Raw genomic sequence first — 55,820 nt, 5'->3', positions numbered from 1 at the left:
ATCGGCGGGCACCGGGCGCTCCACTTCACTCACCCAGAAGGCAGGCCTCTCGGCGCCGTATCCCATTGTTCCATCGAAATTCGACAGACGCTCGTAGCCGAGCGGCGCCAAGGCTGCATCATAGAACTGGCGCGATCTATCGAGGCTTCTGACCCCGATTGAAATGTGGTCGAACATTGCCTGTAGCTCCTTCCTGGTTCGGTCGGCGCAGCTTCTTGGAAGCGATTTGCGAAGTCAACGCGCAGCGCTCGCCTATTGTAGCCGGTGCCACCGGCTGCTACAGCGGGATCAGGTTTTTAAACCAGACAAGACAGGACCTGATATGGGAGCTACCCCGTCCGCAGACAGATAGGCCGCGACGACCTTTCGATGTTGTTGCGGCGTCTGTCCCATCAATCCAGCTCGCGATGAGACGGCAGACAGCCGCCGAATGAACTCATTCGACGGATGAAGACCTATGCCTTCCCAAAACAGGAACTGGACCTATTCCCAGCCGGCGGCACTGCTGCTTCTGGCACCCTTCGATATCCTGACCTCGCTTGCCATGGATATCTATCTGCCCGTCGTCCCAATGATGCCAGAAGCACTCGGCACGTCGGCGACGGTCGTTCAATTGACGCTCAGCCTTTACATGCTGATCCTCGGCGCCGGACAGATGCTCTTTGGCCCGCTCTCCGACCGCATTGGCCGGCGCCCGGTGCTGCTTGGCGGAGCGTTGCTTTTTGCCTTGTCGTCCCTTCTGCTTGCGGCAGGCTCTTCGGCCGGAGCGTTCGTCGCGCTGCGGCTGTTTCAGGCCGCCGGCGCTTCGGCTGCCCTCGTCGCGACCTTTGCCACGGTGCGCGACGTCTATGCCGAAAAGCCCGAAGGCGTCGTCATCTATAGCCTGCTCGGCGCGATCCTTTCCTTCGTGCCGGCATTCGGACCGGTAGCAGGCGCCATCATCGCCGATCATTCGGGATGGCGTGCCATCTTTCTGCTGCTCGGCGTATTGATGTTTGCAGCAATTATCAATGCGCTCAGGGGATGGCATGAGACGAGACCGAAAACCCCGTCGAATGCCAGGATCGATCCTCTGACGATCCTGAGCAACGCGGATTTCTGGACTTACACGATGGGCTTCAGCGCGGCGATGGGGGCGTTCTTCGTCTTCTTCTCCACCGCGCCGCGCGTGCTGATCGAACACGCTGGCTTTTCAGGCCTTGCCTTCAGTCTTTCTTTCGCTACAGCGGCAGCGGTAATGATCATGTCGGCCCGCTTCGCCGGACGCTTCGTCATGAGGTGGGGAACGGCCGGCAGTCTTGCCCGCGGCATGGGTCTGCTTCTTGCGGGCGCGCTGCTGCTCGGCATCGGCGAGGTGTTCCTTGCGCCTTCCTTCGTAAGCTTCGTCCTGCCTATGTGGATCATTGCCGTCGGTATCACGCTGACGACAGCCGTTACGGCAAACGGGGCGCTGGCGGCATTTGGCGAAACGGCGGGGACGGCGGTGGCGCTTTATTTCTGCGTTGAAAGCCTTGTCGTCGGCTGCGTCGGCACGCTCTTCGTGCTCTTTGCGGGCGGCGACACAGCCTGGCCGCTCGCCGGCTACTGCGCGGTGATGGGCACGATCACTCTGCTCGGCTTGCGGGCTATTCGCCTAAGAGGTTGAGGCTCCAAGGCGGCGGACGAGCTCCGCCGCCTTACCTTGCAATATGGCGACAGCTCGCCTACCCCTTCCTATTGAGACAAGGAACCTGAGCATGTCGACCACCCAGCCCTCACCCTTTGCAGCCACGCCCGAGCCACCCTATTACGTCGTGACCTTCTCCTCTATCCGCACGGAAGGAGACAATGGTTACGGCGCCATGGCCGACCGAATGGCGGAGCTGGCGCTGCAGCAGCCGGGCTGTCTCGGAGCAGAAAGCGCGCGGGATGCCGATGGCTTCGGCATCACCAATTCCTATTGGGCCGACGAGGAAAGCCTCACGGCGTGGAAACAGGTCGTCAGCCATCTGGCCGCCCAGCGGCTTGGTCGCGAGCGCTGGTACAAGCAATATAAGGTGCGCATTGCGCGGGTAGAACGTGCCTACGAATTTAGCGCAGAGGAAGGAGCCTTCCATGGCGAATAAGACCATCGACCATGCCTTCACGGGGCAGAACCTCACATCGGCTGCCTCCGACCCGACCTTTGCCGGCGCGCTTTCCTTCATGCGCCGCCGCTTCACCAAAGATCTGACCGGAGCCGATGCGGTCGTCTGGGGCATTCCTTTCGATGCGGCGACCTCCAACCGGCCGGGCACGCGCTTCGGGCCGCAGGCGATCCGACGGGCGTCGGCGATCTTCGACAATGACCCGCAATATCCGTTCCAGCGCGATCTCTTCGCCGAGATGGCCGTCATCGACTACGGCGACTGCCTGCTCGATTACGGCAACCATCAGGATACGCCCGCCGCCATAGAGCGGCAGGCGAACGCCATTCTCGACAGCGGCGCTTTCCTGCTGACCCTCGGCGGCGACCATTATGTCACCTGGCCGCTCCTGAAGGCGCATGTCGCGCGGCACGGCCCGCTGGCGCTCGTGCAGTTCGACGCGCATCAGGACACGTGGTTCGATGACGAGCGCCGCATCGACCACGGCTCCTTCGTGGCGCGTGCCGTGCGGGCCGGCCTCATCGATCCCGACCGGTCAATCCAGATCGGCATCCGGACCCATGCGCCCGAGGATTTCGGCATTCACATCCTCTACGGCCATCAGATCGAGGAGATGAGCGCGACAGAAATCGCTTCCGCGATCATCTCGCATACCAAGGGTTCGCCCGTCTATCTGACCTTCGATATAGACTGCCTGGACCCTGCCTTTGCGCCGGGTACCGGCACGCCCGTTGCCGGCGGCCCCTCCAGCGCGAAGATCCTCTCCGTGCTGCAGCGGCTGAAACAGCTCGATGTCAGAGGGGGCGATGTCGTCGAAGTCTCGCCGGCCTATGATCACGCCGACATCACCGCCATTGCGGGGGCGACGGTCGCAATGTATATGCTGGGCCTCCACGCCGAACGGCGTGCGACGGCAACTTGAATGCCGTTATCAAATTGATTCAACTTCATGGCAAACTGATTCCGCAAGCGATCCGAACCCACTGAAAGCAGGATTATCATGGCAGCAAAGATCTTCATCGATGGCGAAGCTGGAACGACGGGTCTGCAGATCCGCGAGCGTCTGGCGGAGCGTCGCGATCTTGAGCTGCTGTCGATCCCGAGCGAGAGCCGCAAGGACAAGGCAGTGCGCGCTGCCCTGCTCAACGAGGCCGATATCGCGATCCTCTGCCTGCCCGACGATGCCGCCAAGGAAAGCGTCAGCCTGATCGAGAACGACCGGACGAAGGTGATCGACGCTTCGACCGCGCATCGCGTCGCCGAAGGCTGGGCCTATGGCTTCCCGGAAATGACTAAGGACCAGGCCGGTATCGTCGCCTCGGCCAAGCGCGTCGCCAATCCCGGCTGCTGGCCGCAAGGTCCGATCGCCACGCTGCGCCCGCTGATCGAGGCGGGCCTCGTACCGGCCGACTTCCCGGTAACAGTCAACGGCATTTCCGGCTATACCGGCGGCGGACGCACCATGATCGAGGATTATGTTGCCAAGGGCGAGGACGCGCCAGAATACATGCCCTATGGCCTGACCTTCAAGCATAAGCATCTGCCGGAGCTGCAGCGTTATGCCAAGCTCGGACGCGTGCCGTTCTTCCAGCCGGTCGTCGGCAATTTCGCACAGGGCATGGTCGTGACCGTTCCGCTGCAACTCTCGCATCTGCCCAAGGTGCCGAAGGGCGCCGACCTGCACGCCGCCATCGCCGACTACTATGCCGGCATCAAGGGCTTCGTGGAGGTCGCTCCCTTCGGGGCGTCGGAGCGCACGCCGGAGCTCAACCCGGAAATCTACAACAATACCAATCGCATGCGCCTGCACGTCTTTGCCAATGACGATATCGGGCAGGCTCTGCTCGTCGCCGTCTATGACAATCTCGGCAAAGGCGCCTCGGGTGCAGCTGTGCAGAATATGGACCTGATGCTGGGCGTATAACGCCCAGCATCGACCTGTTGCCGGCGCTTGCGGCGTGTTCTCCTCGTCTGCAGTGGTCCCGATACGATTGCCCGCCTGCTATGAAAGCCGTACACTTCCCATGTGAGGGGAGCGAAATGGCGTCGGTTCTGATCGGCATCGCCATCATCGGAGGCACGACCGCAACCGTGCTTGCGGCCTATTACTTCATGTATCTGCTCATGGGCGGTGACCCGGGCGGACGCGACAGGGAGTTGGCGAGTTCTGTCATCACCCGCATCGCCGGCCTGCATGCGCTCATCCTTGCCCTCGTCTTTGCGCAGGAAATGATCGAATACCAGGCACTGCGAACGGAAAGCGCGGTGGAAAGCAATGCGGTCGGCGACATCTTTTACGATGCCGAGCGCTATGGTCCGGCGGCGCAGGCACCGATTCAGAAGGCGCTGAAAGACTATGTCCGTATCGTCATCGAGCAGGAATGGAGCGAACTGGGGCGAACCGGCGAACTCTCTTCGGCGGCCTGGGATCAATGGAACATCGCCTATCTGAAGATCCTCGAACTGGCCCCCGCCAATGCCAAGCCGGAGAGCCTGCGCAACCATATGCTCGAAGAGATCCATACCATTTCGGAATCCCGCGACCGGCGGGAAAACAGCGGCACCGACTCGATCAGCCTGATCTTCTGGTTTGCGGCGGTTTCGGGAGTGATCTTCACCGCCATCGGCTACTATCCCTACGCGCCCGACGGTCGCAACCTGCTGCTGCTATCGATCTTCGGGGTTTTTACCGGCATCATCCTCTTCTTCATCTATGCCTTTTCCAATCCCTACAGCCCGCCCGCCACGTTGTTCCCAACGGCTTTCGAGCGCTTGCAGGAGGAAATCCGCGGTCCTGATCCGTAAGTGCAAATGACCGGAGGATTTCACGCATACCTGTGCCGTCGTGCGCCACAGCAAAAGACTGTCGCTTTTCGCGGCGTTTTGCGGTAAAAGCGGCACGCTGTCAGCAAGGCCGTGCCGTTTGAAGGGTACGAGCTCCTGTTCCACGCCGATGGGAGGCACTCATGAAAACGATCCTGAGCAACCAAAAGACCAAGATCAACACTCAGGATATCCGTCTTCATGTCCAGTTTGCTTTCACGCGCGAGGAAACACCCGCCGCGTCTTAACCACAGCCTCTCAACCGCACAGCAAATAAACAACGGGGGCCAGCTGCGCCTGCGCAGGTTCCTATCCTATTTCCGGCCGCATCTTCGGCTGCTCATCGCCGATGTTGCCTGTGCCGTCGTCGTCGCTGCTGCCGCAGTTGCCTTGCCGCTCTGCGCCAACATCGTCATGAGCCATTTTATCGAGCTCAAGGATACGGCTACGGCCTATTGGCAGATATTGGGTATGGGTAGCGTAATGCTGGCCATCGTGGCGATCGAGACGGGCGCGATCTTCTTTGTCGATTATCGCGGCCACATGATGGGCGCCCATATCGAGGCAAATATTCGGCAGGAACTGTTCGATCACTGCCAGAAGCTCTCCTTCGGCTTCTACGACCGGCACCGCACCGGCCAATTGATGAGCCGCATCGTCGGCGACTCCTTCTGGCTTGGCGAACTTTTCCATCATGGGCCGGAAGACCTGCTGATCGCGATCCTCAAATATAGCGGAGCGATGGCGGTTCTATTCTTCATCGATCTCCAGCTTGCGTTTTTGATCCTTCTCCTGACCCCTTTTGCCGTGGCTTATGCGCTGCATTTCAACCGGCGCATGAGTCGCGCCCTCGAGACGAGCAAACAGGAGATCGCCGCGGTCAATGAAAGGGTCGAGGATGCGCTGGCCGGCATCCGCGTCGTCCAGTCGTTCGCCAATGAAGATCTGGAGCGGAGGCGCTTCGCCGCGCTGAACAGGCGCTTCCTTCAGAGCCGCGCCGACGGTTATCGCAGCGAAGCCTGGTTCTCCGCCGGCGCCGAGACCTTCGCCCAGATCATCACGCTTCTGGTCGTCATCCTTGGCGGACTGCGCATCCTTGCGGCGGAACTCACCATTGCCGATCTCCTGACCTTCCTGCTCTGCGTCGGGGTTCTCGTCGATCCGGTCAAACGCATGGCGAACCTCGCACGGCTCTGGCAGGAGGGCTATACCGGCTTCGTGAGAGCGATGGAGATCCTGGAAATCGACCCTGACGTGGTGGATCGCCCCTCGGCCAGTGAATTGCGAACGCCAAAAGGAGAGATACGGCTCTCGAATGTCGATTTCAGCTATGGGGACGGAGCGGATGTGCTGAACAACCTGTCGCTGACCATCCGGCCAGGCGAATTCGTCGCCCTCGTCGGCCCGTCGGGCGTCGGCAAGAGTACGCTTTGCGCATTGCTTCCCCGTTTCTACGACGTCACCGGAGGTTCGATCGAAATCGACGGCATCGACATCCGCGACGTGACGCTTGCCTCGCTGCGCCGGCACCTCGGCGTGGTGCAGCAGGATGTCTATCTCTTCGCCGGTACGGTTGCGGACAACCTGCGCTACGGACGCCCGGATGCGACGGACGATGAGGTGGAAGCTGCAGCCCGTGCTGCCCATGCGCATGATTTCATCATGGCACTGCCGCAGGGCTATCAGACCGATATCGGCCAACGTGGGGTCAAACTGTCGGGCGGGCAGCGGCAGCGGCTGACGATTGCCCGCGCTTTCCTCAAGAATCCCGCCATCCTCATTTTCGATGAGGCGACCAGCGCGCTCGACAATGAAAGCGAGCGGGCGGTGCAGCAGGCCTTCCTGACCCTTGCCAGGGGGCGCACGACACTCGTCATCGCGCACCGCCTTTCGACGATCCGCCACGCCGACCGCATTCTCGTGCTCACCGGAGACGGTATCGTCGAAGAAGGCAATCATGACAGGCTAATGGAGAGCGGCGGCATCTATGCCAATCTCTACGGGCTGCAGGCAAGCATCTGAGGTTTGCGGGCGAGAGTTGCGGAAACAGTTCGACAGACAGGATTCGAACTGTTCCGCAGATCCAGCGACCCTATCTCTCGTCAAGCCAAAGGAGGGACACTATGACAGTGCTGCGCATCGTGCCGAACATTGCCACCGCTTCGATCGAAGAGGTACGGAATTTCTATTCCGGCCTGTTCGATCTTGAGGTGGTGATGGATCACGGCTGGATCGTCACCCTTGCGTCCGACCTGCGAGCCATCGCCCAGATCGGCATCGCAACGGAAGGCGGATCGGGAACCGCAGTCCCCGACGTTTCGATCGAGGTCGACGATGTGGATGAGGTGCATCGGCGCGCCGTGGCAGGTGGGCACGAGGTCTTGTATGGCCCGACCGACGAGCCTTGGGGCGTACGGCGCTTCTTCATTCGCGACCCTACCGGAAAGCTATTGAATATACTCTCTCACGCAGTTTGATTCGGCCCCTCACAACGCGGGGACGATCATTGAGATACCTGCGAAAGCTTCTATTCTGGTCGGCGACGCACATATGAACTGCTTTCATTGAGAATTCTCGATACCGACCGGAACACGACATGAATATGTTAGACCGCCCGGACTTGAGCGACATTCGTCAAGGTGACTGGGTAGACCGCCTGCTACCAGGTGCATGGCGGCCATATACGAGACTCGCGCGACTGGATCGCCCAGTCGGAATATGGCTGACGTTGTTTCCATGCTGGGCGGCGCTGTTTCAGGCGGCGCATGGCTTGCCTAATATCCAGCAGCTAGCCGTCTTCACCCTTGGCGCCCTGCTGATGAGAAGTGCCGGTTCTACGATTAACGACATTGCCGACCGGAAATTTGATGGTCATGTCGAGCGGACCCGTTTTCGACCACTGGCAAGTGGGCGGATTGGCGTCCGTCAGGCGTTGACTTTTCTGGCCATCGAACTCGCCTTGGCAGCATCTCTCCTGCTGTTTCTGACGCCCTATACCCGGCTCGTCGCCCTATGCGTCGTGCCGCTCGTGTTCGTCTATCCGTTCTGCAAGCGCTTTACCCATTGGCCGCAGGCGGTGCTGGGCGCGGCGTTTAACTGGGGCATGCTCATGGCCTGGGCTGAACTTACCGGCCATATCCCCGCTGGAGCCGTCGTCATGTGGGCCGGAACTATCGCGTGGCAGATCGGCTACGATACCGTCTACGCCTATGTCGACGTGAAAGACGATAAGCAGCTCCGATTGAAATCGACGGCGATCCTGTTCGGCCGGCACGGCAAGCTGATCGTCGGCCTCTTTTACGCAGTCGCCATCCTCGCGTGGTCGCTGGGAGGCTGGCTGACGGGCATGTCCTTGGCCTACGCGTTTGGAATGCTCGTCATAGCTATGCATCTCGCTTGGCAGACCACGCGAATCAACCTTGCCCGCCCAGATGTGAACTACCGCTTGTTCCTGGCGAATATCCTCACCGGTCTATTGCTGGCAATTTCGGCCCTTGCCGGAAGCTGGTAGCTTATGCGCTCAATAGGTGCACGGGCGATTGTCGCTGGGGCGGAAACCGCCGGCACAGGCCGGGTTCAGGGACGTATCCTCGCCGTAGTCGTATCGTCCCGTCGATGTGCAGCCCGAGACGGTCGCGGAAACCGCAATCAGCACGCCGGCCATCACGAACGTGCGAAATCTGTTCATCTGAACACCCCCTTCACAGGATCGCCCAGACGCGAGTTTAGCATGTCAAGGCGAAGCGGCGCGATGACTATCACATTGGTATCGTTCACACTTCCGCGACCCAGCGGGAACTGGTTCTGCTCAGTCGCGCTCGGCGATGACAGTTGTGCGGGGATACTCGCCGTAAAAGCCGCGCCAGTTAGCGACGGCGAAGCCGAAGACCACGAGGGCACCGGCCTGATGCAGCAGCCCCCAGTGCAAGGGCACCTCGAGCAGCAGCGTGGTAATGCCGATAGCCGCCTGGATCGTGACGAGCGCGAAGAGCACGACGGCCCGGCGCGCGTGGGTGGTCCAAGATGCAGCGCGCAACGCAATCACCAGGTTGACGAGCGCCAGCGTGAAAAGCGTATAGGCGCCGAGGCGGTGGACGAACTGCACCGTCTTCGGATTCTCGAATAGATTGATCCAGAACGGCTGCTGGATGAAGAGGTCACCGGGCACGACGGCGCCATCCATCAGCGGCCAGGTGTTATAGGTGAATCCGGCGTCGAGGCCTGCGACCAGCGCGCCGAGATAGATCTGGAAGAGCGAGAAGATGGCGATCGCTGCCGCCCAGCGATGGGAATTCTTGGTAGGCGCCGGATCGTCGGAATGCGGCGAGAGTCCGCGCATGATCCACATGCAGGATGCGAAGATGAGGCAGGCCATGACGAGATGGGTGGCGAGGCGGTACTGGCTAACGTCGGTGCGTACTGCAAGGCCGGACGAAACCATCCACCAGCCGATGAAGCCCTGCAGGCCACCCAACGCCAGGATGCCGACAAGCGGCCAGCGCAGACGTCTTTCTATCCGGCCCGTCGCCCAGAAAAAGATGAGCGGCAGCGCGAAGATGACGCCGATGCCGCGTGCAATCAGCCGGTGTGCCCATTCCCACCAGAAGATGCTCTTGAACTGATCTACCGTCATGTCACTGTTCAATTGCTGGAACTCGGGAATACGCTGGTAGAGCTTGAATTCTTCTTCCCATTCGGCCGCGTTCAACGGTGGAATGACACCGTGAATCGGCTTCCACTCAGTAATGGAGAGACCGGAATTGGTAAGCCGCGTTGCGCCTCCCACGAGCACAAGACAGAAGAGCGCCAGCAACACAAAGCCAAGCCAGATGCGAACCGCGCGGCGGTTGTTGTTCTGCCTGCGCACCTCAGTGCGAATCGCCTGCTCCGGGCTCAGGTTCGCGACGACCATGATCTCTCCTTTTATCCGGCAGTTGATTTGCCCCACCGGCTGATGCAAAACAAGCCCCGAACCTTTGCGGCATGCCGTCGCGCCGGCTCAGTCCCATTCGTTCGGAAGCTATATGATGCCCGTCCGCCTTCGCAAATTCATCGGCACGATCCTGATTATCGTTCTCGTGCTCTTCTATGCGGTTCTGGCAAACACGATTGCGGTCGCCACACTCGGCAACGCGCCCTGGTGGGGTCATCTGCTTTATTTCCTGCTGACCGGCCTGCTCTGGGTGCTGCCGGCTATGGTCATCATCAAATGGATGGCCGGACCGAAACAGCAATAGGACCTGTTAACGGCGGGATAACCCTGATTGTCGAAAACCTCGCCCTGACGCGGCGGTTAAACCAAATATACGCCTGCCCGCTCTAGCTTCCTCTGCAGCAATCTCTCGATCGGAGAAAGACCCGTGCAGACGCAGAGGCTCGATGTCCTTGAGCAAAAATTCGACGCTGTGGCGCAAGCCGAAGCCGGCATTTCGCGGCTGCGGCAACTCAGCGCGAAACTCGCCCTAGCCGAACTCGCTATCGAGCTTTTCGACAGGATGGAGCCGCTCGAAGAGGAATGGCGTGCACTGGAGCGCGACAATCTTTCCTCGCTGCATCAGAGCTACGATTGGTGCGCAGCCTGGGTTGCGGCTTTCCGCCGTCCGCTCGCCATCCTGCGCGGAAGGAGCGGTGACCAGACCGCCTTTATCCTGCCGGTGGAAATCGTCGTCTCGCGCGGCATACGGATCGCCAAATTCATCGGCGCCGACCACAGCAACATTAATACCGGCCTTGTCTCGCACGCCTTTGCCGAAAACAGCAATGGTGTCGACAGCCATCACCTTGCCGCCCAGCTTCATGCAGCATTCGCCGGCAAGACCGACCTGCTTCTCTTGCAGAATATCCCCCTGGAATGGCGCGGCCGACCCAACATGCTCTCGGGCCTGCCCATGGTGCAGAACCAGAACCACGCCTATCAGCTTCCGCTCCTCGAAACGTTCGACAAGACGCTGCAGCAGCTGAATGCCAAGAGCCGGCGCAAGAAATTCCGCTCGCAGAGCCGACGGCTGGAGGCAGTCGGCGGCTTCGACTATATCGTGCCGGAAACCTCGGCGGAGCAACACGAACTGCTTAATATGTTCTTCCGCCTGAAAAGCGCCCGCTTCGCCTCGCTCGGACTGCCCGATGTCTTTGCGGATGCGGAGACCAAGGCCTTCCTGCACGGGCTGATCGACAAGCGGAATGGCGATAATTTCGGCCTGCAGATGCGCGCCCTTCGCCTGAGGGGCGATTATGAGGGGCGCATTGCCGCGCTATCGGGACTTTCCCGCAAGGGCGACCATGTCATCTGCCAGTTCGGCGCGATCGACGAGGATCTGATTGCCGATACAAGCCCCGGCGAATTCCTCTTTTGGCAAATGATCGCAAGCCTGCACGGCAAGGGGGTCGCGCTCTTTGATTTCGGACTTGGCGACCAGACCTACAAACGCTCCTGGGCGCCGGTCGAAACCGATCATTACGATGTGGTTTTGCCGATCTCCGGCATCGGCATCGCAGCCGGCATGGCGCACCGGGTGATCACCCGTGGCAAGGCCTTCATCAAGGCCCGCCCCGGTCTCTACAAATTCGCCCAGAACATCCGGGCAAAGCTCGGCTGAAGATCAGGCCGCGTGGCGCGCGGGGCTGCGCGCGGCAGCCTCTTCGCCGCCAGACATCAGGACGACGCGCTCGTAACCGGCGGTCTGGAAATCCTGCATCAGGCCGACGAAAGCAGTTTCATCGATCACCGGTAGCGACAGGATGACCTCGATTTCCTTACTGCGTGTCAGCCGCGAAACGCCGGCGACATCGGCCGCCCCGCATTCGACAATGACGATATCATAGGCCGAAGTCAGTGCGTCGAGCAGCAGCGAAAGCCTGTCGACGCCTCGCATGGCGCGACGCACATCACTCACCCCCTGCGGGATCAGATGCGCGTCGGACATGCGGTCGCCGTGGATCGTCTCGCCGAAGGCAGCCTCGCCACAGAGAAGATCGGTAACGCCCAGTGCTTCCGGGTTCTCGGCCATCAACTCGCTCGGATAGCCGCTGCCGGTCATATCGATCAGGATCACGCGACGTCCAGTATCGGCAAGCACGCGCGCAAGGGCAACGGTTACGGCCGAACCATTGTCACCGGTCGGGGATATAGAGACGGCGAGCGGAGCGCGGCAATCGGTGAGATAGCTCGCGACGGACGAAACCGAGAATTCACTGCCGTCGGCAGGCACTTCCTCTATCGGCTTCACCTCCGGCTCCTCGTCGTCATCGATGGCAGCCGTCAGCATGCTCGGCTTAACAGGCGTCAAAGCAGACACGGGTGTTTCGCCACCCTGCCCTTCTTCCTCGACCCTACCCTCAACTTCGGCGCCTTCCACCGGGCGCAACGCGCGGCCACTGAACAGTTCGGAGAGCATGATGACGATCGCACTCATGATGAGTGTCGCGATGGCGGCAACGATGACAATGGGCACGACTTTCGGGAAATAAGGATCGACTTGCTCGATCGCCTTCGAAACGATGCGGGCGTCCGCCGGGCTGGAATTGCGGTCGGCGCGGGACGCGGCCTCGCGGTAGCGAACGAGGTAGGTTTCGAGAAGCTGGCGCTGGGCATTCGCCTCCCGCTCCAGCGCGTTCAGGCCGACTGCGTCTTCGCCCGCTCGGGCGCTGTTGGCCTGCAGTCTATCGGACTGCTGCTCAAGTTCCTTGGCGCGCAGGTCGGCGACTTTCGTCTCATTCTCGATGCTGGCGAGGATCTTCTGCGTTTCCTGCCGGATCTGCGTGCGAATATCGGCAAGCTGGGCGCGCAGGCTCTTCAGCCGCGGATGATTATTGAGCAGGCTCGTCTGGAGGTCTGATATCTGCGACTGCAAGCCGGATTCCGTCGCCTTCAGGCGCTGGATCGCCTGAGAGGACATGATGTCTGGCAGCGTGTCGGAGGCTTCGCCCGACGACAGTGCATTGCGCACGGCCTGCGCCCTCGCCTCGGCATTCGCCTTGTCGGTGCGCACGCGGGTCAGCTCGACGGAGATATCGTTGAGCTGCTGTGCGGGAAAGGTGGTCGTGCCATTGGTCTGCAGCAGCCCGTGGGTGGTGCGGTAGTCGGCGACCTTCTTCTCGGCCTCGCTCACCTTCTGACGCAGGTTCTCGATTTCCGGCTCGAGCCAGCGGGTGGCTTCGGTGTTGGAAGCAAGCTTGGCGCCGCTCTGGATTGCCAGATAAACCTGCGCCATGGCGTTTGGAATGCTGGCCGCGAGCTTCGGGTCCTTGGAAGTGAAAGTGATGCCGATGACGCGTGAGCCTGGCACCTGATAGACCTGTAGGCGCTCGGTGAAGGCGTCAATGATGCGCTCTTCCGGCGGATTCTCCAGCGGGTTTTTCTTCAGATGCAGTGTTACGAGGATATCGGTGAGCGCGGAGCCGTTCGCCGCGGCATCGAATTCCGGCAGATTATAGAGCTTCAGATTGTTGATGACCTGCTTGATGAGGTCCGCCGACTGCAGGATCTGCACCTGGCTGGCGATGTTCAGTTCGTCGAGCAGCGGTCCGGCGCCGGCATCGGTCGTCTGCGTATTGGCAAAAGCCGGAGCACGCGGTTCGATGAGAAGGCGCGTTTCGCTGCGATATTGCGGTGAGATCATCTTGGCGCCGGCAAAGGCAACAGCCGCACCCAACGCGGTGATCGTCAATATTCTCAGACGACGGGTCCAGACCGCGCGCGCAAGCTGGCCGAGGTCGATGTCCACATCCTGATCACTCGCTACGCGGGACATGCTCATACTCCGATACAAACTGCCGCAAGCGTAAACGACCATGGTAACTCAACGGTTAATGGCAATTCCCCTGCAGATAACGCCGCCCGTGATAAAGGAATTACGGAAATCGGCGGCTTTTTTACCGGGCATTAACCCTAATAGATCGATAACGGCTCGACTAAACTATCTTCCTGTGAGCAACCGGATGCCTCTCGTCCTGCCCAAGATCCTGATGGCTATGAGCCTCGCCGCCACGATGGCTGCACTGGCGGGCTGCACCACTTACCGGCCAGCGCCGAAGGCCTTCAACCAGGCGACCATCCAGCCCTATTCGCTCGACAGCGGCGACCGCCTGCGCATCACAGTCTTCGACCAGGCGACTCTGACAAATACTTATACGGTGGATCAGGCCGGCTACATCGCATTCCCCCTTATCGGCCAAGTTCCGGCCCGCGGTCGCACCTTGCAACAGCTTTCCGGCCAGATCGCCCAGAAGCTGCAGCAGGGCTATCTTCGCGATCCCGATGTCACCATCGACGTCGACCGGTACCGTTCCATCTTCATCATGGGAGAAGTCGGCCAGCCGGGCCAATATGCCTATGTTCCGGGCATGACCGTGCAGAATGCCATCGCAGTTGCCGGCGGCTTTACCAGCCGCGCCAACCAGAGCATGGTCGACGTCACGCGCAAGATCAACGGACAAGTGCTGACAGGCCGTGTCAATATTTCCGGCCCGATCGTCGCCGGCGATACGATCTATGTCCGCGAACGGCTCTTCTAGCTGATGGCAGAGCAGAGGCCTCTCCGCATACTTCACTGCTTTAGGTCGCCGGTCGGCGGGATCTTCCGTCACGTCCGCGATCTGGTGGAGGAGCATAGCCGGGCAGGTCATGAGATCGGCATCATCTGCGACAGCTCGACCGGTGGCGAATATGAGGACAGTCTTTTCGACGATATCCGCCCTTATCTTTCGCTCGGCCTGACGCGCATTCCGATCCGGCGCTCCATCAGCCCGTCCGACATGGTGGTTCTCTGGAATACATTCAAAGAAATCAGGAGCTTGCGGCCGGATGTGCTGCACGGGCACGGCGCCAAAGGCGGCGTGCTTGCGCGGCTTGCCGGCTCAGCCCTGCGGGTCAACAGGTATCGCGTAGCCCGCCTCTATACTGCGCATGGCGGAAGCCTGCATTACTCCCGCGCCTCCCTGCTCGGCCAGTTCGTGCTGCGCATGGAGCGGCTGCAGGAATACTTTACCGATGCCTTGGTCTTCATCTGCGAATACGAACGCCAGACCTACGCCGCCAAGGTGGGCCGGCCGCGGGTCATGAACCGGCTGATCTATAACGGCATCGGCGCGCGGGATTTTTCCGACATTCCGACCCGCTCCGATGCGGTCCACTTCATTTATGTCGGCATGCTGCGCGACCTCAAAGGTCCGGATCTGTTCATCGATGCATTCGCCAAGACCGAGCGCCTGCTTGGCCGGCCGCTTTCGGCGCTGATGATCGGCGACGGGCCTGACCGTGATCGCTATCGTGAGATGATGGTCGAGCGCGGCCTCGGCAAGCGCATCGGCATGCTGCCGGCTATGCGCGTGAAGGAAGCCTTCGCAATGGCGCAGAACCTCGTCGTCCCCTCCCGTGCCGAAGCCATGCCCTATATCGTGCTGGAAGGTCTAGGCGCCGGAAAGACCGTCATAGCCTCGCGCGTCGGCGGCATTCCGGAGGTGCTCGGGGCGAACAGTCCCGCACTGGTGATACCGGGAGATTCCGATGATCTGGCGCGGGTGATGGCGGAATCTCTGACGGTACCTGGCTGGCATGACAAGGTCATGCCCGCTCCCGACACAGTCAAATCGATCTTCTCCGCGCCGATCATGGCCCGCGAGGTGCTGAAACTCTACGGCGAACTTGTCCATCCCGCTGCGGCACAGGCAAGGCCGGCCGCCTCGTAAATGTTTCTTAGGGGCTTTCTGTTATCCCGCTCACATCAACGAGCGACGAAGCCCCATGAACAAGCCGGAAAAGAGCGAACAGTTCGACTTAGAAACCCTGCGCAGGCAGATTTCTGATGCAGAGACACGCGGCGACGCCTACATGCATGCCGGCGAGAAGCAGCAGATCAATCCCTTCGCCCGCCAGATCGCCGAACAATTTCGTGAGGGAACCTATTCGCCTGCCATCATCATCGGCCAGTTGCGGCTGCTGGAATTCCTGACGCAATTCGCCATCGGCCTCGTCACCTTCTATTTTGCGCCCGGCGACGGCAGCGATGGAATGCTGATGCGGGCCGTTGTAGCGGCGATCGTTTCAGCCTTGACGGTCGTGGCACTTCAGCTCGCGGACACCTATTCCATTCCGGCTCTCAGGGCCCGCGTGCGATATCTGCCGCGCGTGTTCGTCGCATTCGCCATCGTATTCGTGTTGACGACAGGCATTTTCTCGCTCTTCCTTAGTCTTAGCACTGCAACTGTGGCATCTTACGCCATCTGGTTTATTGCCGGCGCACTCTTCCTGGTTGCCGATCGCTTCCTCGTTGCACAGGGCATGCGCAAATGGGCACGCAACGGCATCATGGAGCGCCGTGCCGTCATCGTCGGCGGCGGCGAGCCAGCCAAGGAACTGATCCGTTTGCTTGAGCAGCAGGCGGATAACGACATTCGTATCTGCGGCATCTTCGACGATCGCGGCGAAAAGCGCTCGCCGATCATGGTGGCTGGATACCCGAAGCTCGGCACGGTCAGCGAGCTCGTGGAATTCGTGCGGATGACGCGCATCGACATGCTGATCATCGCACTGCCGCTATCTGCCGAGGAGCGCATCTTCGAACTTTTGAAGAAGCTCTGGGTGCTGCCGGTCGACATCCGCCTTGCCGCACATGCCAATCGCTTGCGTTTCCGCCCCCGCGCCTATTCGCATGTGGGCGCGGTGCCGATGCTCGACATCTTCAAGAAGCCGATCCGCGACTGGGATTCCGTCGCCAAGCGCGCGTTCGATATCTTCTTTGCCACCATCGCGCTCTGCCTGCTCTGGCCCATTATGGTGGCAACAGCGATTGCCGTGAAGGCGACGTCGGAAGGGCCGGTCTTCTTCATGCAGAAGCGTCACGGCTTCAACAACGAGATCATCAACGTCTTCAAGTTCCGCTCCATGTACGCCGATATGGGCGATCCGACAGCACGGGCGGCAGTCACCAAAGGCGATCCGCGCGTCACTCCTGTCGGCCGCTTCATCCGCAAGTCCTCGATTGATGAGTTGCCGCAGCTCTTCAATGTTCTGAAGGGGGAGCTTTCGCTGGTCGGCCCGCGTCCGCACGCCGTGCTCGCCCAGGCACGCGACCGTGCTTTCGTCGATATCGTCGACGGCTATTTCGCCCGCCACCGCGTCAAGCCCGGTGTCACCGGCTGGGCGCAGATCAACGGCTGGCGCGGGGAAGTGGACAATGACGAGAAGATCAAGTTCCGCACGGCCTACGATCTCTACTATATCGAGAACTGGTCGCTCTGGTTTGACCTCAAGATCCTGTTCCTGACGCCGATCCGGCTGCTCAACACGGAAAACGCCTATTGAGCGCGATCGACGCCCCCCATGCGCGCGTGGCGCAGCCGCAACGGCTGACGCTGCGCCTCATCGGTTCGGCGGCGGTCGCTTTCGGGGTCTTCCTGTCGGGCTTCGTCATCGACGAGCCGGCGCCTTATGAACTGTGGATGGCAGGGCTGATCGGTCTCTGGTTTATCCTCGGCCTGAAGATATCCCGCACCACGGCGCCGCTGCTGGCGCTGCTGCTCACCTTCAACATCGGCGGCATGCTGTCGCTCACCCAGATGCGGGACCTGGCGACCGGCCCGATGTATATTGCCGTCTCCACCTTTCTGGCGCTGACCTCCATCTTCTACGCCGCGATCATCGAGGACAGCCACAAGCGGCTGCCGCTGATCTTCAATGCCTGGAGCTTTGCGGCGGTCATCACGTCCCTGCTCGGCATCCTCGGCTATTTCCACGCCTTTCCGGGCTCGGAAGTCTTCACGCTTTACGACCGCGCCAAGGGCGCCTTCCAGGATCCCAACGTTTTCGGCCCGTTCCTCGTGCCTCCGGGGCTCTACCTCGTCCACGGTATTCTTGCCGGCAGCCTCAGAACTTCACCTATCAAGGCGGGCGCGCTGCTCATCCTGGCGCTCGGCATCTTCCTCTCCTTCTCGCGCGCGGCCTGGGGCCTCTTCGCCTTTGGCGTGGTGATGCTGATCTTCATCATGCTGCTAAAGGAGCGCAGCGGTTCTTTTCGCCTCAGGGTGCTGGTGCTGTCGCTCGGCGCGATCATCCTGATGGCGGCCTCGCTGCTGGTCGCACTGCAGGTTCCCAAAGTCAGCGCGCTCTTCTCGGCTCGCGCCCAGCTCGTACAGCAATATGACGGCGAGCATCTCGGCCGCTTCGACCGCCATCGCATCGGCTTCCAGATGATGATGGAACGGCCGCTTGGTATAGGACCACTGGTTTTCGGCACTATGTTTCCGGAAGACGAGCACAATATCTGGCTGAAATCGCTGACCACCTATGGCTGGCTCGGCTTCGTCAGCTATGTCGGCATGCTGTGCTGGACGCTCACTCTCGGCTTCCGAAACATGCTGCTCGACCGGCCGTGGCAACCTTTTCTCATGGTCGCCTGGATCTCCGTTCTCGGCCATGCGGCGATCGGCAATGTGATCGACATCGACCACTGGCGGCATGTCTATCTGCTGTTTGGCATCGTTTGGGGCTGTGCGGCGCTGGAAGTTCGCCACAGGCGTTCAAGCCGCTCACAGACACTTGAGAAGTTCGGTAAAGGCGCTAGATTTCGGGCATGATCACAGGGCCACAGATACGCGGCGCACGCGCCATGATCGGCATGAGCATCGAGGACCTCGCAGCTCATGCAGGACTTTCCGTCGAAACGGTTGCAGCGCTCGAAAAGGGCGACTGGGCGGGCGAGACGCGCGCCATGATCGATGTGCGCAACACGCTAGAGGCCCATGGCATTGTCTTCATCGCCAGCGGCAATCAGGATGAGGGGGGTCCTGGCATACGCCTGCGCGCCCGCAGTTCCAGCGATGACGGCATCCGGCCTGAAAACCTCAACGCAGCCAACGACGATTGACGAGATCAGGCCTTTTGCCTGTCCTGTCGAGCGGTTTGGGGCGTCTGTCCTGACTATCTCTTCGACGAAGGGAGCGAACCGGAGGCATCGCCAAAACGGTGTCCGTATCGGGCGAAACTGAGCTTCAGAGATAGGTCTTGGCGAGAATGGTCAGCTTGCCGCTATCCTTCACGCCCTGCCTGTAAAGCTGTATGAGTGCCGCGCCGATCCGATCGGCTTCGGGCGTGCGAGGAGCGATGCCGCTGTCATCGCAAACCCGGATCAGAACCCGCGACAGCAGGTCGATATCTTCCGAAAAGAGCGGTAAATCCTGGGGGTGAACTGACGATTTCAACATCGCGCCACATTTCCCTTAGAGGGCACAACGCACCGTCATTGTTGCGCAGCCGACGCCCTCCCTGCCAGCTTTATCAGCATTATGCGCGTAGCCAAAAATTTTAGCAATCGCGCAATCAAATTTCTGGGGAACAATTTCGTGCCTCGCGCGTTGCGGGCCGCGCGGGAGTGTGTGTGGATCAGAGGGAAAGTGGATGAAACGCTTTCCCTCGCCCGTAAGGATCAGATCTCCAAGCAGCAGCTTCATTGTCGCGAAGATCTCAAGCGATGCCTGGTTGAGCGTCGCCGGCGAATACCACATAGTCCTGCAGCACTGCCTCGATACAGCAAGCGGTTGAGAAGCCCGACGCGTCGCATGGTTGACGGCTGGTCTGCTTTGTGAGGATTGGCGGGGCGTCAGATTCAGTTCAGAATTTCAGTCGGCCACCCGCCGCGTAAAACTGCGAGTGGTAGAAGCCCTCGACGATCGCCTTGGCGCCAACCTCGGCCACATGCGCTTCGGCAAGCTCTGCAAGGGCGAGGGCAACCTCACCTTCCGGCCAGCCGGCTTTCACGGCCTCGTCGGAAAGGGCCCTAAACGCAGCCGCAAGGGCCTGCCGGCAATCCTGCCTGTTACTGTCGATCATCATATGCCCAAACTACGCTTGCCTGCTATTTTCCTTGCTTACACGTTCAAGAACAAAATTGCGAATAAAATTCAGTTCAAAACGTCAAGAAGTGAAAATACCATCGGCGTCCGCCTTCAATCAAAGGTAGATCTGACCGCACATGTAATAAATGTCCTTCATTAAGCAGGAATATTGAGTCAAAATATTAAGGAAATATTTTACCTGGAATTTATCAGCTCATAAATTGCAACCGAAAATCTATATTATCTCGGCAAGATGCCGTCCCATCTTAACTCCGTAGAGGAAGAATTTCCGTGCACATCGGCGTATGCAAGGATTTTGACGCTTCGCGCAGGCTTTTTTCGGCAGTTATCCGCCGGTTTTGAGGATTCTGGCAGCACCGGAGAGGCTAAGTAAAAGCTCCCTGGCAGACATTCCATTGGACAAGTTCCGTTTTATGATCGAGCCGGCATTTTTCCCTTGCGTCCAAAAACCGAAAAGTCTAACAGAAGCGAGCCGTTTCGGCAGGTCGGGGCGTAGCGCAGCCCGGTAGCGCACTTGACTGGGGGTCAAGGGGTCGCTGGTTCAAGTCCAGTCGCCCCGACCATTTAATCCCTTGAAATCTCAGTCTAAACACTCGGCATGAGTTGGCGGCCGGCCGGATGGATCGTGTTGGCGGCCCTCGCCGACTGCCCAAAATTGGGGTTGAGCATAAGCTCAGCCAGACGCGCCCCAAGACAACGGAGCGATCCAACTCTAACTGCATCTGCAACCAATGACATTTGCCATTCGGAGGAGACCGAAGGTTTCAGTGGATGGTGTAGGGTGAGCCGTCCCAGGAGGATGTCAGGTCCTGAAGCATGACGAGGAGTTTTTCGAATTCGGAAAGAACCGATCGGAATTCCTCATTGTTCAACGAGGCGATCTGCGGAGCCTTGATCGAGAGGGATCCGATCAGGCGCTCGATCCATATGCATCGCTCTGCAGGTACATGGCCGAGAATATCGTTCCGGTATTCCTGCAGGTAACTGTGGACGCGCGCCACGAGAACAAGGCGATCGGTTGCTCCGAGCGTTGCAAGATTGCTCCGAGCGGTCTGAAGTTCGGTGATGATCGATATCTGCATCTTTCCCCCTGGTTCTTCAACCACTCCTGCAGCGGCCGGATACCATAGTTACGGCGCTTTCGACACGGACCAAGGTCTGAATGGACGCACCGCGCTCTAATGCAACGTCCCCCATCGCGCGTCCCACTCGACGCCTTCGGACAATTCAATAAGGATCTCACTGGCCCCATGCAGGTGGCTGCGGGCGATTTGAAGCGCGGCCGCCGGTTCCATCTCCTCGCCGGGAAAGACGCTGTCGTCCTTACCGCGCCTTGTCACCTTGCGCACGAAACCACGGATCTCGTCACCGGAATGGTAAAGCTTGATGACTAGGTCGCCCGGCTTTTCCTGACCTTTTTGAAGGCGCTGATAAATAGTCAATCCATCCTCCTGCGCTCGGCAACCAGCCGAGCAAGTTGAATCCGACAACCGGTCACTTTCGTTCAAACGTGCCGGTCAGCGAGGTTTCGGCGATCGTATGTTTCCGTGCCTCTCGCCACATCGCCTGGATACCGGCCGAGGCTGGGATTGACAGGCTCGGGACGTCAAGCGCCGCCAGCCTGAAGTGATAGTGATGGATGCCATGGCCTTTGGGCGGCTGCGGGCCGTCATAGCGGCCATTGCCGAAATCGTTGTCGCAAAAGCGGGGCCCTCCATTCGGTGCCGTGTCGCTGCCCTCCGGCAATTCATTGCGGCCGCCCGGTATGTTGAAGACGCCCCAATGGCGAAATGTTCCGTTCGGCGCATCCGGGTCTTCAACGATGAGCGCAAAGCTCCGTGCCGCATCCGGCGCTCCGGCCCAGTTGAGGGGCGGTGCAATGTTTTCGCCGAGCCGCGTGTGCTTGCTTGGAATTGCCGCCCCGTCCGCGAAAGCGGAACTCGTCAGTGTGAATGACATGAAGGCCTCCACCCACCGTCAGGACCGGCAATACCTGTTTACCGGCCTACAATCCGAAGATGTTTCAAACGTAAGCTTCCAACACAGGTCGGGCGCCAAAGTTCCAGCCTTGACCGAGCTTGATCGACGAACGGGGGGAACCTTTTCCGGCAGATGCTGTTCGAATGACGAGAAGTCCCTCCCTACCCACAACATGAAAGGAAATGCGATGCGCGCGGTCCGCATTCATCGCTTCGGCGGTCCCGAGGTCTTAAAAATCGAGACAGTCGACGAGCCGATCCCCGCCGGTCACGAAGTGGTCATCCGCGTTCTCGCCGCAAGCGTCAATCCTGTCGACGCCAAGATAAGGGCAGGCAAATATCCTGTCGTAACGGAGAAGGAACTTCCCTACGTGCTCGGCCGTGACGTGTGCGGTGAGATAGCCGATCTCGGAGACGAGGTTGCCGGCTTCCTGATGGGGGACCAGGTATTCGCTTTCCTGTCGCCCGAAAACGGCGGCTACGAGGAATTCGTGATCGCCGGATCAAACGAGGTCGCGATGAAACCGAGATCGCTCGATCCAATCACGGCCGCCGCTGTACCGCTCGCCGGCATCACCGCATGGCAAGGTCTCTTCGATCACGGCGACCTGCGGTCCGGCCAGCGCGTGTTGATCCATGGCGGCGCGGGCGGCGTCGGCCACTTTGCCATCCAATTTGCCAAGGCCCGCGGCGCCTGGGTCGCAACGACGGTATCAGGCGCAGACAGGGCCTTCGTCGAAGACCTCGGCGCCGATCAAACCATCGATTACAAGAAAGAGCGTTTTGAAGACCTAGTCGAACCGGTCGATCTCGTCTTCGACCTCGTCGGCGGCGACACCCAGCAGCGCAGCTTCGACATCATCAAGCCCGGTGGCGCTCTGGTATCAACTCTGACGGAACCTGATGCCGAAAAAGCCGCCCAGAGAAAGATCCGCGTCGGACGCTACACCGCCCAGCCAAGCGGCGCTCAATTGCAGGAGATCGCCGATCTGATCGATGAAGGAAAGGTCAAGGTCGTCGTCGACAACACGTTCGATCTCGGCCAGGCGGCAGAGGCACAGGAAGCCCTCGAGAATACGCATGTTCGCGGGAAGCTCGTTCTTCGCGTGCTTGGGTAAACGTGCGTACCGGGATGTCCGGAGCTTCGTGCCACATGGCGACTGCGCTATCTGAGTATCCCATGCAGTCTTGCCAGATACAGGAGGTCTCTCATGAACCTAGTTCGCGACCGCGACCGCATGGTGGAGCAGCATATCATCCGCCGCGGTATTCAGGACAAAACCGTCGCCCGCGCAATGCGCATCGTACCGCGGGAGATGTTCGTCGATCCAGGCTTCGAGGAATTCGCCTATGAGGACGCGCCGCTTTCCATCGGCCAGGGCCAGACGATCTCGCAGCCTTTCATCGTTGCGCTGATGATCGAGAAGTCCGATCTCGATGCGGGAGACAAGGTGCTCGAAGTCGGCACCGGCTCCGGTTATGCGGCCGCAGTCGCCAGTCGGATAGCAAGACATGTCTACACCGTCGAACGGCATGGAGCACTGGCGCATCAAGCGCGAGAACGCTTTGCCCGGCTCGGTTACGGCAATATAGACGTCCGCATCGGCGATGGCAGCAAGGGGTGGCTCAAGGCCGCCCCTTTTGACGCCATCATCGTCTCGGCCGGGGCACCTGAGGTCCCACCCTCGTTGAAGGAACAGCTCGATCTTGGCGGACGATTGATCATCCCCGTCGGCCCCAACGACGAACAACGTCTCAAGCGCATCACCCGCACGGGTGCGGATGCATTCGAAGAGGAAGATCTCGGCGGCGTGTTCTTTGTTCCGTTGATCGGTGAGGATGCGTGGACCGCGACGCATCCGCTCTACACGCCTGCCGCGCGGACCGAAAGAACACCCGCGCAATTGATCGCAGACACCGCCGAGACATTTTCTTCGGTCGATGACGAGAACTTCACACGCCTGTTTGATCGCTTTGCCGACAGCCGGATCGTCCTTCTCGGTGAATCCACCCACGGCACGGCCGAATTCTACCATGCGCGCGCCGCGATCAGCCGGCATCTGATCGAGCGCCATGGCTTCAACCTGATCGCGGTTGAAGCCGACTGGCCCGATGCAGCCGCCATCGATCGATTGGTTGCTGGCCGAGAGCCTTCGCAGGCCCGCCCCTTCGGGCGCTTCCCTACCTGGATGTGGCAGAACGAGGAATTTATCGGGTTCGTTCGGTGGATGCGTGCGGAAAATATCCGACGCCAGGCATCGCGAGCGGATGCCATCCGTTTTCATGGGCTCGACCTCTACAACATGACGGAGTCCATCCGCATGGTGATCGATTATCTCGACCGCGTCAGCCCTGACGCTGCTGCGGTCGCCCGCGAACGCTACGGCTGCCTCAGCCCCTGGCAGACCAATCCAGTGACCTATGGACGCGCAATTCTGACTGACGCCTTTCAATCCTGCGAGGACGCCGTATCGCAACAGTGCAAGGAACTCCTGACCCGCTCTTTGGGCGAAAGCGAGGACAATGATGGTTTTCTTGACGCAACGCAGTCAGCGAGGCTCCTGGCAGCGGCAGAGCGATATTACCGCATCATGTATTATGGCGGCTCGAAAGCCTGGAACCTGCGCGACACCTACATGGCCGAAACAGTGGAACATCTCCTCGATTTTCATGGGCCGAACGCCAAAATGATCGTGTGGGCGCATAATTCCCACATCGGAGATGCGCGCTTTGCCGATATGGCGGCTGCGCGTGATGAGATCAATCTTGGCCAGCTCTGCCGGCAACGTTTCGACGGCATGACAAGCCTCATCGGCTGCGGCACGCATTCCGGCGAGGTTCTAGCCGCGAGCGAATGGGACGGGCAGGCCGAGAAGAAGAGGATCAATCCAGCACTTGCGGAGAGTTACGAGTATCTGTGTCATCAAGCCGGAAAGGAACGGTTTTTCCTCGATTTCGACCGCAACCAGGATCTCCGTGCCGGGCTTGTCGATCAACGGCTTCAACGTTTTATCGGTGTCATCTACAGGCCGGAAACCGAACGCGTGAGCCACTACATGCTAACCTCCCTGCCCCAGCAATACGACGCTTTCCTGTGGTTCGACGAAACCCATGCGTTGACGCCGCTCTACCGGCAGCAAGCTGCCGGGGGCAATCCGGAAACTTTTCCTTTCGGTCCCTGACTGATGGCGGCGGAGGCAGACCCAGTTGCCCTGCAGAGATCCGGCGCCTGCGATGCCCCTCAGCGCGATTCATCCGTCCATATGCGGCGCTCGCCGCGGTAGATATATTGGCCCGAGCCCTGGCGGGTGTTGTCGCGATAATAGTCCCGGCGATTGCGGTTGCGGTCGTCACCGGCGCAACGCTCGGGAAAGCGGCGACAATCCTGGTAGTTCTGCTCGCTGACACGCGGATTTCTCGGATCGACAGCCATTGCATTACTGGCGAGCATTGCTAAAGCTAGAATAAGAACAATCCTGATCATTTCACTCTCGTCAGTTTCCCGCAGACCATCGCCTGGAGTTTACCACATGCTGCCAAGCCGCTCACTTCTCATCGGCGTGATCGCAACATTGGCCTCCTCGCATATTGCATTCGCCGAAAACGTCCAGTTCCGAAACGCAAGAGAAAATGAGATCCGTCAGCGCCTGAAGGGTGCCAGCGAATTGGAGAGAGCCCCGAACGGTTATGAATACCGTAAGGGTAATCCTAACGGCTACAAGATTTCGAACGGGCAGATCTGCGTTCTTTTCCCCAACAAGCAGACCAACTGCATCACGATCAAGACGGATGGCAACGTGCTGCAGATGATCGACAACCTGGGCAATCGCACCAAGCTTTGAGGCTTGACGGTCTTTGCCCCATCCGGCCGGCCGCGTCTCCTCTTCTGGAACCTTTCTCAGAAAACGGCGTTAGCAACGCATGATTTGCGGGTCGCTCGCCCGCAGCCGCGATATGCCGCGCTTATCGAGCTTCAGCCCGATGCAATCGGATTCTGATTGAGTTTTCAGCCGCGCTCTTGGCGGCAGGGGGAAATCATGAAACTTCGCTTCGCATTCTTCGCAGTCGCCGGCTTCCTTTTCGCCGGCTCGGCGATGGCGGCCGATGCCATCGAGGAGGCTCCGGCCGCACCGGCAGCCGAGATCACCCCGGTCTTCACTTGGACGGGCTTCTATGCCGGTCTCGGCGGCGGGCCGACCTGGGCCAATGGAGATTTCGACGTCTTTTCGGAAGATATGAATGGTGGCCTGATCACTGGCTTCATCGGTTATAACTGGCAGCTCGAAAATAACTTCGTCTTCGGTATCGAAGGCGACGTTTCCTACAACTGGGACAAATCGGACGTGAGCCCATTTGAAGTTGGCCTCGAGACGGCCGGCTCGGTTCGCGCCCGGCTCGGCTACGCGATCGACCGCGCCCTGATCTATGGCGCGGCTGGCTGGACGGGCGCGCAGGCGCATATCGACGGGCCGGTCGGCAGCGACAGCGATATGCTGTCGGGATGGACGATTGGCGCAGGCGTCGATTATGCCTTTACCAACAATATCTTCGGCCGACTGGAATATCGCTACAATGATTACGGCAGTGCCAATCTTCTCGGCCTCGACGGGGACTTCCACCAACATGTGGTCATGATCGGCGTGGGCTACAAATTCTGAAGCCCCGCCGCCAATTATATCGCGGACAAAACGAGCTTACCGGCGGCCGTCTGGTGCGGCTGCCAAGCGGCATAGTTGGAAATCGTGAAGTGCGGCGTCTCGAAGGGCGTCGCATGGGTTTCGGTGATAACGGCAACATCCGCACCGGCGGCCTCCCCGGCAAGGATACCGGCAACCGCATCCTCGAAGACCAGGCAGCGGGAGGGATCGACCCCGAGGCGGCTGGCGCCAAGCAGATAACATTCCGGGCTTGGCTTGCCTGCTGATACTTCTTCGCCACTGACAATCATTTCCGGCACAGGAATACCCGCGGCCGCCATGCGGCGGCGGGCGAGCTCGATGGGCGCAGAAGTGACGATGCCCCAGCGATCAATAGGCAGCGCGTTCAGAAAGCGGATGGAACCCGGAATCTCGATGATGCCTTCGAAATCCTCCATCTCCTCCTTCAGAAGAAGCCTGGCCTCAGCAATCGGATCAACGCCGGGAAGGCCCAACTGACGAATAATGTCTGATGCGCGAATGCCATGAATAGTCTTCAGGAAAACCTTCGGCTCGAACCCATGCCGTAGAGCCCATTCGCTCCAGACACGCTCAACCACGGCAATGGAGTTCAGCACAGTGCCGTCCATATCGAAGAGGAAGGCATCGTAGGCCTTGTCGAGAACGCGATGAGATGAGGACACAGTTTGTTCCTTGCGAAGCGGAAATGCAGGCCTCCGCGACTAACCGAGCGCAGAGGCGCCGTCAACCTGAAGCACTTCGCGCAAAACTGTGCAGCGGCTCTAGGATGGGGATACCTGTCAAACAAAGAGCCGAAACGCAGTAACGACGATCACTATGCGCTTTAGTCGTTAACCTCGGGATGAGTGATGCTCCTCACATCCGCAAGACCGCGCGCGGCATCACGATTGCCGGTGGCGGCGGCGGCCTCGAAAACGCGTGTAGCATCGCCATACATCTTCAGATTCATGTAGCTGTAGCCACGCAGCACCATGAGATCGACGCGCTCCTGCTGCAGCTGGGCGCGCTGGTCGAGATAAATGAGCGCTTCACGATAGCGGCGGCCTTCGAAGGCGGCAAGCGCACGATCGGCAAGGATTGCCACCTGCAGCTCTGAGGCGCGGTCGCGGCTCTGCGGTGCCCTGGTGGCGGCGACCGCAGCATTGTTGGACAGGCCGGCTCGCAAATAAGCGAGGCTCTGACCGTAAGCGGCATCCTCACGCTCCTTACGCACGGGACTTGCCAGCGCAGCCTCGAAGGCCTTCACCGCTTCCATCGGCCTGTTGATGTCCATCAGGCACCAGCCGCGCGCCAGCGCTTCGCCGGGGTGGAGACGGGCAGGATCAATGGTCGTGGAGCAGCCGCGAATCTGGCGCGGGCGGCGTTCGACCGTGACCGTCTGCATGACCCGCTCGGACCTTGCCGGTTCAATGGGCTGGAGCTGCACTTGCGACGACTGCGATTGAAATTGTGCTGGGGGCCGAAGCGCCGCAGCGCTTTCGGCCGGTGCAGTCTGCGCTTTGGATGCAGCAGGTTGAGCTGCCCCGGGTTGTTCTGCTACCGAGCTGGGGGCCGGCAATGGAGCGCTGCTTCGGGAAGCGGCAGACATGTCGTTCAACGTGGCAATCCGCGGCGAACGACCAGCCCAGAGACGTTGGATTTCGGCAACGCCGGCGCGGTCGTTCAACTGCTGGCGGGTAACGGCAAGGCCGTAGGCAGAGGGTTCGTCATCCGGCTTCCAGCGCAGTGCCGTTTCGAACCAACGGGCAGCCGTCTGGAATTGATTCAATGAACGGGCATACCAGCCGAACTGCTGGGCCGTGGGGACGTATTTCTCCTCGATGGCCGCAGCAGCGATGCGGCCGAGCACGTCTTCGCTCAGATCGGCCGGCGGCTGCAAAGCCATCAGATTGGCGGTCGCGGCGAGATAAGTGGCGGTCGCATCCTTGGAATCGTCGCGCCATCTATACATGACATCTTCCGCTTCCTGCGGTGATTTGCGGGCGATGAGAGCCAGCGCCAGCCCCTGCGAAGCAGCCGCGGAATCTTGCTTCTGGTGGGCAATGCGAAACCACTTTTCGGCATCCGCCTCGTTGTTGCGGCGAAGCTGATACCAACCAAGCAGCAGAGCGTCCGAAGGCAGCTGCCGCCCTTCGGCAAGCTTTTCGACGCGAGAAATATAATCCGGAGCGACGTCAAGCTTGGCGTCGTCATTGCCATCGGCCACAAAGCGGCGGGCAAGATCGTCGCGGAGGCTGTCGAATTCCCTGGCACCATTGGCGTCCGCAGGCTTTTCAAGGGAGAGCAGCGCCTGCATCGGACCATATGGAAGAAGAGCAGCCGCCTTCTGGACGGTCGCCAAACGTTCGGCCGGCTCGGTGCAATTCTTCAGGATGTAGGTGTAGGCATCCTGCCCGCGCTGCTGCCTGTTCGTCCCAATAAATGCTTCGGCGACACGCCAGAGCACATCTATCTCGGCGCAGGTCAGCAGGCTCGGCGTTTCAGCCGCGATATTGACGACGGTCGCATATTGCTTGAGATCGGAGGCGTTGATCAGTCGGGCGCGGGATTCGGCCACATCGAGACGGTCGAGCAGGTCCGCCGGGGGCTGCCAGCCGCTTTCGGCAGCCTGACGATCGGCGATCGCCTTGCGCAGCTCGGCGTACCGGCCCTCCGAATAAAGCCGCCACATGTTTTCGAGCTGCCGGTCACCGTTTTGTGGGATAGCGAGCGGATCGGCAGGCGGCACCCAGTTCGGATAGAGCGCCTGAAGGCGGGAGATTTCCGCCTGCAGACGAACCTTGTCGCCTCGGGTCGCGAAATAACGAAGGGCGCTTTCATCAACGACCGGCTGCTCCGCCGCGCTAGTCTGTGGAGGGTTGCTGGATGTCGTAGCGGCACCCGCCGTCAATGTCGTAGCCGGCGGGACGACCGGAACCGGAGCCGGCGCTGTTTGGACGGGCGCGCTCTGCGCCTGGCTCGTTGGAGACGGAGTTGCCGGAGGCTGGGTCGTCTGAGCGACGCTCTGGGTCTGCTCGGAGGAATTGACCTGGGTCGCCGCCTGAATTCGATCCGACACGGTCTGCACGTCAACAGGCTGGTTGTCGCTATCCGGGCCCTTGACGCGGCCCATCATCATCAGTTCGGGCGTCCTGGCACCAAAGCCGAAACTTTCCTGCAAGGCTTCGCGGTCCTTCAGCGCCGTGATGAGAGTCGCCACGAAAACCGCTGCCGTGACCGCCACGAGAGAAGATTTCACAGACACTCTGGATGCTTCTCCCCGACATAGGCCAGCCCCAGAAGCTGAAGCGTTGATGGATAATAATAGGCAGGCGCAAATTGCAGCGCTTCGGCCGGAAGCTTGGTTCCGTCCAATACACAGGCCACAACGTGGTTAACAATTTCATAACCGGGGTCGGAAAGCTCCGTCTTCGGCCGCCCGGTGGAGAGATCAATGGTAGCTGCTACGCCATTTACAGTCATGCCTTCTTTCAGGCGCGTCAGCAGTGCCTTGTCGGACACGCCGCCTCGGGCCAGATAGAGTGGGATGCGGATCGCGTTGTAGCCGAACTCCTCATCGAAGCCTTCGGCCGGCTGCGGCTGACGCTTTAAGCTCACCCATTCGGCGGGCAGCTTGCGCGGGCCGAACTGCATGGCCTTGAGCAGTGAGAGACCGTCATCGGCAAGTTTCTGCCACTGATTGGAAGGTGCAAGCGCCGCCATGACGGGAAGCGCTTCATAGACCCAATAGGATGGGTTGATGACGGGACCATCATCACGATCCGCACCAGAAAAGCCTTCCGCACCGGGCATCAGCAAAGTGCGGCCGGCGAAATCGACCACGGTCTCCGACAGCGTCGACTGCGCCATTCGGGTGGCCGCGGTGATATAGTCGGCGCGGTTCCAGGCAGAGCCCGCCAGCGCAAGCGCATAGGCAATCAGTATGTCGCCATCGGAAGCATTGTTGCTGTCAGTCACATGAGGGGTGGCGGACGGATCCCATTTCCAGACGGCAAGGCCGTCATCGCGCAGAAGCAGTTCTGTGCGGGTAAAATACCAGATCTGCTCGAAATCGGCCGGGCTTGCTGCGAGGTAGGCAAGCAGCAGGCCATAGCCCTGGCCTTCGCTATGGCTGATATTGCCGTTACCGTTGTCGACGATGCGGCCGCTCGGATCGAGGAATTTCGCTTTATAGGCTGCCCATGCCTCGCCGCTGATCCGCGGCTGCTGGGCAAAGGCAGGCTTGCCGGCGAACGCCAGCATCATCGTGCCTGCCAACAAGAGGGTGGCCCAGCCCTTCATTTCGACCTGCCTAGCCTTGAGAGCATTCTCGAAGTAGCGAGACCAATCAGCAGCGACAGGACAACCAAAAGGAAAGAATAGGAAAGAATGTTGGTGGAAAGCCAGTTCGCCGCGATCAGCCGATAGTTCGCTATCGAGAGACCCTCTGTGGGCACGAAATCGAAACGCGTGACCGGCACGCTTTCGATCTTGCCGGTACGGCTGGAATAAGTGGTGATATGGCCAGATATCTGCGGCCAATTCATCTGAGCGGTGAGCGCATTCAGCCCTTCGCGCAGGTCCTTGGCCGACGGCGACGTGACCAGGGTCCAGGCGCCACCGCCATCGGGACTCTTGCCTTGAGCGATCATCAAGGTCGCTGCATTCGACGGCGTGAATACCTGTTCGGCATTTGGTACGAACTGCAATGAGGCAGCAGTGATGTCGAAGTTGCGGCGCAGCCATTCGCGAAGCGCTTCTATGCGCCCCTGTATCGCGCCGCCGGTGATACGCGAACGCCATTCCTCCAGCGCCTTCCCGTTATCGATTTCCGTCGGCTGCGAATCCGTCACCGGCCGCCAGGAGGCCTGGCTGGCCGTTGCGACATTGACCTGAGTAAGCACTGTTGCCGGCATTTGCGAAATCGAGCCGATGAAGATGGCGTTGCGGTCACCGATCACGCCTGGCGAAGCGACGGTTTCGATTGCGATCGGATGACCGGCCGCGATGGCGAGTTGGCCAAGCAGGGTTGCTGCCGCCGAAAGAGTGTCGGCATCGGTTCGGTCGATGAACAGCGGCGTCGGTTCGGCGCTGCGCCCATATGGATAGGATGTGCCGGCCATCGCCGCTAGGTTCGGGCGCTGACCGACGCGGGCGAAATCCGGCATGTGAAACTCAGACGTGTCGAACAGTGCAAAACGCGGCGTCTGCGACGCCGTTGTGCCAGGGGCGCAAGCGGCATCGTCCGCGGTCATCAAAACGGCTTCGATCGCGACGGAATTCAGGCCGGGCTTGAAGTGACGCATAGTTACGCGGATCGGAAGCTGGCGGAAGATACCGCCATTGGTCGTCGCGATCGGTACGGTTGAGGCGATATTGCCGTTCACGTAGATGTCGACATGGCTGCCTGGGAGCACTTGGCTGGAATAGGCCGCATCGAGCAGGATTTTCGCCTCGCCATAGGAATTGGCATAAAAATCTGCCGGCACGGCGATATTGAAGCTGGTGCGGAAGCGGCGGCCGGAAAAATCGACGGTGCGTATGCCGAGCTGCGAAAGCGGAATGCGCGTATCGGCAAAAAGAAGTAGTGCGTCGGGTGCTGTCCAGCGCTGCGTGGTCAGCACATCGCGGCGTGCTTCAGGGGCGCGATCGGTCGGAGAGACGATGGTGTCGATCGCTGTCGAGACTGCCTGCCAGGATGGACCGCTGATCAACAGAACGGGTGAGCCGCTGCGTGGATCCGTCACGAAGGCGGCGAGTGGTGCGCTTTCGGCGGCTGGGGGAAGACCAGCGAAGATCGGCCGCAGCTCAGCCGCAGTGCCGACAAGCACCGCCATCTTGCCAGGACCGCCTGCCGGCACTGTGTCGGCGCTGAACCCAAAAGTCTGGTTGGGCATGCCGCTCAGGAGCGATAGGCCTTGCGCCAGACGCAGGAGGGGTTTGGTGGTGCCGGGCTGCTCCATCGCCGGAACGACCAGATTGAACTCCGTCCTGCCGGCGCCATCGACGCCGATGGCGCGGATCGCATCCGTCCCGGAAAGCTGGCTTGCATCGCTGCCGGTAAAACTCAGATAGGTGCCCGCCGGATCGACGTTCGACCAGAGCTCATAGGTGGAGTCGATGCTGCAATCCGTGCGGTGACGCTGATTTGCCTCGAAGGTGACGAGATTTGCGCCAGGCTGCAGCAGGCCTTGAGGAATCTCTAAGCTGACCGCCGACGGGCTGTCGGGCGAGCCAACCTGCCGTTGCCCGATGATACGGTTGTTGATGAACACGGTCAGCGTTGACGCCTCAGGCGCGACGACGATGGCGTTCTGATAGGTAAAGGTAAGGCGCGCTTTCGCCGACGCTTGCTCCGTCGTCAGATAGATCGACCATGACCTGCGGTCGTATTCGCCAACCAGGCCGAGCTCAGAAAAAGGCACGATATAACGTCTGGAATCGCCGGTTTGCGGAGCCGCCGCGACAGGATGGACAGCAGGCGGCGTGGGCGGCTGCGCCTGCGTGGAGACCGAAGGCCTTGCCGGCGCAGGCGCTGTGGGAATGGCGTTCACCGGCGCGGCGGGCGTAGGCTCTTGCGGCTTTGCCGGGGTGGCAGGCGCCGCCGGTTGCGGGGGAACCGTCCGCGGCACGGCGGGGACAGGGGCCGGCGCGGGCTGCGCAGGCTGGGCCGGCAGCGTCAAGCGCGGGGCAGCCGGCGGCGCACCTGCTGGTCGCTCGCCTGACATGTCGAACGGGCTGATCTGCGCATAAGCGAGGACCGATGTGCCGACCAGAAAAAGGGAAGCGGCAAAGAGCTTTCTCATCCGGCGTTCACCTTTGCCGCCTGCTGCTGCCGATGCTCTTCACGCTCCGGACGCATGCTCCGGAAGAAATAGACCAGGCCACGGCTCGTCTGGTAAAGCGAGAGACCGAGAAACCAGATCGTGCCCCTGACAAGACCGGGATTGCGGCGGCGCGAGATCTGAAACTGCATCCATTGATCGGAATTGGCAAAGATCAGGTCGGCGATCAGGCGGTGATCCAGCGCGCTCTTGGGCTGATATTGGCAGCCGATATTGGTGATATCGCCCGTCGGTTCGATGTTTCGGACAACGAGCGGAAGCGTTTCGAGATCGGCGCCGCTATAGGGGCGGAAGCGGATCTGGCCGAGCGCGCCGACCTGCACCTGATCGAAATGCTTGCTGAAGATGTGCAGGCGCGCGCCGTGGACGGAAACATCCTCGATCGAGGCCATATACCACTCTTCGCCGACGCCGAATTCGCAGCGACGATTGACGCGCACGCGGCGCGAAGACGCCCTTTCCCCACGCTCCGAAACCACACCGAGCGCGCAGCCGGCAAGGATGAGATTGATGATGTTCCAGCCGCCGACGACGAGGGTGACGTCCGCCTTGTAAGGTTCGGCATAGATTTTGAAGATGGTGATTGCGACGGCGACGATCTGCACTGCAAAAATGACGAAGAAGGGCCTGCTGATTTCCGACAGGCGGCTGACTGCGATCGATTCGTCCTTGGCGGTGACCTTGAAGGTCGGTTTGCGCGGATTGAGCATGACCGAGACGACTGCCGGCAAGAGATGCACCGTCTGCACATATTCGTAGAGCTCGGAAATCCATGGCCAGCGGAACGATCCGTAGAGATAGTTCTGCATCATCAGGTTCACGATCATGTAGGCGAGCGTATAGGCGAGGAATTCGCCGCCGGAGGCCGTAAAGATTTCCAGATCGAAGAAGAGATAGAAGAGCGGTGCGAATAGGAAGATCGTACGCGGGAACGGGAACAGCCAAAACAACGACGAAGACATGTAGCAGAGGCGTTGCGGCAGCGAGAGCCCCCGCTTGAGCAGCGGGAAACGGAACCGCAGGATCTGCATCATGCCCTGCGCCCAGCGGCTGCGCTGGCCGATGAAGCTTGCAAAAGTCGCCGGCTGCAGACCCGCGATCAGCGGCTTGTCGAGATAGATGCTGTTCCAGCCGGCACCGTGAAGAGCAAGAGCGGTCTCACAATCCTCGGTGATGCTGATGCCGCTGAAGCCGTTCGTGGATTGCAACGCGCGGCGGCTCAAGACTGCCGCCGAGCCGCAGAAGAAGGCGGCGTTCCACTTGTCGAGGCCGCGCTGGATGATGCCGTAGAACATTTCGTTCTCGCTCGGCATCTTTTCGAAAGTGCGCAGGTTGCGCTCCAAGGGGTCCGGATTGATGAAGAAGTGCGGCGTCTGGACCAGGAAGAGCTTGGGGTCGTCGTCGAAATAGCCGACAGTCTCCAGAAGGAAGTCGCGCGCCGGCGCATGGTCGGCATCGAAAACAGCGATCAATTCGCCGCTCGAATGCTGCATGCCATTATTGAGATTGCCAGCCTTTGCATGTTCGTTGCGGTCGCGCGTCAGGTAATTGACGTCGAGATCGATACAGAGTTGCTTGAGTTCTGCGTGGCGGGCAGCGGCAGCCTGCGCCTCGATCAGTTTGCCGGAGTTTCGCTTCTGCAAGGTACCCCCGTCATCCAGCAACCAGACATGCAGCTTGTCGGCGGGGTAGTCCATCGCCTTGGCGGCGGCGAGCGTATTGGCCAGCAGGCCGGCCTCCTCGTTATAGGAGGGGACGAAGACATCGACATGCGGGAAGCGCTCAAGCTTGGCAGCACGTGACTGGCGCGGCGGCAATGGCGTGGCGACGATGAAGAGCGACAGCGCCAACATCATTACGCTGTACATTTCGGCGAGATAGAGCAGCAGGCCGGGGATGAAGTTTTCGAGCTGGTTGACCGGCGGCAGCGTATTGGTCGTGCGCCAGTAGACGTAGCGCAGCACGATGGACGTACCGAAGGCGAGCGCTACCAAACGCCATGTGCCCTCCCCCTTCAATACTTTGATAAGTGCCATGAGCGTGACCACGGTGATGCTGGCGATGAGCTGGGTCTGCAAATTGACGGGCAGCGTGATCAGGGCGATCACGCAGAGCGAGACCAGAGCCCATATGATAACATTGCCGGCCTTGCGCATGGAACGTTCCTTCGAAATGGCTCGCCCTCTGCGCTCCGGCGCATTTAGGGCATATTTGCTATTTCCGGCAGGCGGCCGTCATGGCCGCATCGCCTATGCAATCAGGCGAAGGCACGGTCACACCGATCGGCCTTGCCGTTTGTTGGATCATTGCCGGCGCTTCTTCCGAGGGCTCTATCGCATTCGTCTGCGTGTCGTCATTCGGCAGCGGCACGCGGGGTCCGACGGGGGATTGCGACACCGGCGCCACCGTTGCGGCCTGCGGCTGCGCGCGACGCGCGGCCGCAGGCCGGGACTGGCCGACCATAGCCGGAGCAGGCTCATAACCGATCGGCATGGTATTCGGGCGGTAGCCGCCCTCGTCGGGATAAATTGGCGCGCCGGTCTGGCCGAGCGTCGGATTGGCCGGCGGCGGAGCGCCATAGGGATTCCAGATATCGCCATCGAAAGTGCCGATGACGGTGTAGCCGTAGACGATACCGAGAAGCTGGCGCTCGGTGGCGCGGGTATCGCAGAGGCGCAGGCGGATCTGGATCATGCCGAAGTTGCGTCCTTGCGTGTGCGCAGACTGGCTGGAGCGAATCTGCTGCCAAGAATAGATGCAGGTATCGCCGGCTCGGCTTCGGCCGGAAGCATAACCAAAGGGACCGTAACTATTCTGCAGGAAGGTAGCTGACGTTGCCATCGGCACACCGGGGACAGAACGCGCCATCTCCCGGGCGATATCCCCTTCGCGGATCGTCCTGTAGGAATCGTTGCCGACGCCGGGATTGGCGGCGGACGCGCCGAGAAATTGCACCTTCAAGAAATTCTGGCCCTGAACCGATGAAGAGGTGAAGAGCGAGATCGTCTGTTCTACGCCATTTCCACGCTTTCGCTCAACGACGCTGACGATCGACGGCCCTCCGGGGGGCGGTAGGACAAGCGCCCGTTCCGGCTCCACAGCCTCAGGCCCAGCCGGCTGGTGCACTCCACCTGTCGACGTGCAGCCGGCCATCATGGCCGCAACGGCCACCACCGATATCGTCTTCAGAAAATGCATATCCTGGCCGTTGGTATCGTATTTTTAATCTCTGCCTGGAGGGACAGAGCGCGACGAATTTGCGAATCAACAACCCCGATGTCGTTCATCATGAACAAACGATGCCCATGGTTAACAAATGGTCAATGTCTTCCTCACAGTCGTAACCGGAAAATCGACGAACGCTCCACCTCCGCGGGCGCAGCCGGGGGGGAACTATGAAGCATGGCTGGCGTTCTGTCCGAGGCTGGTTGAAAAGGAGAATATTCATGCGCAACACCGTGGTGGCCGCAGCCGCCCTCATCATGACCGCAGGTTCCGCCCTCGCGCAGAGCAGCGTCATCGTCACCGAGCCCGCACAGACCGGTTCGACCGTGGTTCTTCCGGGGGAAGTACGCACCTATGTCATGGAGCAGAACGCTCCTTCCATCGTCTATGACGGCGACGTTACCGTCGGCGCCACGCTTCCCGATACTGTGGAAATCCACCCCGTCCCCGATATGAACGGCTATGGATATACAGTCATCAACGAACGCCGCGTGATCGTCGAGCCGCAGACGCACCGTATCATTCAGGTTCTGGAATAGGCTTTCGGCAAGGCGATGAGGCTTCTCCCGGGCCTCCCGCCAGTACAGCTATCAGAGTAAAAAGTGCTGAAGGCAGGCAGGCCTGAAGCGAAACGTGATCTTTCAGATCCGCTTGCCTCTGTTTCACACATATCGCGCAAGCGGTTGTGCCCCCTTGCGCGATATGTGCTTAGCGCACCTGATCGAGCAGGCGCTTGCACTCCAGGAGATCGTAAAGCGCTTCCTGGAGAAGCGCACGATCCTCCTTGCCGATACTCGACTTGCCGATCGAGATTTCCGGCTGGTCATCCTCGCCGCTGACGAAATTGAAGAACCGGCGCGTGATCGGTGGCTTGGCGCGACCGACAATCTGGTCCTCCTCAGCCATAGCGACGCGCGGTTCGCCTGCGACCGTATCGTTCACGTTGGCAGCAAGAGATTCGACGCTTGCCAAATCGCCGTGCCCGACCGCGACGACAAACTTGTTGCCGTTTGTCTTCAAGAGCTTCTGCACACCCTTGATCGTATAGCCGTGATCGTAGAGAAGATGGCGAATGCCTTTCAAAAGATCGACATCTTCCGGCCGGTAATAACGCCGGCCACCACCACGCTTCATCGGCTTTATCTGCGGAAAGCGGGTTTCCCAAAAGCGCAGCACATGCTGCGGCAGGTCGAGATCATCAGCAACTTCGCTGATGGTGCGAAAGGCATCCGGGCTCTTGTCCAACGTCATACTGCTACGCGACCTCGCGGATCGATCCAAACGGCGACTCATCATATTTCAACGGTTTGGAGCCGCGAATTCAAGTCACGTCTTCGCGTTGCGCACAGCCGTAAGGCCTTTGCAGCAAAAATTCCGTTCAACAGGAGAAAGATGATCAGGCAGCAGGGTTTTGCGGCTTGGCTTTGCCCTTGCGGGCAATATGGGATTTGAGAATGCGCGTCTTCAGCACATTCGAGGCCTTGAAGGTCATGACGCGGCGGGGCGAAATCGGAACTTCCTCGCCGGTTTTGGGATTGCGGCCGATGCGCTCGTTTTTGTCGCGCACCTGGAAGGTCGCAAAGGAGGAGAGTTTGACGGTTTCGCCGCGTACGATGGCATTGCAGATTTCGTCGATGACCGTCTCAACGAGCTCAGCAGATTCCGTCCGGGAGAGACCGACCTTTCGAAAAACGGATTCCGCCAGGTCTGCTCGCGTCACTGTCTTTCCGGTCATGGTTTCCCCGCCCAATAGAAAATATTTTGTGAAAGCGCCCAAAGAGTATTTGTCTTGCGCCTTACGGTCAAGCTCTTGTTTGACGCTAGTTTTTTAGGATTCGTGCCTACCAGCGCAGCAGAGCTGCGCCCCAGGTGAAGCCTCCGCCCATGGCTTCCAGCATCACGAGGTCGCCCTTCTTAATGCGTCCATCGCCGGCAGCCGTCGCTAGTGCCAACGGAATGGAGGCCGCGGACGTGTTGCCGTGAAGATCGACAGTGACGACAACCTTTTCCAGGGCAATGTTCAGCTTTTTGGCCGAACCGTCGATGATACGGCGATTGGCCTGGTGGGGAACCAGCCAGTCGAGGTCCTCAGAGGTCGTCCCGGTCGCATCGAAAGCCGCCTGGATGACGTCGGTGATCATGCCCACGGCATATTTGAAGACTTCGCGGCCTTCCATGCGCAACTTGCCGACCGTACCCGTCGAGGACGGACCGCCGTCGACGTAGAGCTTGTCCTTGTGAGAGCCATCGGAGCGCAGGTGCGCGGTCAGCACGCCGCGGTCTGCCGTCGTCCCCTCGCCTTCGGCTGCTTCCAGCACGATCGCGCCGGCGCCGTCACCGAAAAGCACACAGGTGGTGCGGTCATTCCAGTCGAGAATGCGCGAGAAGGTCTCGGCACCAATGACGAGCACGCGCTTGGCAAGGCCACCGCGTATATAGGCGTCGGCAGTGGTGACCGCATAAACGAAGCCGGTGCAGACAGCCTGGACGTCAAAGGCGAAGCCATGCGCCATGCCGAGGCGGTTCTGGATATTGACGGCCGTCGCCGGGAAGGTGTTGTCAGGCGTCGAAGTAGCACAGATGATCACATCGATATCATCGGGCGTCAGGCCGCCATTCGCGAGGGCTGCGCGCGCGGCCGTCTCGCCGAGCGACGCCGTGGTTTCGTCATCACCGGCAATGTAGCGCTGGCGGATGCCGGTTCGTTGGACGATCCATTCGTCCGACGTGTCGACGATACCTTCCATTTCGCGATTGGTCATCACGCGTTTCGGCAGCGCTGCCCCGAAACCACGAACCACTGATCGGATCATATTGCTTGAACCCCGTTGCTCACGCGGCTTCCGGCCCCATCGGGGGCAGCCGCTTGGCATGATATTTCTTGAGATCGTTTTCTATTTTCTGGGTCAGGCCGTTCTTGGCCATGTCATAACCGACTTCGATGGCCGCGGCTATGCCTTCGGCATTCGCCCCACCATGGCTTTTGATGACAATGCCGTTGAGGCCAAGAAACACCCCGCCATTGACCTTGCTCGGATCGAGCTTTTCGCGCAGCATGTCGAAGGCGCTTTTGGCGAAGAGATAGCCGATGCGGGCAAGCAGCGTGCGCGACATGGCGGCGCGCAGGTAGGCGCCGATCTGCCGGGCTGTACCTTCAGCCGCCTTCAGCGCGATATTGCCGGAAAAGCCTTCCGTCACCACGACATCGACAGTACCCTTGCCGAGATCGTCGCCTTCGACGAAGCCGAAATATTCGAGCGAATCGAGATTAGCCTCCCGCAGCAGGCGACCGGCCTCCTTGACCTCTTCCTGACCCTTGATTTCCTCTACGCCGACATTCAGCAGGCCGACAGTCGGGCGATCAAGTTCGAAGAGTGCACGCGCCATGGCGCCACCCATGAGGGCGAAATCCATGAGCTGCTGGGAATCGGCGCCGATCGTGGCGCCGACATCAAGCACGATGCTCTCGCCCTTTATCGTCGGCCAGATGGCGGCGATTGCCGGGCGTTCAATATTGGCCATCGTGCGCAGACAGAACTTGGCCATTGCCATGAGCGCACCGGTATTACCGGCAGAAACGGCGACATCAGCCTCGCCCGACTTCACTGCTTCGATGGTGCGCCACATCGTAGAGACATAACGGCCACGGCGAAGCGCCTGGCTTGGCTTCTCTTCCATGGTGACGGCAAGCTCGCAATCATGAAAGACGGAGCGCTCCCTGACCTTGGGAAACTTCGCCAGAACCGGGTCGCACTGTTCCTTAATACCGTAAAAGATGAAGGAAATATCCGGATGCCTGTCCAGCGCCTTGGCAGCGCCGGGGATGACAACCTGGGGACCAAAGTCGCCGCCCATGAGGTCGAGAGATATTTTGATCACGCGTCCCTGATCCTTTTTTTTCGCCTAAAGGGGGCGAAATTTCGGCCAAAATACCGGTTTTGGCGTCGCTTACAACTGAATTATGTCAAATGCCGGAGAGGCTTCAGTCCTTTTTCCAGTCCTTGAGCGCAGCGAATGCGGAGGGCTTTCTATCATTCTCGCCCGTATCTTCGATATGCGCCTCGAATTCCACGCCTTGCTTGCGCGGGTAAGGATCGATGGCGAGCGCTGCGAACTCCGCGATGATCTCGCCGGCGTCGATCGTATCGCCGACAAAGGTCTCCGGCAGGTCGGGACCGTCGGGATCGAGTACCATTTCACCAGCATCATTTGCGGGATGGCGGGCAAGCTTGGAATTTTCAGGCACAAAAATCTGCTCGAACGTCTCGTCGATTTCGGATTCGACCGGCTCGAGGGTCACGACGCAGGACTGGACGATCTTCGCCTGCACACGTCCCTTGACGCGAATGCCGTCGCGCTTCCATCTGTTGATCTGCAGATCGGCGTGGAGATTATCCACAGATACGACCTTCCAGCTTTCCGCCAGCGCCTTCAGCTCGTCCTTGTCCGCGGTGACGCGGACCTCGACAGGATTGGCGGAGATATGGCCGACCTTGACCGGGTAGGAAAAGGGAATCGCGCTCAGATCTTTTTTCATGATTCTACTCCTCGGGCGACCCCAGGAATCGTCGCCGAGCCGGTGGCGATCGCCTCTTCGGAAATGGCCGACAAGTGAGCTTCCGCCGCCAGCATCCATTCCGCCAGCCCGCTCAGGTCGGCAGGCTCGGCAACTTCCGGATAGATATTGCGCTGAAGCGCCGCGGAAAGGGCGGCAACATCACCGGCATCCATCGCCTTCGAATAGGCTTCCAGCCGGCCATAAAACATGCCCGCCAGCTTCTTCATGCGCTTCGGCACACTGTTGTCGCCGATGCCGAGTTCGCGAATCGAATAGTCTATATCCTGAAAGAAGGCGTCGACGATTTCCTGGGCGATCTCATGGCCGCTCGTCCCGGATGTGCGGGTGCGGCGGAAAAACAGGATCATGGCGATCGACAGCATCTCGAAGCGGCCCATGACGGTGTCGGGCGCGTTCAGGCGCTCATAGAGCTCCGGCATGCGGGCGGCAGCCGTCAGCGCGGCATATTGCCGATCGATGATCGCCTGGTTGCTGTTTCTCTTACCAAAGAGCCCGAAGATCATTTGTTTTTTCCGGAAATGCCTCATTCTTGGCGCCGAGCGACGCCGGGCCTTGTTGCATGATTTCGAAAGCTGGTTTACCGAAGCAGGCGCGAATTGCAATGCTGTTCGTGGCCGGTTTCGGGACAGGTGCGCTCCGGTGCACGACGAGGCAAATCGGGAGAATTCGACCCCGGAATGGCCACAATGGTTCTGCAGGAGGAAGCACGCAGTGTTTGGATGGCTGCTATCGATACTCAAGGGAGTAGATGTCGTTGAAGAAACGGTATTTCAAGTCTGACATGAAATTCTTCAGCAATGCGGCCATTGCCATCATAATCGCCTCCACCACCGCTCTTTCAGGCTGCCAGACGAGCACCGTGCTGAACGGCGGCTATATCGTCGACCAGCAGTCGCTGGCGCTGGTGCCCGAGGGTTCCAGCCGCGAACAGGTGCTGCTGTCGCTCGGCACGCCGTCCACGACGGCAACGTTCGATGGCGAAGTCTTCTATTATATCTCGCAGCGCCGCCAGCGCTCGATGGCCTACCAGAAGCTGCGCGTCACCGACCAGAGCATTCTCGCCATCTATTTCGACAAGGACGGCATCGTTACCCGCCGCGCCAACTACACCCTGCAAGACGGCAAAGTGTTCGACACGATTGCCCGTGTCACGCCGACCGGCGGTAAAGAGCTTACCTTCCTGCAGCAGATGCTGTCCGGCGGCAGCGCGGCCAATGCGGCCAAGAGCCTCTTCGGTGGCGGCGCCGGCGGCACGCCGCAGAACCCCTCCAGCCTGCGCTAAAGCAAGCTGTTTCCCATACAGAAAACCCGCCGGAGCGATCCGGCGGGTTTTTTTCATTCGTTTGAAGCGTTGTTCTCAGCTTGCGAGTATCGCCAGCAGCAGCAGTGCGACGATATTGGTAATCTTGATCGCCGGATTGACGGCAGGCCCTGCCGTATCCTTGTAGGGATCGCCGACCGTATCGCCCGTCACGGAAGCCTTATGGGCCTCGGAACCCTTCATGTGGCGCACGCCGTCCTTGTCGACGAAGCCATCCTCGAAGCTCTTCTTGGCATTGTCCCATGCGCCGCCTCCCGAGGTCATCGAAATAGCCACGAAGAGGCCATTGATGATGACGCCGAGCAGCGATGCGCCGAGGGCCGCAAAGGCGGATGCCTTGGAGCCGGAGATGACGAGCACGCCGAAATAGACGACGACAGGCGCCAGCACCGGCAGCAGCGACGGAATGATCATTTCGCGGATCGCAGCCTTGGTCAGCAGATCGACCGCTTTGCCGTAGTCAGGCCGTTCCCTGCCTTCCATGATACCGGGCTTTTCACGGAACTGCTTGCGCACTTCCTCGACGATCGCGCCGGCGGCACGACCGACGGCCGTCATGGCAATGCCGCCGAAGAGATAGGGAATCAGACCGCCGAACAGCAGACCGGCAACCACGTAGGGGTTCGACAGATCGAATGAGATCGTGCCGACATCCTGGAAATACGGGTACTGTTCCGGATGCGAAGCGAAATACCGCAGATCGTTTGCATAGGCAGCGAAAAGTACGAGAGCGCCGAGACCTGCAGAACCGATCGCGTAGCCTTTGGTAACGGCCTTCGTGGTGTTGCCGACCGCATCGAGCGCGTCAGTCGATTTACGCACTTCCGGCGGCAGGTGGGACATTTCGGCGATGCCCCCGGCATTGTCCGTGACCGGACCGAAGGCATCGAGCGCGACGATCATGCCGGCAAGGCCGAGCATGGCGGTGACCGCAATGCCGATGCCGAAGAGGCCGCCGAGTTGATAGGTGGCGAGGATGCCGCCGACGATGACAATTGCCGGTAACGCCGTCGATTCCAGCGACACCGCGAGGCCCTGGATGACATTGGTGCCGTGGCCGGTGACAGACGCCTGGGCGATCGAGACAACCGGACGCTTGCCGGTGCCGGTATAATATTCGGTGATGACGACAATCAGTGCCGTGACGACGAGACCGACGAGACCGCAGACGAAGAGCCTCGTGCCAGTAACGTCGAACCCGGCAACCTCACCGAGTGAACCCCAGCCGACCGTCAGGGAGGTCGCCGCACCGAGACCGATGATCGACAGAAGGCCGGTGACGATGAGGCCCTTGTAGAGGGCGCCCATGATCGAGCCGTTCGGACCAAGCTTGACGAAGAAGGTGCCGATGATCGAGGTGATGATGCAGGCGCCGCAGATTGCCAGCGGATAGATCATGGCCGAATGCAGAATGGGTGCGCCGGCAAAGAAGATTGCCGCCAGAACCATGGTCGCGACGACGGTCACCGCATAGGTTTCGAACAAGTCGGCCGCCATGCCTGCGCAATCGCCGACATTGTCGCCGACGTTATCGGCAATGGTTGCCGGGTTGCGCGGATCGTCTTCCGGGATACCGGCCTCGACCTTGCCGACGAGGTCGCCGCCGACATCGGCACCCTTAGTGAAAATGCCGCCGCCGAGACGGGCGAAGATCGAGATCAGCGAGGCGCCGAAGCCAAGCGATACGAGAGCGTCGATGACTTCACGCGAGCCGGTTTCATGGCCCAGCATGACGGTCAGCACATAATAATAGATGGAAACGCCGAGCAGCGCGAGACCGGCAACCAGAAGGCCTGTGATCGCGCCCGACTTGAAGGCAATGTCCAGGCCGGCCTTGAGGCTTACGGATGCGGCCTGGGCGGTGCGCACGTTGGCGCGGACGGAAACGTGCATGCCGATGAAGCCGGCAGCACCCGAGAGGACAGCGCCGATCAGGAAACCGATCGCGGCCGTGGCGGAAAGGAGCAGCCATGCTGCAATGAAAACAACAATGCCTACGATGGCAATGGTTCTATACTGACGCGTCAGATAGGCCTGGGCGCCCTCGCGGATATAGCCCGCGATCTCCTGCATGCGGCTGTTGCCCTGATCGGCTGCAAGCACCGACCGGGTTGCCCAGATGGCGTAGACCACCGAGAGCAGGCCACATGCGATTACCAATAAAAGAATGGTCATTCGCTCTTTCCTCCCATAAGCCGGAACTCACTCCTTCTCCGGCGACGAACGCTGCTGAATCGAGCCCTCTCCACAGAAACGCTCAACAGACGAGCGGAGATTGCGTGGTCGATAACGTCGCGTCAAGACTGCACAACTTTAAAAGCCTTGCAGTACCGCAGAAAGAACGGGAGGGGTTATTCGGCGGCTAAGTGCCTACTTCTTCTGGTCGCTGCGCACCTGCTTGGCGATGCGGTCCAGAACAGCATTGACGAGTTTCGGCTCGTCATCGTCGAAAAAGGCACGGGCGATCTCGACATATTCGGTGACGATGACCGCGATCGGGACGTCCTTGCGGTCAAGGAGTTCGAAGACGCCGGCACGCAGGATGGCGCGGACGGTGCTATCCAGACGCGAAAGCGCCCAGTCATCCTGCAAGGCGGAGGCGATCAGGGGATCGAGGCGGAGCTGCTCACGCACGACGCCCGAGACAATCGAGCGGAACCACCCGGCATCGGCTTTCAGATAGGTTGCACCGTCGAGTTCCTGGCCGAGACGGTGAGCCTCGTATTCCGCCACGATTTCCAGAACGCCGGTACCGCCAATATCCATCTGATACAGAGCCTGCACGGCCGCGAGGCGCGCCGCACCGCGCTGGTTGGCAGCCTTGACCGGTCGTTCGGTATTTTCGTCAGTCATTCTTTATGCACCCAGCTTCTTCTTCAGCTCGATCATGGTGAGAGCTGCACGGGCGGCAAAACCACCCTTGTCCTTGTCCGAGCGGCGCACGCGCGCCCATGCCTGTTCATCGTTCTCGACGGTCAGGATGCCGTTGCCGATAGCAAGCGACTCGCTGACGGCGAGATCCATCAGGGCGCGCGAGGACTCGTTCGAAACGATGTCGAAATGGTAGGTCTCGCCGCGGATGACCATGCCGAGAGCAACGAAACCGTCATACTGCGTGCCGCCATTATCCGCGCCATCGAGCGCCATGGCAATCGCCGCCGGAATTTCCAGCGCACCGGGCACGGTGACGACGTCAAAAGTGGCGCCAGCTTCTTCGAGCGCGAAGGTCGCGCCTTCCAGAAGAGCATCGGCCATGTCGTCATAGAAGCGCGCTTCGACGATCAAAATATGGGGAGCGGTCTCTTTCGGCATGGTTCACCTTCGTTTGGAGGGGCATTTTCCACTCGGGCAGGCCGCGGTCAAAACATGCCTTCGAACGAATGGCAAGCAAATTCGGGTGGCGCTCTGAAAGGAAAGGCAAAATATCTGCAATGGGATAGCGAAGCCAGGCGTTGTCAGGCGCAATGCCATGAAAAACACGCCCCGCCGGAGGACGGGAAAACGGCAAATCCGAGGCAGGTTTCATGAACAATTTTTAATGTCTTTTCAGTGTCTTACGTCATTGAAAGCTCGATGCTGCAGCGCCAAATCGAAGTCGTAACGCAGACGATCCCCAGCATCGACAGCTGCCGCACAGCAGACGAAAGGATATCACCATGAACCGTGTTGCTAAAATCGCTATTGCCGCCGCTTTCTCCTCCCTTGCATTTGCCGGCGTCAGCCGGGCTGAAAGCCTCGGCATGAATACCGCCCAAGGTATCGAGCAGACGCTTCGCACTTTTCAGGGCAATGACTTCAACGTTCAATATTTCTACAACTGGCGTAATCTCGACGACGAGGATACCGGCCCGCGTTCCGCCCCTCAACGGTCGCAAAGCGATGTCCGCGCGATCCAGGCTTCTATCGACGCCAATAAGTCGCTGGCACACAAGCTCAACAATGATGGGGTCAATATCCGCAATGTCGTGAACGCCGAGCAGGCGGCCGACGGCAGCATTACGTTCTACGTTCGCTAAGGCTGCCAACTATGGAGGCAAGCATGGACGGCTGACTCCCACCGCCCATGCTGCCATTTTCCTTGAAATTCTAGTTGCATTTCCAGTCAGATAGGATTGTCTTCTCGCAAAAAGCGGAGGAGCCCCATGGCAACGAACCCAAAACCGGTCATCAATACGGCCGATCTCTCCCTCGATCACTGGACAAAGGGACAGTTTTTCGAAAGCCGTGACAAGTCTTTCGGAAAAGATCTCGGGCTTGCCAATCTCGGCATCAGCTATAACGAAGTGCCTCCAGGCAAATCCGGCTGCCCCTTCCACAATCATCATGTCGAAGACGAGCTCTTTTACATTATCGAAGGCACGGGCGAATATCGCTTTGGCGATCAGCGCTACCCAATCAAGAAAGGCGATGTGCTCGGCGCGCCGGCGGGTGGCCCGGAGACCGCGCATCAGATCATCAATACCGGCTCGACGCCGCTGATCTATTTGGGTCTATCGACCAAAGCGAAGACCGAGATCTGCGAATATCCTGATTCCGGCAAGTTTCTCGCCAAGACCAATCGGGACGGCAGCTCCTTCCGCCATATCGGCAGGGGAGAGGATGCGCTCGACTACTGGGACGGCGAACCCGGCTTTTGATATGCCATTTTAGGGCGCCCTTTCATGATCGATATTCCAACACTGAAAACCAGGCGGCTTATCCTGCGCGCGCATCGGCTCGACGATTTCGACGCGCATTTCGAACTCTGGCGCGACGAGGATGTCGTGCGCTTTATCAGCGGCGTACCCTCCACCCGCGAACAGAGCTGGTCGCGCCTGCTGCGCCTTGCCGGTATGTGGCATCATATGGGCTTCGGCTTCCTCGCGATCGAAGAAAAGGAAAGCGGCCGTTTCATCGGCGAAGCGGGTTTTCTCGAAGCGAAACGGGAGATGCAGCCGTCGATCGAAGGCACGATGGAAGTCGGCTGGGCGCTAATGCCGTCAGCCCACGGCAAAGGCTATGCGACCGAGGCGCTGGAGACGATCATCGGCTGGGGCGAGGCGCAATTTCCGGGGCGGCCGATGACCTGCATCATCAGTCCGGATAACGCCCCATCGCTGAAGGTCGCCGAAAAACTCGGCTTCAAGGAAATCGCGCGGACGGACTATAACGGGCCGATCATTCAGTTTTCGCGTTAGCGCGCCGTGCGTCCATTCGAACGCGCTAATTTTTGAATCCACACATCAAGCCGATGCTGCAGGAAACTCAGCAAGGCGGGCGGCGTAGCGCGCCATCGTATCGACCTCGAAGTTAACGAAGTCGCCAGCCTTACGTTCGCCCCACGTAGTGACCTCGAGCGTGTGGCGGATCAAGAGCACGTCGAAATCAGTGCCATCGACAGCATTGACGGTCAACGACGTGCCGTCGAGCGCAATCGAACCCTTGGGTGCCACGAATTTGGCGAGATGAGCGGGAGCGCGCAGGCGAAAACGCGTCGCATCACCCTCCTCCGTTACCGACAGGATCTCCGCCTTGCCGTCGACATGACCAGAGACGATGTGGCCGCCAAGCTCATCGCCGATCTTCAGCGAACGCTCGAGATTGATGTGGCTGCCCGTCTGCCACGTCGAAACAGTGGTGAGGCGCAGCGCCTCTTCCCATGCTTCCACTTCGAACCAGCGGCCGTTGCTGCCCTCTTGCGGCAGGCCGGTCACCGTGAGGCAGATGCCGGAATGCGAGATCGAAGCGCCCATATCGATCGTCGCCGGATCGTAATTTGTCACGACCCGAAGCTTGATCCCTTCCTTCAGCGGCGAAATAGATTCGATCGTACCGATATCAGTGACAATTCCGGTGAACATCAGTTTTCTCTTTCGTATTCATCCAGCCGATCCGCGCCGAATATATAGGTGCCCCTGTGGGCAAAACCGGATGGTATGTCGGTTGCCTGCAACGGAGAGTCAATACCGCCCTCGCCGATGACGACAGGCGCCTGATAGAGTTGGATGCGGTCGACGAGACCTGCCTCGAGGAAAAGCTTTGCGGTCTTTGCGCCGCCTTCGACCAGAAGCGAAGAAATACCGCGCGTGGCAAGTGCCGGCAGAAGGACTTCCGGGTGATAGGGATTGCAATATACGACTTCGACGCCGGCGGCTTCGAGAGTGGCGCGGCGTGAGTCCATGTCGGTGCGGTCGGTGGGTGCGGCACCCCCCTCTGTCCTGCCGGACATCTCCCCCACAGGGGGGGAGATTGACTGGGAGCCCGCTCTCTGCCCTACATCGCCGCTCGAGGTAGACTCATCGCCGATAGAGGCTGGGGAACTCGGATCGTGCCCCTCGCCGATCTCCCCCCTTGTGGGGGAGATGTCCGGCAGGGCAGAGGGGGGTAATCCTTCCTCCGACCCCAGCGGCGATACCTCTTCACTCCCCACCACGATGACAGGCACTTCCCGCGCTGTCTCGACGAGCTTGCTCGTCAGCGGCAGCGCCAGATTGGGATCGAGCACGATCCGGACGGGCGACTGCGCCTCAAGGCCTGGTGTCCGCACCGTCAGCAGCGGATCATCAGCTATCGCCGTCCCGATGCCGACGAGGATGGCATCGGTTTCGGCGCGCAGCGCCTGCACCTGCGCGCGCGCCTCCGGGCCGGTAATCGCCACCTGCCCTATTCCCTTGCGGCCGATCATGCCATCGGCGGAAACGGCAAGCTTGAGAGTCACATAGGGGCGGTTCTTCGTCTGGCGGGTGAGATAGCCTGCGAGCGATTGGCGACCCTCCTCCTCGAGCACTCCAGTCGTCACCTCGATGCCAGCATCGCGCAGCATTGAAATGCCGCGGCCGGAAACTCTGACATCGGGATCGGTGACGCTGATGACAACACGGCCGACGCCGTAGGCGATCAGGGCCTCGGCGCAAGGCGGCGTTTTGCCGTGATGCGAGCAGGGTTCAAGCGTGACATAGGCCGTCGCACCGCGGGCAAGCTCGCCGGCTTCGGCGAGCGCCTGCGGCTCGGCATGCGGACGGCCACCGACGGCGGTCACAGCGCGGCCGACGATCGCGCCATCGCGAACGATGACACAGCCGACGGATGGATTGGTGGAGGTCTGACCCGTATGCCATCGCGACAGGCGGATCGCAGCTGCCATGAAGCGTTCGTCCTCAGGCTGCGCGATGCCCTCGCCCATGGTCATACGTCCAGCGGATCGCGCGCGATCTTGGCGTTGAGCTCGGCGATCAGCTTTTCAAAATCCTCGGCATGCGAAAAATCGCGATAGACCGAGGCGTAGCGCACGAAGCCGACATCGTCGAGGCTCTTTAGGGCTTCCAGAACCTGCAGGCCGATCTGCTCGGAGGAGATTTCCGTCTCGCCCGAGCTTTCCAGCCGGCGCACGATACCGGAGACAGCACGCTCGATACGGTCGCGATCGACGGGGCGCTTGCGCAGCGCCACATCGAAGGACCGAACCAGCTTGTCGCGATCGAAAGGAACCTTGCGGCCGGTCTTCTTCGTGACCATCAGCTCGCGCAGCTGCACACGCTCGAAGGTCGTGAAGCGGCCGCCACAATCCGGACAGATACGGCGCCGGCGGATGGAAGTGTTATCCTCCGCCGGTCGTGAATCCTTCACCTGCGTATCTTCCGAACCGCAATAGGGGCAGCGCATGCCTACTCCTTAGCCCATGTAATCATACATGGGGAAGCGATCGGTCAGATTCACCACCTTGCCGCGGACAGCAGCCTCGACGGCAGCATTGCCCTCGTCGGAATTTGCGACCTTCAGCCCATCGAGAACCTCGACGATAAGGTTGCCGATCTCGCGGAATTCCGCTTCCTTGAAGCCGCGCGTCGTGCCGGCCGGGGCGCCGAGGCGCACGCCCGAAGTGACGAAGGGCTTTTCTGGGTCGAAGGGGATGCCATTCTTATTGCAGGTGATATAGGCGCGGCCGAGCGCTGCTTCAGCGCGCTTGCCTGTCGCATTCTTCTTGCGCAGGTCGACCAGCATCAGGTGGTTGTCCGTGCCGCCGGAGACGACATCGAGGCCGCCTGCGACAAGCGTTTCGGCAAGCGCCTTGGCGTTCTTGACGATCTGAGCGGCATAATCCTTGAACTCCGGCTGCAGCGCCTCGCCGAAGGCAACGGCCTTGGCAGCGATAATGTGCATCAGCGGACCGCCCTGGAGACCCGGGAAGACGGCCGAGTTGAACTTCTTCGCCAGATCCTCGTCATTCGTCAGGATGACGCCGCCGCGCGGGCCGCGGAGCGACTTGTGGGTCGTGGTCGTCGCAACATGGCAGTGCGGGAATGGCGACGGATGCACGCCACCCGCAACGAGACCGGCAATGTGGGCCATGTCGACCATCAGGTAGGCGCCGACGCTATCGGCAATCTCGCGGAAGCGCTTCCAGTCCCAGATACGGGAATAAGCGGTGCCGCCGGCGATGATCAGCTTCGGCTTGTGTTCCTGGGCCTTGCGCTCGACTTCATCCATGTCGAGCAGGTTGTCGCCGTCGCGAACACCGTAGGACACAACGTTGAACCACTTGCCGGACATATTGACCGGCGAACCATGCGTCAGGTGACCGCCGGAGTTCAGGTCGAGACCCATGAAGGTGTCGCCCGGCTGCAGCAGCGCCAGGAACACGGCCTGGTTCATCTGCGAACCCGAGTTCGGCTGAACGTTGGCAAAGTTGACGCCGAAGAGCTTCTTGGCGCGCTCGATGGCGAGTTCCTCGGCGATATCGACGAACTGGCAACCGCCGTAATAGCGCTTGCCCGGATAACCCTCGGCATATTTGTTGGTCATGATGGAGCCCTGAGCTTCCAGAACGGCGCGGGAAACGATGTTCTCGGATGCGATCAGTTCGATCTCATGCCGTTGACGACCGAGCTCTTTTCCGATCGCGCCGAAGATTTCCGGATCGACGTCTGCAAGCGAGCGATTGAAGAAGGATTCGGTGGAAGCATTGGTCATGAGCGGGCTCCTACGGTGGAATGCGGCAAGGTATTAGCCTTCCGCAGATGCGAGGGCAATACGAAGAACGACATTTGCTGGGCTAAGCGCGCGGGGTCAGCACTTTGCATCGGTTACGGCTTCGCTCGAATGAAAAAGCCGCGCACGTGGCGCGGCTTTCTTGGAGATCGTTCGATGTCCTGACTATTGGACTGGCTGTTCCATACCGGAGGTCGTGTCGAGCGCCAGTTCGGCATTGCCATCCATCTGGTAGATGTCGTCGCGGAACTGAACGACGCCATCGGGCATGCCCCAGGCGGAGATATAGACGAAATAGACGGGCACTTCGACGGCAAGCTTGATCGGCGTGTTGACGCCGCTTGCGATCACCTGCTCCATCTGCTGACGGCTCCAGCCGGGGGTCTCGCGCAGCAGCCAGGTCGACAGGTCGCGGACGTTCTGGACACGCACGCATCCCGACGATTCGAAGCGCATGAGCTTGTTGAACAGACCCTGCTGCGGCGTGTCGTGCATGTACTCGCCGTTCTTGTTGTAGAAGTTGATCTTCGTGGACGCCATGGCGTTGATCTTGCCCGGGTCCTGACGGAACATCAGATTCGGCGCCTCGCCGTTCCAGTCGACGGTTTCCGGGGCGACTTCATTGCCCTTACCGTCGATCAGGCGGATCGCGTTCTTTTCGAGATAGGTCGGATCCTTGCGCATCAACGGCATGATGTCCTTCTCGACGATCGAACGCGGCGCCGTCCAATACGGATTCAGGATAACTTCATAGACCTTGGAGTTGACGAGATGCGTCGGGCGGCTCAGGCGGCCGACAACCGCGGTATGGCGGGTCGCAACGCTGCCGTCTTCAACGGCTTCCACGTAGGCGGCGGGAATGTTGACCATCAGATGGCGGCGGCCCAGGTCTTCCGGGAAGGTCTGGAGGCGGATGAGGTTGGTGTTCAGCTGCTGCAGGCGCACGTCAGCCGGAATGTTCATCGCCTTCAGCGTGAATTCGCCGAGAACACCATCTGCCGGCAAGCCGTGACGGGCCTGGAAACGCTTGACGGCACCATCGACATAGGAATCGAAGGCGCTCGAAAGGCCCGCTTCACGCGGCAGGTCGCCGGTGATCGCCAGACGCTGGCGCAGCGCCTGAACCGCCGGATGGGTAACGCCGAGCTGCAGGCGGGCATCGCCCGGATTGACTTCCGGCCAGCCGCCGGCGGAAGCGATCTGCTGATACTGCATGATCGCCTGCTGCGTGCTCGGCACGGACTGCGGGCTGAGGATCGGCGTATTGGAAAGGACGGCAGTCGCCGTGCGCGACGCGGCTTTAGCGTCGAACTGGTCATCCCAGTTGCCGCGTTTCGGCGCATTCAGCAGCCCGTCGAGGGCCGATTGCGCAAATGCGGGTGCGGCGAGCGCGCCGGCACCAACCGTTGCCGCCGACGCCAGGAAGGCGCGGCGAGAGAGAGCTTCAATTCCGTTCTTCTTAGACATTCGTCCCAACCACTCAATGCCGCGGTGGAGGAAGCCGCGGCCCTTTGCGATATCCTGCGTTTTAACGCAGATCCCTATTCACCCGTTCTTCCGGCGCACTTGGAAATTCCGCCAGTCCCATCACAAAATCGCGAGCAACCTGGATGGTGCCGATGGTCCATCGAGGACGCCGGCTATCGAATATTCCGCTGTCACATCAATATGGCCAATTCGTGTTTCCGGGCCTGGGACAGACTGCCGGTTGCCGGAAACTGAATGCAACGCACCATATGACGGGTAAACCGTGCTGGTTAATAACGACTAAAAAACGGCTTGAATACCGGGCTTTGCGCTTGGCTGCCATGCGTTGCAAAGATGCCACGCAGGGGTGAGCGGCAAAACCGGACGCGCAGGGGACGCATCCGGTTTTCATCAACCCTGAAAGGAGGCCTCGGGTCTCAGAGACGATACAAAATCTGATCGTTCCAGAAGCGGTCTAGCCGCTGCAGCAGCTTGTTCATCTGCGTAAACTCATCCGTGCCGATGCCGCCGACCTTGTCGATCGAGGTGATGTGGCGTTCATAGAGCCGGGCGACCGTTTCGGCGATATCCTGGCCGGTTTCGGTCAGGCTGATGCGGACCGAGCGGCGGTCGATGCGGGAGCGCTGGTGGTTGATGAAGCCGAGGTCGACCAGTTTCTTGACGTTGTAGGAAACGTTCGAGCCGAGATAGTAGCCGCGGGAGCGCAGCTCGCCGGCGGTCAGCTCGGAGTTGCCGATGTTGAAGAGGAGCAGCGCCTGGATGGCGTTCACGTCGCTGCGGCCCTGACGGTCGAACTCGTCCTTGATGACGTCGAGAAGACGACGATGAAGGCGTTCAACAAGATGAAGGGATTCCATGTAAAGATCACGGATGCCCTGTTCGTGTGCATGGAAAGTCGACGCCGCCTGCGGCTTGATTTTCGTGTTCATTTGACTGCCTCACTGTTTTGTTTGGCGGTGTCGTTTTCTTCCCGCCTTGAGTGAGACCCTATCGAATACATATAAAATTCGACTTAAACCGCAGCCTTAACAGAGGCTTACGAAAACCCCTTGATGTATCAGGGTAAATCAACGCTTACCTGGCGACGCTGCCGGCGCCGCTCCAGCCACAGGGAAAGCCTGAAAATCCAGTAGATGACGGCCACGATGACGTGGAACAGAATGATCAGGTGGTTGGGGCCGAAGATCTGCGAAAGCAGGCCATACATGAAGATCTGCCCGCCTGCGGCCAGCACCCAGATGACCGGCCCCCAGGAGACCGTGAGCCAGAGGCCCAGCGAGGCGACGGGGAAAAGAACGGCAAGGCAGGTGCTCGCAACCTTCCACGGCAGGCTCAACAGATCGAACCGGCCGGCGCCAACCAGCGAATAGCCGACGAGCATCGCCCAATATTGCAAGCCGAACCAGAAGCAGGAAACGGCAACGAGCCGCAGGAAGAAGATGAAGAGAATATCCGTCAACGTCCGTTTCGGCATCGTCGGAGAATCGGCTTCCATGGCGAGACCTCACGTTCCAAGTCGCGGCTTCATTTTCCGGGTTTCATCCGCCGCGGCCAATGGTCCGGTTTGGATTTCCCGGCGCGCATGATAATGACCGCTCCGATAAATGGAATGGCCCAGGGACAGATATCATGCAGGACAAGACGCATCTCGTCGATGAAATCACCGGTCACCGCCGCATGCGGCGCAACCGCAAGGCGGACTGGACGCGCCGGCTGGTACAGGAAAACCGCCTGACGGTTGACGATCTGATCTGGCCGATCTTCGTCGTTCCGGGAACCGGTATCGTCCATCCGATCCCGGCAATGCCCGGCGTGAACCGCATGAGCGTCGACAAGGCAGTCGAGGCGGCCAAGGAAGCAGCCGATCTTGGCATCCCCGCTATCGCCACCTTCCCCGATATAGAGATGGAATTGCGCGATGAGACAGGGTCGAACAGTCTTGTCGCCAATAATCTCATCAATCAGACGACGGCAGCCATCAAAAAGGCAGTGGCCAATATCGGCATTATTACCGATGTGGCACTCGACCCCTTCACCAGCCATGGGCATGACGGAATCCTGCGCGACGGCGAGATCGTCAATGACGAGACGGTCGATCAAGTGGTCAAGGCGGCTATCCTGCAGGCCGATGCCGGTGCCGACATCATCGCGCCCTCGGAAATGATGGACGGGCGCATCGGCGCGATCCGCCGCGGGCTCGATGCTGCAGGGCATCAGAGCGTCGGCATCATGTCCTATGCTACCAAATTCTCTTCCGGCTTCTACGGCCCCTATCGCGAGGCGATCAATACCAAGGGTCTGCTGAAGGGCGACAAGAACAGCTACTACATCAATCCGGCAAACGGCACGGAAGCGGTCCGCGACGCCGCCCTCGATGTCGAGGAAGGCGCCGACATGCTGATGGTCAAGCCGGGGCTTGCCTATCTCGACATCTGCTGGCGCGTGAAGGAGGCCTTCGGTCTGCCGACGTTCGCCTATCAGGTCTCGGGCGAATATTCGCAGATCAAGGCCGCGGCAATGAATGGCTGGATCGACGGCGAGCGGATCATGATGGAGACACTGCTTGCCTTCAAGCGCGCCGGCTGCGATGGCATCCTCACCTATTTCGCGCCGGAAGTGGCGAAAATCCTCGCAAAAAGGTGATTTTCGGGCGAATTATTGTATTTCACAGTAGCGATACCATATCAGCGACATCGTCTTTCGAAGGGAGATATGGATGAGCTACGATCCCAACCCGCTTTATGCCGCACCGGAGGACTGGCGCGCCTATAGCGGCGTGCTCAGCCGTCGCGTCTTCGCATTCATCCTCGATTATATCATCGTCGCACTGCTCTGCATTCCGGCGGCGATCGTGGTGTTCTTCCTGGGCATTGTCACGCTCGGGCTCGGTTTCATTCTTTATCCGGCCCTGTTCGTCATCGTTGCAGGCCTGTACTTCGGCATGACCGTCGGCGGTCCG

General features: G+C 60.0%; 57 protein-coding genes, 1 tRNA gene and 1 pseudogene (2 of these 59 running past the window's edge). 27 read left to right on the top strand and 32 right to left on the bottom strand.

Annotated elements, in window-relative coordinates; translation table 11 throughout:
• Positions 1 to 177, bottom strand: partial view of a VOC family protein gene (locus FHX15_RS13455; protein WP_184397803.1) — the 5' end (the start) only. Its footprint begins 201 nt before the window's first position; 177 of the gene's 378 nt are visible here — the first part of the coding sequence; it begins with the start codon at positions 175 to 177; its stop codon lies off the left edge, out of view.
• A 280-nt stretch (positions 178 to 457) separates the two neighbouring features.
• On the opposite strand from FHX15_RS13455, the gene cml reads away from it, so the two are divergent.
• The 8 genes from cml (at position 458) to ubiA (ending at position 8,460) form a co-directional block, all read left to right on the top strand.
• Complete coding sequence (gene cml / locus FHX15_RS13450) at positions 458 to 1,645, top strand: CmlA/FloR family chloramphenicol efflux MFS transporter (RefSeq protein WP_184397802.1); 1,188 nt, start codon at positions 458 to 460, stop codon at positions 1,643 to 1,645.
• A gap of 91 nt (positions 1,646 to 1,736) precedes the next feature.
• Positions 1,737 to 2,105 carry an antibiotic biosynthesis monooxygenase gene (locus tag FHX15_RS13445; protein WP_184397801.1) on the top strand — a complete coding sequence of 123 codons (369 nt, stop codon included), beginning with the start codon at positions 1,737 to 1,739 and terminating at the stop codon, positions 2,103 to 2,105.
• A complete protein-coding gene (gene speB, locus FHX15_RS13440) occupies positions 2,095 to 3,048 on the top strand; it encodes an agmatinase (protein WP_184397800.1) in 954 nt (317 codons plus the stop codon). The genes FHX15_RS13445 and speB overlap by 11 nt, the downstream gene beginning before the upstream one ends.
• A 78-nt stretch (positions 3,049 to 3,126) precedes the next feature.
• On the top strand, positions 3,127 to 4,050 hold the full coding sequence (gene argC, locus FHX15_RS13435; RefSeq protein WP_184397799.1) for an N-acetyl-gamma-glutamyl-phosphate reductase: 924 nt from the start codon (positions 3,127 to 3,129) through the stop codon (positions 4,048 to 4,050).
• Between the two features lie 116 nt (positions 4,051 to 4,166).
• Positions 4,167 to 4,931, top strand: a complete 765-nt coding sequence (locus tag FHX15_RS13430; protein ID WP_184397798.1) for a hypothetical protein — start codon at positions 4,167 to 4,169, stop codon at positions 4,929 to 4,931.
• A 315-nt stretch (positions 4,932 to 5,246) separates the two neighbouring features.
• Entirely contained in the window at positions 5,247 to 6,971 is a 1,725-nt protein-coding gene (locus FHX15_RS13425) for an ABC transporter ATP-binding protein (protein ID WP_184397922.1), read from the top strand.
• 101 nt (positions 6,972 to 7,072) lie between these two features.
• The gene (locus tag FHX15_RS13420) at positions 7,073 to 7,426 is read left to right on the top strand and encodes a VOC family protein (protein WP_184397797.1); all 354 of its coding nucleotides are present in this window, start codon (positions 7,073 to 7,075) and stop codon (positions 7,424 to 7,426) included.
• A 119-nt stretch (positions 7,427 to 7,545) separates the two neighbouring features.
• Entirely contained in the window at positions 7,546 to 8,460 is a 915-nt protein-coding gene (ubiA, locus tag FHX15_RS13415) for a 4-hydroxybenzoate octaprenyltransferase (protein WP_184397796.1), read from the top strand.
• Positions 8,461 to 8,469: 9 nt separating this feature from the next.
• Here the strand turns inward: ubiA and FHX15_RS13410 are convergent, their stop codons facing one another.
• Positions 8,470 to 8,637, bottom strand: a complete 168-nt coding sequence (locus tag FHX15_RS13410) for a hypothetical protein (RefSeq protein WP_184397795.1) — start codon at positions 8,635 to 8,637, stop codon at positions 8,470 to 8,472.
• Positions 8,638 to 8,757: 120 nt separating this feature from the next.
• Entirely contained in the window at positions 8,758 to 9,861 is a 1,104-nt protein-coding gene (locus FHX15_RS13405; protein WP_184397794.1) for a COX15/CtaA family protein, read from the bottom strand.
• A gap of 115 nt (positions 9,862 to 9,976) precedes the next feature.
• On the opposite strand from FHX15_RS13405, the gene FHX15_RS13400 reads away from it, so the two are divergent.
• Together FHX15_RS13400 and FHX15_RS13395 are read left to right on the top strand one after the other, a co-directional pair.
• Complete coding sequence (locus FHX15_RS13400; protein WP_184397920.1) at positions 9,977 to 10,186, top strand: DUF2842 domain-containing protein; 210 nt, start codon at positions 9,977 to 9,979, stop codon at positions 10,184 to 10,186.
• A 123-nt stretch (positions 10,187 to 10,309) separates the two neighbouring features.
• Positions 10,310 to 11,545, top strand: coding sequence for a GNAT family N-acetyltransferase (locus FHX15_RS13395; RefSeq protein WP_184397792.1), 1,236 nt, complete (start codon positions 10,310 to 10,312; stop codon positions 11,543 to 11,545).
• 3 nt (positions 11,546 to 11,548) lie between these two features.
• On the opposite strand, the gene FHX15_RS13390 is transcribed toward FHX15_RS13395, so the two are convergent.
• Positions 11,549 to 13,699: a GumC family protein gene (locus FHX15_RS13390; protein WP_184397790.1), complete on the bottom strand. Its 2,151-nt coding sequence runs from the start codon at positions 13,697 to 13,699 to the stop codon at positions 11,549 to 11,551.
• Between the two features lie 187 nt (positions 13,700 to 13,886).
• Between FHX15_RS13390 and FHX15_RS13385 the strand changes: the two genes are divergently transcribed.
• The 5 genes from FHX15_RS13385 to FHX15_RS13365 are packed head-to-tail and all read left to right on the top strand — an operon-like array spanning position 13,887 to position 18,811.
• Positions 13,887 to 14,462, top strand: a complete 576-nt coding sequence (locus FHX15_RS13385; RefSeq protein ID WP_184397788.1) for a polysaccharide biosynthesis/export family protein — start codon at positions 13,887 to 13,889, stop codon at positions 14,460 to 14,462.
• Between the two features lie 3 nt (positions 14,463 to 14,465).
• Positions 14,466 to 15,635 (top strand): glycosyltransferase, encoded by a 1,170-nt coding sequence (locus FHX15_RS13380; RefSeq protein WP_184397786.1) that lies wholly within the window; start codon positions 14,466 to 14,468, stop codon positions 15,633 to 15,635.
• 55 nt (positions 15,636 to 15,690) lie between these two features.
• A complete protein-coding gene (locus FHX15_RS13375; protein ID WP_184397784.1) occupies positions 15,691 to 17,250 on the top strand; it encodes an undecaprenyl-phosphate glucose phosphotransferase in 1,560 nt (519 codons plus the stop codon).
• Positions 17,247 to 18,521: an O-antigen ligase family protein gene (locus FHX15_RS13370; protein ID WP_184397782.1), complete on the top strand. Its 1,275-nt coding sequence runs from the start codon at positions 17,247 to 17,249 to the stop codon at positions 18,519 to 18,521. The genes FHX15_RS13375 and FHX15_RS13370 overlap by 4 nt, the downstream gene beginning before the upstream one ends.
• Positions 18,518 to 18,811, top strand: a complete 294-nt coding sequence (locus FHX15_RS13365) for a DNA-binding protein (RefSeq protein ID WP_184397780.1) — start codon at positions 18,518 to 18,520, stop codon at positions 18,809 to 18,811. The genes FHX15_RS13370 and FHX15_RS13365 overlap by 4 nt, the downstream gene beginning before the upstream one ends.
• A 124-nt stretch (positions 18,812 to 18,935) precedes the next feature.
• Here FHX15_RS13365 and FHX15_RS13360 read toward each other — a convergent pair whose 3' ends face one another.
• Together FHX15_RS13360 and FHX15_RS13355 are read right to left on the bottom strand one after the other, a co-directional pair.
• The gene (locus FHX15_RS13360) at positions 18,936 to 19,148 is read right to left on the bottom strand and encodes a hypothetical protein (protein ID WP_184397778.1); all 213 of its coding nucleotides are present in this window, start codon (positions 19,146 to 19,148) and stop codon (positions 18,936 to 18,938) included.
• A gap of 406 nt (positions 19,149 to 19,554) precedes the next feature.
• The gene (locus FHX15_RS13355; RefSeq protein WP_409527012.1) at positions 19,555 to 19,773 is read right to left on the bottom strand and encodes a hypothetical protein; all 219 of its coding nucleotides are present in this window, start codon (positions 19,771 to 19,773) and stop codon (positions 19,555 to 19,557) included.
• A gap of 512 nt (positions 19,774 to 20,285) precedes the next feature.
• On the opposite strand from FHX15_RS13355, the gene FHX15_RS13350 reads away from it, so the two are divergent.
• Positions 20,286 to 20,362, top strand: a tRNA-Pro gene (locus FHX15_RS13350).
• A 201-nt stretch (positions 20,363 to 20,563) separates the two neighbouring features.
• Here FHX15_RS13350 and FHX15_RS13345 read toward each other — a convergent pair.
• The 3 genes from FHX15_RS13345 to FHX15_RS13335 all read right to left on the bottom strand — a co-directional run bounded on the left by FHX15_RS13345 (position 20,564) and on the right by FHX15_RS13335 (position 21,758).
• A complete protein-coding gene (locus tag FHX15_RS13345) occupies positions 20,564 to 20,881 on the bottom strand; it encodes a hypothetical protein (RefSeq protein ID WP_184397774.1) in 318 nt (105 codons plus the stop codon).
• A gap of 96 nt (positions 20,882 to 20,977) precedes the next feature.
• Entirely contained in the window at positions 20,978 to 21,241 is a 264-nt protein-coding gene (locus tag FHX15_RS13340; RefSeq protein ID WP_184397771.1) for a hypothetical protein, read from the bottom strand.
• A 52-nt stretch (positions 21,242 to 21,293) separates the two neighbouring features.
• Positions 21,294 to 21,758: a YbhB/YbcL family Raf kinase inhibitor-like protein gene (locus tag FHX15_RS13335; RefSeq protein WP_184397769.1), complete on the bottom strand. Its 465-nt coding sequence runs from the start codon at positions 21,756 to 21,758 to the stop codon at positions 21,294 to 21,296.
• A gap of 208 nt (positions 21,759 to 21,966) precedes the next feature.
• Here FHX15_RS13335 and FHX15_RS13330 point away from each other — a divergent pair, with 208 nt between their 5' ends.
• Both FHX15_RS13330 and FHX15_RS13325 read left to right on the top strand, forming a co-directional pair.
• The gene (locus FHX15_RS13330; protein WP_184397767.1) at positions 21,967 to 22,896 is read left to right on the top strand and encodes an NADP-dependent oxidoreductase; all 930 of its coding nucleotides are present in this window, start codon (positions 21,967 to 21,969) and stop codon (positions 22,894 to 22,896) included.
• A gap of 93 nt (positions 22,897 to 22,989) precedes the next feature.
• Positions 22,990 to 24,960 carry a protein-L-isoaspartate(D-aspartate) O-methyltransferase gene (locus FHX15_RS13325; protein WP_184397765.1) on the top strand — a complete coding sequence of 657 codons (1,971 nt, stop codon included), beginning with the start codon at positions 22,990 to 22,992 and terminating at the stop codon, positions 24,958 to 24,960.
• Positions 24,961 to 25,019: 59 nt separating this feature from the next.
• Here the strand turns inward: FHX15_RS13325 and FHX15_RS13320 are convergent, their stop codons facing one another.
• Positions 25,020 to 25,262, bottom strand: a complete 243-nt coding sequence (locus tag FHX15_RS13320) for a hypothetical protein (RefSeq protein ID WP_184397763.1) — start codon at positions 25,260 to 25,262, stop codon at positions 25,020 to 25,022.
• 46 nt (positions 25,263 to 25,308) lie between these two features.
• On the opposite strand from FHX15_RS13320, the gene FHX15_RS13315 reads away from it, so the two are divergent.
• Together FHX15_RS13315 and FHX15_RS13310 are read left to right on the top strand one after the other, a co-directional pair.
• Positions 25,309 to 25,620 (top strand): hypothetical protein, encoded by a 312-nt coding sequence (locus tag FHX15_RS13315; protein WP_184397761.1) that lies wholly within the window; start codon positions 25,309 to 25,311, stop codon positions 25,618 to 25,620.
• 195 nt (positions 25,621 to 25,815) lie between these two features.
• Positions 25,816 to 26,436, top strand: a complete 621-nt coding sequence (locus FHX15_RS13310) for an outer membrane protein (protein ID WP_184397759.1) — start codon at positions 25,816 to 25,818, stop codon at positions 26,434 to 26,436.
• Between the two features lie 14 nt (positions 26,437 to 26,450).
• Here FHX15_RS13310 and FHX15_RS13305 read toward each other — a convergent pair whose 3' ends face one another.
• The 6 genes from FHX15_RS13305 to bcsN all read right to left on the bottom strand — a co-directional run bounded on the left by FHX15_RS13305 (position 26,451) and on the right by bcsN (position 36,479).
• Positions 26,451 to 27,119: an HAD family hydrolase gene (locus tag FHX15_RS13305; RefSeq protein WP_184397757.1), complete on the bottom strand. Its 669-nt coding sequence runs from the start codon at positions 27,117 to 27,119 to the stop codon at positions 26,451 to 26,453.
• 161 nt (positions 27,120 to 27,280) lie between these two features.
• Entirely contained in the window at positions 27,281 to 29,695 is a 2,415-nt protein-coding gene (locus tag FHX15_RS13300) for a cellulose synthase (RefSeq protein WP_184397918.1), read from the bottom strand.
• The gene (locus FHX15_RS13295; protein ID WP_184397755.1) at positions 29,692 to 30,738 is read right to left on the bottom strand and encodes a glycosyl hydrolase family 8; all 1,047 of its coding nucleotides are present in this window, start codon (positions 30,736 to 30,738) and stop codon (positions 29,692 to 29,694) included. Before FHX15_RS13295 ends, FHX15_RS13300 begins: the two co-directional genes overlap by 4 nt.
• Entirely contained in the window at positions 30,735 to 33,242 is a 2,508-nt protein-coding gene (locus tag FHX15_RS13290; RefSeq protein WP_184397753.1) for a cellulose biosynthesis cyclic di-GMP-binding regulatory protein BcsB, read from the bottom strand. Before FHX15_RS13290 ends, FHX15_RS13295 begins: the two co-directional genes overlap by 4 nt.
• Complete coding sequence (gene bcsA / locus FHX15_RS13285) at positions 33,239 to 35,437, bottom strand: UDP-forming cellulose synthase catalytic subunit (RefSeq protein ID WP_184397751.1); 2,199 nt, start codon at positions 35,435 to 35,437, stop codon at positions 33,239 to 33,241. Before bcsA ends, FHX15_RS13290 begins: the two co-directional genes overlap by 4 nt.
• A gap of 58 nt (positions 35,438 to 35,495) precedes the next feature.
• Positions 35,496 to 36,479 (bottom strand): cellulose biosynthesis protein BcsN, encoded by a 984-nt coding sequence (gene bcsN / locus FHX15_RS13280; RefSeq protein WP_184397749.1) that lies wholly within the window; start codon positions 36,477 to 36,479, stop codon positions 35,496 to 35,498.
• 248 nt (positions 36,480 to 36,727) lie between these two features.
• Here bcsN and FHX15_RS13275 point away from each other — a divergent pair, with 248 nt between their 5' ends.
• Positions 36,728 to 37,045, top strand: coding sequence for a DUF1236 domain-containing protein (locus FHX15_RS13275; protein WP_184397748.1), 318 nt, complete (start codon positions 36,728 to 36,730; stop codon positions 37,043 to 37,045).
• Between the two features lie 169 nt (positions 37,046 to 37,214).
• Here FHX15_RS13275 and FHX15_RS13270 read toward each other — a convergent pair whose 3' ends face one another.
• From FHX15_RS13270 to FHX15_RS13245, 6 genes and pseudogenes are all read right to left on the bottom strand, one after another.
• Positions 37,215 to 37,757: a MerR family transcriptional regulator gene (locus tag FHX15_RS13270; RefSeq protein WP_184397745.1), complete on the bottom strand. Its 543-nt coding sequence runs from the start codon at positions 37,755 to 37,757 to the stop codon at positions 37,215 to 37,217.
• 145 nt (positions 37,758 to 37,902) lie between these two features.
• Entirely contained in the window at positions 37,903 to 38,241 is a 339-nt protein-coding gene (locus tag FHX15_RS13265; RefSeq protein WP_184397743.1) for an integration host factor subunit alpha, read from the bottom strand.
• 106 nt (positions 38,242 to 38,347) lie between these two features.
• Positions 38,348 to 39,319, bottom strand: coding sequence for a beta-ketoacyl-ACP synthase III (locus FHX15_RS13260; protein WP_184397741.1), 972 nt, complete (start codon positions 39,317 to 39,319; stop codon positions 38,348 to 38,350).
• A 19-nt stretch (positions 39,320 to 39,338) separates the two neighbouring features.
• Complete coding sequence (gene plsX / locus FHX15_RS13255; RefSeq protein WP_184397739.1) at positions 39,339 to 40,385, bottom strand: phosphate acyltransferase PlsX; 1,047 nt, start codon at positions 40,383 to 40,385, stop codon at positions 39,339 to 39,341.
• A 103-nt stretch (positions 40,386 to 40,488) separates the two neighbouring features.
• Complete coding sequence (locus tag FHX15_RS13250) at positions 40,489 to 41,043, bottom strand: YceD family protein (RefSeq protein WP_184397737.1); 555 nt, start codon at positions 41,041 to 41,043, stop codon at positions 40,489 to 40,491.
• Positions 41,040 to 41,646 (bottom strand): annotated as a pseudogene (locus FHX15_RS13245) (ubiquinol-cytochrome C chaperone family protein). Before FHX15_RS13245 ends, FHX15_RS13250 begins: the two are co-directional and overlap by 4 nt.
• Positions 41,647 to 41,833: 187 nt before the next feature.
• Here FHX15_RS13245 and FHX15_RS13240 point away from each other — a divergent pair.
• Complete coding sequence (locus FHX15_RS13240; RefSeq protein ID WP_184397734.1) at positions 41,834 to 42,367, top strand: outer membrane protein assembly factor BamE; 534 nt, start codon at positions 41,834 to 41,836, stop codon at positions 42,365 to 42,367.
• A gap of 75 nt (positions 42,368 to 42,442) precedes the next feature.
• Here the strand turns inward: FHX15_RS13240 and FHX15_RS13235 are convergent, their stop codons facing one another.
• From FHX15_RS13235 to ribH, 3 genes are all read right to left on the bottom strand, one after another.
• On the bottom strand, positions 42,443 to 44,581 hold the full coding sequence (locus tag FHX15_RS13235) for a sodium-translocating pyrophosphatase (RefSeq protein ID WP_184397732.1): 2,139 nt from the start codon (positions 44,579 to 44,581) through the stop codon (positions 42,443 to 42,445).
• Between the two features lie 195 nt (positions 44,582 to 44,776).
• Positions 44,777 to 45,259, bottom strand: coding sequence for a transcription antitermination factor NusB (nusB, locus tag FHX15_RS13230; RefSeq protein ID WP_184397731.1), 483 nt, complete (start codon positions 45,257 to 45,259; stop codon positions 44,777 to 44,779).
• Between the two features lie 3 nt (positions 45,260 to 45,262).
• On the bottom strand, positions 45,263 to 45,718 hold the full coding sequence (ribH, locus tag FHX15_RS13225) for a 6,7-dimethyl-8-ribityllumazine synthase (protein ID WP_184397729.1): 456 nt from the start codon (positions 45,716 to 45,718) through the stop codon (positions 45,263 to 45,265).
• Between the two features lie 344 nt (positions 45,719 to 46,062).
• Between ribH and FHX15_RS13220 the strand changes: the two genes are divergently transcribed.
• The 3 genes from FHX15_RS13220 to FHX15_RS13210 all read left to right on the top strand — a co-directional run bounded on the left by FHX15_RS13220 (position 46,063) and on the right by FHX15_RS13210 (position 47,583).
• Entirely contained in the window at positions 46,063 to 46,422 is a 360-nt protein-coding gene (locus tag FHX15_RS13220; RefSeq protein ID WP_184397727.1) for a hypothetical protein, read from the top strand.
• 126 nt (positions 46,423 to 46,548) lie between these two features.
• Positions 46,549 to 47,043 (top strand): cupin domain-containing protein, encoded by a 495-nt coding sequence (locus FHX15_RS13215; RefSeq protein WP_184397725.1) that lies wholly within the window; start codon positions 46,549 to 46,551, stop codon positions 47,041 to 47,043.
• 24 nt (positions 47,044 to 47,067) lie between these two features.
• Entirely contained in the window at positions 47,068 to 47,583 is a 516-nt protein-coding gene (locus FHX15_RS13210) for a GNAT family N-acetyltransferase (protein ID WP_184397723.1), read from the top strand.
• A gap of 45 nt (positions 47,584 to 47,628) precedes the next feature.
• Here the strand turns inward: FHX15_RS13210 and FHX15_RS13205 are convergent, their stop codons facing one another.
• From FHX15_RS13205 to FHX15_RS13175, 7 genes are all read right to left on the bottom strand, one after another.
• Positions 47,629 to 48,246 carry a riboflavin synthase gene (locus FHX15_RS13205; protein ID WP_184397721.1) on the bottom strand — a complete coding sequence of 206 codons (618 nt, stop codon included), beginning with the start codon at positions 48,244 to 48,246 and terminating at the stop codon, positions 47,629 to 47,631.
• A complete protein-coding gene (gene ribD, locus FHX15_RS13200; protein ID WP_184397719.1) occupies positions 48,246 to 49,568 on the bottom strand; it encodes a bifunctional diaminohydroxyphosphoribosylaminopyrimidine deaminase/5-amino-6-(5-phosphoribosylamino)uracil reductase RibD in 1,323 nt (440 codons plus the stop codon). The genes FHX15_RS13205 and ribD overlap by 1 nt, the downstream gene beginning before the upstream one ends.
• 2 nt (positions 49,569 to 49,570) lie before the next feature.
• Entirely contained in the window at positions 49,571 to 50,047 is a 477-nt protein-coding gene (gene nrdR / locus FHX15_RS13195; protein ID WP_184397717.1) for a transcriptional regulator NrdR, read from the bottom strand.
• 9 nt (positions 50,048 to 50,056) lie between these two features.
• Positions 50,057 to 51,355 carry a serine hydroxymethyltransferase gene (glyA, locus tag FHX15_RS13190; RefSeq protein WP_184397715.1) on the bottom strand — a complete coding sequence of 433 codons (1,299 nt, stop codon included), beginning with the start codon at positions 51,353 to 51,355 and terminating at the stop codon, positions 50,057 to 50,059.
• A gap of 183 nt (positions 51,356 to 51,538) precedes the next feature.
• Positions 51,539 to 52,840: a murein L,D-transpeptidase gene (locus tag FHX15_RS13185; protein WP_184397713.1), complete on the bottom strand. Its 1,302-nt coding sequence runs from the start codon at positions 52,838 to 52,840 to the stop codon at positions 51,539 to 51,541.
• A gap of 437 nt (positions 52,841 to 53,277) precedes the next feature.
• Positions 53,278 to 53,790 (bottom strand): transcriptional regulator LdtR, encoded by a 513-nt coding sequence (gene ldtR, locus FHX15_RS13180; protein WP_183805730.1) that lies wholly within the window; start codon positions 53,788 to 53,790, stop codon positions 53,278 to 53,280.
• Between the two features lie 128 nt (positions 53,791 to 53,918).
• Positions 53,919 to 54,356, bottom strand: a complete 438-nt coding sequence (locus FHX15_RS13175) for a DUF6163 family protein (protein WP_184397711.1) — start codon at positions 54,354 to 54,356, stop codon at positions 53,919 to 53,921.
• 134 nt (positions 54,357 to 54,490) lie between these two features.
• Between FHX15_RS13175 and hemB the strand changes: the two genes are divergently transcribed.
• Positions 54,491 to 55,504 carry a porphobilinogen synthase gene (hemB, locus tag FHX15_RS13170; protein WP_184397709.1) on the top strand — a complete coding sequence of 338 codons (1,014 nt, stop codon included), beginning with the start codon at positions 54,491 to 54,493 and terminating at the stop codon, positions 55,502 to 55,504.
• A gap of 73 nt (positions 55,505 to 55,577) precedes the next feature.
• Positions 55,578 to 55,820, top strand: partial view of an RDD family protein gene (locus tag FHX15_RS13165; protein ID WP_184397707.1) — the 5' portion only. The gene runs 216 nt beyond the window's last position; the window shows 243 of its 459 coding nt (coding positions 1–243); it begins with the start codon at positions 55,578 to 55,580; its stop codon lies beyond the right edge, outside the window.

Origin of the sequence: Rhizobium sp. BK650, from assembly GCF_014195325.1 — a bacterium.
Lineage (GTDB): Bacteria > Pseudomonadota > Alphaproteobacteria > Rhizobiales > Rhizobiaceae > Rhizobium.
Note: the sequence above shows the minus strand (reverse complement) of the source record. Positions and strands in the feature narration are given on the sequence as shown.

Bases quoted from the DNA above. Each gene is read 5' to 3' on its own strand.
- FHX15_RS13275 (WP_184397748.1), top strand. From the start codon at position 36,728: ATGCGCAACACCGTGGTGGCCGCAGCCGCCCTCATCATGACCGCAGGT.
- FHX15_RS13265 (WP_184397743.1), bottom strand. From the start codon at position 38,241: ATGACCGGAAAGACAGTGACGCGAGCAGACCTGGCGGAATCCGTTTTT.
- hemB (WP_184397709.1), top strand. From the start codon at position 54,491: ATGCAGGACAAGACGCATCTCGTCGATGAAATCACCGGTCACCGCCGC.
- FHX15_RS13320 (WP_184397763.1), bottom strand. From the start codon at position 25,262: ATGATCAGGATTGTTCTTATTCTAGCTTTAGCAATGCTCGCCAGTAAT.
- ldtR (WP_183805730.1), bottom strand. From the start codon at position 53,790: ATGAACACGAAAATCAAGCCGCAGGCGGCGTCGACTTTCCATGCACAC.
- argC (WP_184397799.1), top strand. From the start codon at position 3,127: ATGGCAGCAAAGATCTTCATCGATGGCGAAGCTGGAACGACGGGTCTG.
- FHX15_RS13400 (WP_184397920.1), top strand. From the start codon at position 9,977: ATGCCCGTCCGCCTTCGCAAATTCATCGGCACGATCCTGATTATCGTT.
- FHX15_RS13410 (WP_184397795.1), bottom strand. From the start codon at position 8,637: ATGAACAGATTTCGCACGTTCGTGATGGCCGGCGTGCTGATTGCGGTT.
- FHX15_RS13355 (WP_409527012.1), bottom strand. From the start codon at position 19,773: ATGATCGACAGTAACAGGCAGGATTGCCGGCAGGCCCTTGCGGCTGCG.
- FHX15_RS13315 (WP_184397761.1), top strand. From the start codon at position 25,309: ATGCTGCCAAGCCGCTCACTTCTCATCGGCGTGATCGCAACATTGGCC.
- bcsN (WP_184397749.1), bottom strand. From the start codon at position 36,479: ATGCATTTTCTGAAGACGATATCGGTGGTGGCCGTTGCGGCCATGATG.
- FHX15_RS13260 (WP_184397741.1), bottom strand. From the start codon at position 39,319: ATGATCCGATCAGTGGTTCGTGGTTTCGGGGCAGCGCTGCCGAAACGC.
- FHX15_RS13250 (WP_184397737.1), bottom strand. From the start codon at position 41,043: ATGAAAAAAGATCTGAGCGCGATTCCCTTTTCCTACCCGGTCAAGGTC.
- FHX15_RS13290 (WP_184397753.1), bottom strand. From the start codon at position 33,242: ATGAGAAAGCTCTTTGCCGCTTCCCTTTTTCTGGTCGGCACATCGGTC.
- FHX15_RS13210 (WP_184397723.1), top strand. From the start codon at position 47,068: ATGATCGATATTCCAACACTGAAAACCAGGCGGCTTATCCTGCGCGCG.
- speB (WP_184397800.1), top strand. From the start codon at position 2,095: ATGGCGAATAAGACCATCGACCATGCCTTCACGGGGCAGAACCTCACA.
- ubiA (WP_184397796.1), top strand. From the start codon at position 7,546: ATGAATATGTTAGACCGCCCGGACTTGAGCGACATTCGTCAAGGTGAC.
- FHX15_RS13325 (WP_184397765.1), top strand. From the start codon at position 22,990: ATGAACCTAGTTCGCGACCGCGACCGCATGGTGGAGCAGCATATCATC.
- FHX15_RS13360 (WP_184397778.1), bottom strand. From the start codon at position 19,148: ATGTTGAAATCGTCAGTTCACCCCCAGGATTTACCGCTCTTTTCGGAA.
- FHX15_RS13380 (WP_184397786.1), top strand. From the start codon at position 14,466: ATGGCAGAGCAGAGGCCTCTCCGCATACTTCACTGCTTTAGGTCGCCG.
- FHX15_RS13420 (WP_184397797.1), top strand. From the start codon at position 7,073: ATGACAGTGCTGCGCATCGTGCCGAACATTGCCACCGCTTCGATCGAA.
- cml (WP_184397802.1), top strand. From the start codon at position 458: ATGCCTTCCCAAAACAGGAACTGGACCTATTCCCAGCCGGCGGCACTG.
- FHX15_RS13205 (WP_184397721.1), bottom strand. From the start codon at position 48,246: ATGTTCACCGGAATTGTCACTGATATCGGTACGATCGAATCTATTTCG.
- FHX15_RS13430 (WP_184397798.1), top strand. From the start codon at position 4,167: ATGGCGTCGGTTCTGATCGGCATCGCCATCATCGGAGGCACGACCGCA.
- ribH (WP_184397729.1), bottom strand. From the start codon at position 45,718: ATGCCGAAAGAGACCGCTCCCCATATTTTGATCGTCGAAGCGCGCTTC.
- nusB (WP_184397731.1), bottom strand. From the start codon at position 45,259: ATGACTGACGAAAATACCGAACGACCGGTCAAGGCTGCCAACCAGCGC.
- FHX15_RS13220 (WP_184397727.1), top strand. From the start codon at position 46,063: ATGAACCGTGTTGCTAAAATCGCTATTGCCGCCGCTTTCTCCTCCCTT.
- nrdR (WP_184397717.1), bottom strand. From the start codon at position 50,047: ATGCGCTGCCCCTATTGCGGTTCGGAAGATACGCAGGTGAAGGATTCA.
- FHX15_RS13185 (WP_184397713.1), bottom strand. From the start codon at position 52,840: ATGTCTAAGAAGAACGGAATTGAAGCTCTCTCTCGCCGCGCCTTCCTG.
- FHX15_RS13390 (WP_184397790.1), bottom strand. From the start codon at position 13,699: ATGTCCCGCGTAGCGAGTGATCAGGATGTGGACATCGACCTCGGCCAG.
- FHX15_RS13270 (WP_184397745.1), bottom strand. From the start codon at position 37,757: ATGACGTTGGACAAGAGCCCGGATGCCTTTCGCACCATCAGCGAAGTT.
- ribD (WP_184397719.1), bottom strand. From the start codon at position 49,568: ATGGGCGAGGGCATCGCGCAGCCTGAGGACGAACGCTTCATGGCAGCT.
- FHX15_RS13330 (WP_184397767.1), top strand. From the start codon at position 21,967: ATGCGCGCGGTCCGCATTCATCGCTTCGGCGGTCCCGAGGTCTTAAAA.
- bcsA (WP_184397751.1), bottom strand. From the start codon at position 35,437: ATGCGCAAGGCCGGCAATGTTATCATATGGGCTCTGGTCTCGCTCTGC.
- FHX15_RS13175 (WP_184397711.1), bottom strand. From the start codon at position 54,356: ATGGAAGCCGATTCTCCGACGATGCCGAAACGGACGTTGACGGATATT.
- FHX15_RS13335 (WP_184397769.1), bottom strand. From the start codon at position 21,758: ATGTCATTCACACTGACGAGTTCCGCTTTCGCGGACGGGGCGGCAATT.
- FHX15_RS13215 (WP_184397725.1), top strand. From the start codon at position 46,549: ATGGCAACGAACCCAAAACCGGTCATCAATACGGCCGATCTCTCCCTC.
- FHX15_RS13445 (WP_184397801.1), top strand. From the start codon at position 1,737: ATGTCGACCACCCAGCCCTCACCCTTTGCAGCCACGCCCGAGCCACCC.
- FHX15_RS13295 (WP_184397755.1), bottom strand. From the start codon at position 30,738: ATGAAGGGCTGGGCCACCCTCTTGTTGGCAGGCACGATGATGCTGGCG.
- glyA (WP_184397715.1), bottom strand. From the start codon at position 51,355: ATGACCAATGCTTCCACCGAATCCTTCTTCAATCGCTCGCTTGCAGAC.
- FHX15_RS13240 (WP_184397734.1), top strand. From the start codon at position 41,834: ATGTCGTTGAAGAAACGGTATTTCAAGTCTGACATGAAATTCTTCAGC.
- FHX15_RS13365 (WP_184397780.1), top strand. From the start codon at position 18,518: ATGATCACAGGGCCACAGATACGCGGCGCACGCGCCATGATCGGCATG.
- FHX15_RS13345 (WP_184397774.1), bottom strand. From the start codon at position 20,881: ATGCAGATATCGATCATCACCGAACTTCAGACCGCTCGGAGCAATCTT.
- FHX15_RS13235 (WP_184397732.1), bottom strand. From the start codon at position 44,581: ATGACCATTCTTTTATTGGTAATCGCATGTGGCCTGCTCTCGGTGGTC.
- FHX15_RS13405 (WP_184397794.1), bottom strand. From the start codon at position 9,861: ATGGTCGTCGCGAACCTGAGCCCGGAGCAGGCGATTCGCACTGAGGTG.
- FHX15_RS13385 (WP_184397788.1), top strand. From the start codon at position 13,887: ATGCCTCTCGTCCTGCCCAAGATCCTGATGGCTATGAGCCTCGCCGCC.
- FHX15_RS13375 (WP_184397784.1), top strand. From the start codon at position 15,691: ATGAACAAGCCGGAAAAGAGCGAACAGTTCGACTTAGAAACCCTGCGC.
- FHX15_RS13310 (WP_184397759.1), top strand. From the start codon at position 25,816: ATGAAACTTCGCTTCGCATTCTTCGCAGTCGCCGGCTTCCTTTTCGCC.